Annotated in this window: 52 protein-coding genes, 1 pseudogene and 1 riboswitch (1 of these 54 running past the window's edge); of the genes and pseudogenes, 29 read left to right on the top strand and 24 right to left on the bottom strand. The window is 69.6% G+C overall.

Going from position 1 to position 54875, the window contains the following annotated elements; all coding sequences use genetic code 11:
- The 3 genes from ACFQ27_RS09960 to ACFQ27_RS09950 form a co-directional block, all read left to right on the top strand.
- Positions 1–645, top strand: partial view of an alpha/beta fold hydrolase gene (locus ACFQ27_RS09960; RefSeq protein WP_374346128.1) — the 3' portion only. Its footprint begins 147 nt before the window's first position; 645 of the gene's 792 nt are visible here — the last part of the coding sequence; the start codon falls outside the window, past its left edge; its stop codon occupies positions 643–645.
- Between the two features lie 136 nt (positions 646–781).
- Entirely contained in the window at positions 782–1900 is a 1119-nt protein-coding gene (locus tag ACFQ27_RS09955) for a hypothetical protein (protein ID WP_377353479.1), read from the top strand.
- Between the two features lie 45 nt (positions 1901–1945).
- Positions 1946–3598 carry an acyl-CoA dehydrogenase family protein gene (locus tag ACFQ27_RS09950; protein ID WP_377353492.1) on the top strand — a complete coding sequence of 551 codons (1653 nt, stop codon included), beginning with the start codon at positions 1946–1948 and terminating at the stop codon, positions 3596–3598.
- Here the strand turns inward: ACFQ27_RS09950 and ACFQ27_RS09945 are convergent, their stop codons facing one another.
- Positions 3599–4210, bottom strand: a complete 612-nt coding sequence (locus ACFQ27_RS09945) for a TetR/AcrR family transcriptional regulator (protein ID WP_374346155.1) — start codon at positions 4208–4210, stop codon at positions 3599–3601. It abuts the gene before it with no gap.
- A gap of 99 nt (positions 4211–4309) precedes the next feature.
- Positions 4310–4963 (bottom strand): TetR/AcrR family transcriptional regulator, encoded by a 654-nt coding sequence (locus ACFQ27_RS09940; protein WP_377353478.1) that lies wholly within the window; start codon positions 4961–4963, stop codon positions 4310–4312.
- A 469-nt stretch (positions 4964–5432) separates the two neighbouring features.
- On the opposite strand from ACFQ27_RS09940, the gene ACFQ27_RS09935 reads away from it, so the two are divergent.
- Together ACFQ27_RS09935 and ACFQ27_RS09930 are read left to right on the top strand one after the other, a co-directional pair.
- Positions 5433–5633: a twin transmembrane helix small protein gene (locus tag ACFQ27_RS09935; protein WP_374346124.1), complete on the top strand. Its 201-nt coding sequence runs from the start codon at positions 5433–5435 to the stop codon at positions 5631–5633.
- A 2-nt stretch (positions 5634–5635) separates the two neighbouring features.
- Positions 5636–6208, top strand: a complete 573-nt coding sequence (locus ACFQ27_RS09930) for a cob(I)yrinic acid a,c-diamide adenosyltransferase (protein WP_374346123.1) — start codon at positions 5636–5638, stop codon at positions 6206–6208.
- On the opposite strand, the gene ACFQ27_RS09925 is transcribed toward ACFQ27_RS09930, so the two are convergent.
- On the bottom strand, positions 6205–6492 hold the full coding sequence (locus tag ACFQ27_RS09925; protein WP_374346122.1) for a hypothetical protein: 288 nt from the start codon (positions 6490–6492) through the stop codon (positions 6205–6207). The two genes, ACFQ27_RS09930 and ACFQ27_RS09925, sit on opposite strands and share 4 nt — an antisense overlap.
- A 158-nt stretch (positions 6493–6650) precedes the next feature.
- Between ACFQ27_RS09925 and ACFQ27_RS09920 the strand changes: the two genes are divergently transcribed.
- From ACFQ27_RS09920 to ACFQ27_RS09900, 5 genes are all read left to right on the top strand, one after another.
- Positions 6651–7397 carry an electron transfer flavoprotein subunit beta/FixA family protein gene (locus tag ACFQ27_RS09920; RefSeq protein ID WP_374346121.1) on the top strand — a complete coding sequence of 249 codons (747 nt, stop codon included), beginning with the start codon at positions 6651–6653 and terminating at the stop codon, positions 7395–7397.
- Positions 7397–8341 carry an electron transfer flavoprotein subunit alpha/FixB family protein gene (locus tag ACFQ27_RS09915; RefSeq protein ID WP_377353477.1) on the top strand — a complete coding sequence of 315 codons (945 nt, stop codon included), beginning with the start codon at positions 7397–7399 and terminating at the stop codon, positions 8339–8341. The genes ACFQ27_RS09920 and ACFQ27_RS09915 overlap by 1 nt, the downstream gene beginning before the upstream one ends.
- 238 nt (positions 8342–8579) lie before the next feature.
- Positions 8580–9458: a 3-hydroxybutyryl-CoA dehydrogenase gene (locus ACFQ27_RS09910; RefSeq protein WP_374346119.1), complete on the top strand. Its 879-nt coding sequence runs from the start codon at positions 8580–8582 to the stop codon at positions 9456–9458.
- A gap of 143 nt (positions 9459–9601) precedes the next feature.
- Positions 9602–10870 carry a flagella assembly cyclic-di-GMP phosphodiesterase TipF gene (gene tipF / locus ACFQ27_RS09905; protein WP_377353476.1) on the top strand — a complete coding sequence of 423 codons (1269 nt, stop codon included), beginning with the start codon at positions 9602–9604 and terminating at the stop codon, positions 10868–10870.
- 47 nt (positions 10871–10917) lie between these two features.
- A complete protein-coding gene (locus ACFQ27_RS09900) occupies positions 10918–11784 on the top strand; it encodes a TIGR01459 family HAD-type hydrolase (RefSeq protein ID WP_377353475.1) in 867 nt (288 codons plus the stop codon).
- 1 nt (position 11785) lies between these two features.
- Here ACFQ27_RS09900 and ACFQ27_RS09895 read toward each other — a convergent pair whose 3' ends face one another.
- Positions 11786–12241, bottom strand: coding sequence for a copper resistance protein NlpE N-terminal domain-containing protein (locus ACFQ27_RS09895; protein ID WP_377353474.1), 456 nt, complete (start codon positions 12239–12241; stop codon positions 11786–11788).
- Positions 12242–12349: 108 nt separating this feature from the next.
- Between ACFQ27_RS09895 and ACFQ27_RS09890 the strand changes: the two genes are divergently transcribed.
- From ACFQ27_RS09890 to ACFQ27_RS09880, 3 genes are read left to right on the top strand one after another with little or no spacing between them, the layout of a single operon-like run.
- A complete protein-coding gene (locus ACFQ27_RS09890; RefSeq protein WP_449305008.1) occupies positions 12350–12796 on the top strand; it encodes a MaoC family dehydratase in 447 nt (148 codons plus the stop codon).
- Positions 12797–12801: 5 nt separating this feature from the next.
- On the top strand, positions 12802–13737 hold the full coding sequence (locus tag ACFQ27_RS09885) for a bifunctional riboflavin kinase/FAD synthetase (RefSeq protein ID WP_374346115.1): 936 nt from the start codon (positions 12802–12804) through the stop codon (positions 13735–13737).
- Positions 13738–13754: 17 nt separating this feature from the next.
- A complete protein-coding gene (locus tag ACFQ27_RS09880) occupies positions 13755–14852 on the top strand; it encodes a S1C family serine protease (protein ID WP_377353473.1) in 1098 nt (365 codons plus the stop codon).
- A gap of 5 nt (positions 14853–14857) precedes the next feature.
- On the opposite strand, the gene ACFQ27_RS09875 is transcribed toward ACFQ27_RS09880, so the two are convergent.
- Positions 14858–15238: a VOC family protein gene (locus ACFQ27_RS09875; protein ID WP_377353472.1), complete on the bottom strand. Its 381-nt coding sequence runs from the start codon at positions 15236–15238 to the stop codon at positions 14858–14860.
- Between the two features lie 352 nt (positions 15239–15590).
- Between ACFQ27_RS09875 and ileS the strand changes: the two genes are divergently transcribed.
- Positions 15591–18497, top strand: coding sequence for an isoleucine--tRNA ligase (gene ileS / locus ACFQ27_RS09870; RefSeq protein WP_377353471.1), 2907 nt, complete (start codon positions 15591–15593; stop codon positions 18495–18497).
- Positions 18490–18984: a signal peptidase II gene (gene lspA, locus ACFQ27_RS09865; protein WP_377353470.1), complete on the top strand. Its 495-nt coding sequence runs from the start codon at positions 18490–18492 to the stop codon at positions 18982–18984. The genes ileS and lspA overlap by 8 nt, the downstream gene beginning before the upstream one ends.
- Here the strand turns inward: lspA and ACFQ27_RS09860 are convergent.
- Positions 18981–19931, bottom strand: a complete 951-nt coding sequence (locus ACFQ27_RS09860; protein ID WP_377353469.1) for an AraC family transcriptional regulator — start codon at positions 19929–19931, stop codon at positions 18981–18983. The two genes, lspA and ACFQ27_RS09860, sit on opposite strands and share 4 nt — an antisense overlap.
- A gap of 117 nt (positions 19932–20048) precedes the next feature.
- On the opposite strand from ACFQ27_RS09860, the gene ACFQ27_RS09855 reads away from it, so the two are divergent.
- From ACFQ27_RS09855 to ACFQ27_RS09845, 3 genes are all read left to right on the top strand, one after another.
- On the top strand, positions 20049–21503 hold the full coding sequence (locus ACFQ27_RS09855; RefSeq protein WP_374346109.1) for a DUF1254 domain-containing protein: 1455 nt from the start codon (positions 20049–20051) through the stop codon (positions 21501–21503).
- Between the two features lie 113 nt (positions 21504–21616).
- A complete protein-coding gene (locus tag ACFQ27_RS09850) occupies positions 21617–22174 on the top strand; it encodes a DUF3035 domain-containing protein (protein ID WP_374346108.1) in 558 nt (185 codons plus the stop codon).
- Positions 22174–22380, top strand: a complete 207-nt coding sequence (locus tag ACFQ27_RS09845; protein ID WP_374346107.1) for a DUF1737 domain-containing protein — start codon at positions 22174–22176, stop codon at positions 22378–22380. The genes ACFQ27_RS09850 and ACFQ27_RS09845 overlap by 1 nt, the downstream gene beginning before the upstream one ends.
- A 144-nt stretch (positions 22381–22524) precedes the next feature.
- On the opposite strand, the gene ACFQ27_RS09840 is transcribed toward ACFQ27_RS09845, so the two are convergent.
- The gene (locus tag ACFQ27_RS09840; RefSeq protein WP_377353468.1) at positions 22525–23475 is read right to left on the bottom strand and encodes a TraB/GumN family protein; all 951 of its coding nucleotides are present in this window, start codon (positions 23473–23475) and stop codon (positions 22525–22527) included.
- Positions 23476–23538: 63 nt separating this feature from the next.
- Here ACFQ27_RS09840 and mutL point away from each other — a divergent pair, with 63 nt between their 5' ends.
- On the top strand, positions 23539–25410 hold the full coding sequence (mutL, locus tag ACFQ27_RS09835; protein WP_377353491.1) for a DNA mismatch repair endonuclease MutL: 1872 nt from the start codon (positions 23539–23541) through the stop codon (positions 25408–25410).
- Positions 25411–25416: 6 nt separating this feature from the next.
- Here the strand turns inward: mutL and ACFQ27_RS09830 are convergent, their stop codons facing one another.
- From ACFQ27_RS09830 to ACFQ27_RS09820, 3 genes are all read right to left on the bottom strand, one after another.
- On the bottom strand, positions 25417–25983 hold the full coding sequence (locus tag ACFQ27_RS09830; RefSeq protein WP_377353467.1) for a GDYXXLXY domain-containing protein: 567 nt from the start codon (positions 25981–25983) through the stop codon (positions 25417–25419).
- Positions 25980–27035 carry a DUF2157 domain-containing protein gene (locus ACFQ27_RS09825; RefSeq protein ID WP_377353466.1) on the bottom strand — a complete coding sequence of 352 codons (1056 nt, stop codon included), beginning with the start codon at positions 27033–27035 and terminating at the stop codon, positions 25980–25982. The genes ACFQ27_RS09830 and ACFQ27_RS09825 overlap by 4 nt, the downstream gene beginning before the upstream one ends.
- A gap of 161 nt (positions 27036–27196) precedes the next feature.
- Positions 27197–27967 carry a MerR family transcriptional regulator gene (locus tag ACFQ27_RS09820; protein ID WP_377353465.1) on the bottom strand — a complete coding sequence of 257 codons (771 nt, stop codon included), beginning with the start codon at positions 27965–27967 and terminating at the stop codon, positions 27197–27199.
- Between the two features lie 256 nt (positions 27968–28223).
- On the opposite strand from ACFQ27_RS09820, the gene ACFQ27_RS09815 reads away from it, so the two are divergent.
- A complete protein-coding gene (locus ACFQ27_RS09815) occupies positions 28224–28499 on the top strand; it encodes a YjhX family toxin (protein WP_374346102.1) in 276 nt (91 codons plus the stop codon).
- Here ACFQ27_RS09815 and rsmD read toward each other — a convergent pair.
- Positions 28486–29055: a 16S rRNA (guanine(966)-N(2))-methyltransferase RsmD gene (gene rsmD / locus ACFQ27_RS09810; RefSeq protein ID WP_374346101.1), complete on the bottom strand. Its 570-nt coding sequence runs from the start codon at positions 29053–29055 to the stop codon at positions 28486–28488. The genes ACFQ27_RS09815 and rsmD overlap by 14 nt on opposite strands.
- 79 nt (positions 29056–29134) lie before the next feature.
- Between rsmD and ACFQ27_RS09805 the strand changes: the two are divergent.
- A pseudogene (locus tag ACFQ27_RS09805) lies at positions 29135–29833 on the top strand (enoyl-CoA hydratase/isomerase family protein); the annotation flags it as partial.
- On the opposite strand, the gene ACFQ27_RS09800 reads toward ACFQ27_RS09805, so the two are convergent.
- The gene (locus ACFQ27_RS09800; RefSeq protein WP_377353464.1) at positions 29793–31085 is read right to left on the bottom strand and encodes a pseudouridine synthase; all 1293 of its coding nucleotides are present in this window, start codon (positions 31083–31085) and stop codon (positions 29793–29795) included. The pseudogene ACFQ27_RS09805 and the gene ACFQ27_RS09800 sit on opposite strands and share 41 nt — an antisense overlap.
- Positions 31086–31097: 12 nt before the next feature.
- Between ACFQ27_RS09800 and tadA the strand changes: the two genes are divergently transcribed.
- The gene (gene tadA / locus ACFQ27_RS09795) at positions 31098–31577 is read left to right on the top strand and encodes a tRNA adenosine(34) deaminase TadA (RefSeq protein ID WP_377353463.1); all 480 of its coding nucleotides are present in this window, start codon (positions 31098–31100) and stop codon (positions 31575–31577) included.
- Between the two features lie 78 nt (positions 31578–31655).
- On the opposite strand, the gene ACFQ27_RS09790 is transcribed toward tadA, so the two are convergent.
- Entirely contained in the window at positions 31656–32501 is an 846-nt protein-coding gene (locus ACFQ27_RS09790) for a dienelactone hydrolase family protein (protein WP_377353462.1), read from the bottom strand.
- A gap of 153 nt (positions 32502–32654) precedes the next feature.
- On the opposite strand from ACFQ27_RS09790, the gene ACFQ27_RS09785 reads away from it, so the two are divergent.
- Positions 32655–35060 (top strand): TonB-dependent receptor plug domain-containing protein, encoded by a 2406-nt coding sequence (locus tag ACFQ27_RS09785; protein ID WP_377353461.1) that lies wholly within the window; start codon positions 32655–32657, stop codon positions 35058–35060.
- 4 nt (positions 35061–35064) lie between these two features.
- Here the strand turns inward: ACFQ27_RS09785 and ACFQ27_RS09780 are convergent, their stop codons facing one another.
- From ACFQ27_RS09780 to ACFQ27_RS09770, 3 genes are all read right to left on the bottom strand, one after another.
- Positions 35065–36234 (bottom strand): pyridoxal-phosphate-dependent aminotransferase family protein, encoded by a 1170-nt coding sequence (locus ACFQ27_RS09780; protein ID WP_377353460.1) that lies wholly within the window; start codon positions 36232–36234, stop codon positions 35065–35067.
- A gap of 63 nt (positions 36235–36297) precedes the next feature.
- Positions 36298–37074: a tyrosine-protein phosphatase gene (locus ACFQ27_RS09775; RefSeq protein ID WP_374346094.1), complete on the bottom strand. Its 777-nt coding sequence runs from the start codon at positions 37072–37074 to the stop codon at positions 36298–36300.
- Positions 37075–37084: 10 nt separating this feature from the next.
- Positions 37085–37297 (bottom strand): oxidoreductase-like domain-containing protein, encoded by a 213-nt coding sequence (locus ACFQ27_RS09770; protein WP_374346092.1) that lies wholly within the window; start codon positions 37295–37297, stop codon positions 37085–37087.
- A gap of 46 nt (positions 37298–37343) precedes the next feature.
- Here ACFQ27_RS09770 and ACFQ27_RS09765 point away from each other — a divergent pair, with 46 nt between their 5' ends.
- Positions 37344–38075: an alpha/beta fold hydrolase gene (locus tag ACFQ27_RS09765; RefSeq protein WP_377353459.1), complete on the top strand. Its 732-nt coding sequence runs from the start codon at positions 37344–37346 to the stop codon at positions 38073–38075.
- Positions 38076–38114: 39 nt separating this feature from the next.
- Here ACFQ27_RS09765 and ACFQ27_RS09760 read toward each other — a convergent pair whose 3' ends face one another.
- Positions 38115–39566, bottom strand: a complete 1452-nt coding sequence (locus ACFQ27_RS09760) for an AMP nucleosidase (RefSeq protein WP_377353458.1) — start codon at positions 39564–39566, stop codon at positions 38115–38117.
- Positions 39567–39689: 123 nt separating this feature from the next.
- On the opposite strand from ACFQ27_RS09760, the gene ACFQ27_RS09755 reads away from it, so the two are divergent.
- Both ACFQ27_RS09755 and htpX read left to right on the top strand, forming a co-directional pair.
- Positions 39690–40922 carry a dicarboxylate/amino acid:cation symporter gene (locus ACFQ27_RS09755; RefSeq protein WP_374346089.1) on the top strand — a complete coding sequence of 411 codons (1233 nt, stop codon included), beginning with the start codon at positions 39690–39692 and terminating at the stop codon, positions 40920–40922.
- 222 nt (positions 40923–41144) lie between these two features.
- Positions 41145–42080 carry a zinc metalloprotease HtpX gene (htpX, locus tag ACFQ27_RS09750; RefSeq protein ID WP_377353457.1) on the top strand — a complete coding sequence of 312 codons (936 nt, stop codon included), beginning with the start codon at positions 41145–41147 and terminating at the stop codon, positions 42078–42080.
- Between the two features lie 18 nt (positions 42081–42098).
- On the opposite strand, the gene ACFQ27_RS09745 is transcribed toward htpX, so the two are convergent.
- Positions 42099–43127, bottom strand: a complete 1029-nt coding sequence (locus ACFQ27_RS09745; RefSeq protein ID WP_374346087.1) for a ribonucleotide-diphosphate reductase subunit beta — start codon at positions 43125–43127, stop codon at positions 42099–42101.
- A gap of 135 nt (positions 43128–43262) precedes the next feature.
- Here ACFQ27_RS09745 and ACFQ27_RS09740 point away from each other — a divergent pair, with 135 nt between their 5' ends.
- The gene (locus tag ACFQ27_RS09740) at positions 43263–43922 is read left to right on the top strand and encodes a glutathione S-transferase family protein (protein WP_377353456.1); all 660 of its coding nucleotides are present in this window, start codon (positions 43263–43265) and stop codon (positions 43920–43922) included.
- Here ACFQ27_RS09740 and ACFQ27_RS09735 read toward each other — a convergent pair.
- The 3 genes from ACFQ27_RS09735 to ACFQ27_RS09725 form a co-directional block, all read right to left on the bottom strand.
- A complete protein-coding gene (locus tag ACFQ27_RS09735) occupies positions 43919–44776 on the bottom strand; it encodes a lipid A-modifier LpxR family protein (protein ID WP_377353455.1) in 858 nt (285 codons plus the stop codon). The two genes, ACFQ27_RS09740 and ACFQ27_RS09735, sit on opposite strands and share 4 nt — an antisense overlap.
- A 133-nt stretch (positions 44777–44909) precedes the next feature.
- A complete protein-coding gene (locus ACFQ27_RS09730; RefSeq protein ID WP_377353454.1) occupies positions 44910–45773 on the bottom strand; it encodes a DUF2219 domain-containing protein in 864 nt (287 codons plus the stop codon).
- A 71-nt stretch (positions 45774–45844) separates the two neighbouring features.
- Positions 45845–47713: a ribonucleoside-diphosphate reductase subunit alpha gene (locus ACFQ27_RS09725; protein ID WP_374346082.1), complete on the bottom strand. Its 1869-nt coding sequence runs from the start codon at positions 47711–47713 to the stop codon at positions 45845–45847.
- Between the two features lie 374 nt (positions 47714–48087).
- Positions 48088–48285: riboswitch (yybP-ykoY riboswitch) on the top strand.
- Between the two features lie 3 nt (positions 48286–48288).
- On the opposite strand from ACFQ27_RS09725, the gene ACFQ27_RS09720 reads away from it, so the two are divergent.
- Positions 48289–48855 carry a TMEM165/GDT1 family protein gene (locus tag ACFQ27_RS09720; protein ID WP_374346081.1) on the top strand — a complete coding sequence of 189 codons (567 nt, stop codon included), beginning with the start codon at positions 48289–48291 and terminating at the stop codon, positions 48853–48855.
- On the opposite strand, the gene ACFQ27_RS09715 is transcribed toward ACFQ27_RS09720, so the two are convergent.
- Complete coding sequence (locus ACFQ27_RS09715; protein ID WP_374346079.1) at positions 48845–50629, bottom strand: SLC13 family permease; 1785 nt, start codon at positions 50627–50629, stop codon at positions 48845–48847. The genes ACFQ27_RS09720 and ACFQ27_RS09715 overlap by 11 nt on opposite strands.
- Before the next feature lie 42 nt (positions 50630–50671).
- Positions 50672–53782, bottom strand: coding sequence for a bifunctional proline dehydrogenase/L-glutamate gamma-semialdehyde dehydrogenase PutA (gene putA / locus ACFQ27_RS09710; RefSeq protein WP_377353453.1), 3111 nt, complete (start codon positions 53780–53782; stop codon positions 50672–50674).
- 83 nt (positions 53783–53865) lie between these two features.
- On the opposite strand from putA, the gene ACFQ27_RS09705 reads away from it, so the two are divergent.
- Positions 53866–54336: an Lrp/AsnC ligand binding domain-containing protein gene (locus ACFQ27_RS09705; RefSeq protein WP_377353452.1), complete on the top strand. Its 471-nt coding sequence runs from the start codon at positions 53866–53868 to the stop codon at positions 54334–54336.
- Positions 54337–54482: 146 nt separating this feature from the next.
- Here ACFQ27_RS09705 and ACFQ27_RS09700 read toward each other — a convergent pair.
- Positions 54483–54875, bottom strand: a 393-nt coding sequence (locus ACFQ27_RS09700) for an OmpA family protein (RefSeq protein WP_377353451.1), incomplete at its 5' end; no start/stop codon positions are given.

Below are 54875 nucleotides of genomic sequence, written 5' to 3'. Positions count from 1 at the left end.
GAGCGCCGCCGGATCCGCTGCATCGCCCTGGATCAGCGGGGTCATGGGGAGAGTGAAAAGCCCCACGCGCCAGAGGCTTATGAGCGCGCCCGGCTGGCCGCCGACGTCATCGCCCTTCTCGATCATCTGGGCCTGCAGCGGGTCGACCTGTTCGGCTATTCCATGGGCGCGCGGACGGCCCTGGCCACCGCCATCGCCGCGCCGGACCGGGTGTCGAACCTGATCGTAGGCGGGGTGGGCGGCAAGCTGATCGGCGAGCGCAGCCTGGGTGACGCCGGCATGACGATGGCGCAGGCCATGCGCGCAGCCGATCCGGAGACCATCACCGAGCCGATGCTGCGCAGCTTCCGCCAGTTCGCCGACGAACAGGGCGAGGACCTTGAGGCCCTGGCCTGCTGCACCGAGACGGTGAACCCGCCGCACGACGTGGACGGCATGCGCACCCTGCCCATGCCGGTTCTGGTGGTGGCCGGCCAGCGGGACGAGCCGGCTGGCGATCCGGAAGAGCTGGCCCAGCTGTTCCCCTATGGCCACGCCGTGACTGTGCCGGGCTGCGATCACTTCTCGGCCATTCCTCATGCGCTCACCAAGGCGGCGGTGTTCGACTTCCTGGACGGCCTATTGGACGATCCTTTCGCGCGGTAGGGCGCGACGGCCGAAAATGGGGCCTGCGTCGTCTGGCCGCGCCCAGGGGTGGGAAAACCGCCTCGGGTGAGGCCTCGGTTAAGGAGCGGCCAACCAAGCTGGGCGCATAAGGGGTTCCCCATCCAGCAGGAACCCGATGAGCGCCAGTTCAGCCGCAGCGTCCGCGCCCCCGAATTCGGTCGCCCGGAGCCTCGCCAATCTTGAGGCGGCGGCGTCGACGTGCCGGGTGTTGAACCTGGCGGAGGTGGGCCGCGAATGGGGCGGCGCAGCCGTCTGGCGCGAGCAGCCCCTGTTCCGCGCCTGGGCCCTGAACAACGCCGTGCTGGTCAAGCACCGGCCGGGCGGCGAGGCCCCCGTCACCACCCGCGTTCACCTGGCCGGGATCGGCGGCGTGGCCGGGCCGGTGATCGTGCTGGGCCGCTCGGGCTGGCGCGAGGATCTGGCCAAGGGATGCGCAGCCGATGAAGGCCCGGCCTTCCACGCCGACCTCACCGTGCTGCAGGCCCTGGACGAACTGCCGGCTTTCGACCCCTTCCTGGTGCGCGAGCAGCTGAGCCGCCTGGGGCTGGGGGTGGCGCCCTGCTACGCGCCGATCACCGCCAACGAGGTCGAGGCGGTCCGCGCCTTTATCATCGACGAGGTGGCCCGGCTGGTCATGCTGGCCATCGGCGCGCGCAAGGTCGAGCAGACCGCGAAGCTGGTGGGCGCGATCATGTCGGCCCAGGACGATCCTCGGCTGGAGCCCCTGCGCCTGACCTTCGGCCTGGAGCCGGGCGCCTTCCGCGAGGGCGTCTTCGCCTGGAAGGGCTTCCTCTACTACAAGCGCCTGCTGACCCAGCTGAAGTCGCAGACCAACATCGCCTCGGCCGAACTGGGCCGGCTGGTGCTGCTGGACCCCTGCCCGCCCCTGATCGGCAAGTATGTGGAGGCCGGCCAGGACCGGATCCGCCGCAGCCTGTCCCAGGACCTGGCCGCCGCGGCCCAGCTGCTGGCGGTCTATGACAAGGCCTTCTCGGACCTGACCGAGCAGGGCGACCCACGCACCTTCCGCGAGTTCCTGGCCGCGGCGCCGGCCCTGTTCTTCCGCCTGGGCGAGCGCATGGGGGCGCTGTCGCACTTCGCCACCTACTGGCGCCGACGCTATCCGATCGGAATCAAGGTCGAGGCCACCGGCGCCGAGGCCTGCGAGCTGTTGCGTGACATCGATATCGGCCTGGGCGACTGGCCCGAGGGCGAGGCCGCGGCGGCGGCCTGATCGGCCGGCTTGGCTGACGCACCGCAAGGCCCCTATGGTCGCGCCATGAGCGCCGACCTGATCCTGCCCGACCTTGTTTCTCTCCTGAACGACGCCGCCCGCGAGGCCGAGGGCCTGGCGGCGCGCCTGCGCGAAGCTGTCGCCGGCCGCGTGGCGCCGGACGGCCGGGTCGACCGCAAGCTGCTGGACGCCGAACAGCATGTGGCCCATGGCCTGGCCTGGGCGGCCTCCTACGCCGAGACCCTGCGCCAGACCGCCGCCTGGGCGGGCGCCCTCAGCGCCCAGGGCCGGTTCGGCGAGGCCGAGGCCCTGCCTGCCCAGCTGCTGGCCTTCGAATATCTGAGCCAGCTGGTCGGCGGCGTGCCGATGAACCAGGGCGAGATGTTCCGGCCCGGCGACCTGGACGTGGACGCCCAGGCCCTGGCGCCCTTGATCACCCGGCTGCGGCCTGGCGCCTCCCAGGCGGTGAAGGCCCGGATCGTCGAGCTGCTGGCCGAGGCTCGCGGCCGGCCGTCCCTGGAGGCCAGCGGCCTGGATGAGACCCTGGACCAGGTCCGCGACCAGTTCTGCGCCTTCACCGCGGAGCGCATCGCCCCCTTCGCGCACGGCTGGCACCTGCGCGACGAGCTGATCCCGCTGGAGCTGTTGAAGGAGCTGGCGGACCTGGGCGTGTTCGGCCTGACCGTGTCGGAGGCCTATGGCGGCGCGGGCATGGGCAAGATCGCCATGTGCGTGGTCTCCGAGGCCCTGTCGCGCGGCTGGATCGGGACCGGGTCGCTGGGCACCCGCTCAGAGATCGCCGCCGAGCTGATCCTGGCCAATGGCACCGAGGAGCAGAAGGCCCGGCTGCTGCCCGCCATCGCCTCAGGCGAGATCATCCCCACCGCCGTCTTCACCGAGCCGGAATCCGGCTCTGACCTGGGCTCGCTGCGCACCCGCGCGGTGCTGGAGGACGGGGCCTGGAAGGTGACCGGGGCCAAGACCTGGATCACCCACGCCGCCCGCGCCGACCTGATGACCCTTTTGGTGCGCACCGATCCGGCCTCCAAGGACCATCGCGGCCTGTCCATGCTGCTGGCGGAAAAACCGCGCGGGACCGACGCCGATCCCTTCCCGGCGCCCGGCATGAGCGGCGGCGAGATCGGGGTCATCGGCTATCGCGGCATGAAGGAGTACGAGCTGGCCTTCGACGGCTTTGAGGTGGCGGAGGCCAACCTGCTGGGCGGCCAGCCCGGCCAGGGCTTCGCCCAACTGATGGCGACCTTCGAAAGCGCCCGGATCCAGACCGCGGCCCGCGCCATCGGGGTCGGCCAGGCGGCGCTGGACATCGCCCTGGACTATGCGCTTGAGCGCAACCAGTTCGGCCAGGCCATCGCCGAGTTTCCGCGCGTGACCAACAAGCTGGCCATGATGGCCGCCGAGCTGCTCGGCGCGCGTCGCCTGGCCTGGTTCGCCGCCTTCGCCAAGGACGAGGGCCGGCGCTGCGACCTGGAGGCCGGCATGGCCAAGCTGGTGGGCGCGCGGGTCGCCTGGGCCGCCGCCGACAACGCCGTACAGATCCATGGCGGCACAGGTTTCGCCGTCGAGCAGCCGGTCAGCCGGCTCCTGGCCGACGCCCGCATCCTGAACATCTTTGAAGGGGCCGGAGAGATCCAGGCCCAGGTGATCGCGCGCCGTCTGCTGGACGGCGCGAACTGATCAGCCGGCGACGCGCGGGGCGAAGCCCTGGGCCAGCAGGCCGACCTGGCGATCGAACACCGCGCTCATCTCCTCGGCGTCGGCGCCTTCCCAGGCGGCCAGGCGGTAGGTCCAGGCATAGATCCCCATCAGGGCGTCGACAATCAGGTCCAGGTCCTGGTCCGCACCGATCTCGCCGCGGGCGACACCCTCGGCCAGGCAGTCCTTGATCACCTGCCGCAGGCGCGGGTTCTTGCCATAGGGCCGGGTCGAGGGGCCGAGCGTCCAGTCATAGGCCGCCGCGATGTGGGCCAGGAACAGCTTGGTGCGGCGGGTCTCGAAGGCGAAATGGATGGCGAACAGGGACCGCAGGCGGTCGGCGACATTGCCGCGCAGATGCGGCGCCACCCGGTCCAGCTCGGCGTAGAGTTCTTCCAGCCGGTCGGCCATCACCTGGCTGAGGATGTCGCCCTTGGAGGCGAAGGTGGTGAAGACGCTGCCCACCGCCACCTCGGCCCGGCGCGCGATCTCGCGCACGGTGGTCTCTTCGTAGCCCTGGGTCTCGAACAGGTCCCGGGCCGCGTCGAGAACACGCTGGCGGGTGGCTTCCTTCTGGGACTTCCTGACGCTCAACATTTATCCCCTTGCGGGATGGGGACGCAGGCGCCCCCATCCTTCTGAAGGGTTAGACGTCGCGGGGAGGCGTCACCCCCACGTCCGCGCCGCGCGATCTCAGCCGCGGCGGGCGCCGGCCAGGATCACTCGGATCTGGTCCTTGGACCGGGCCTGCAGAGCCTCGAGGCTCCAGCCCAGGAAGATCGCTTCCGGATAGTTGGCGAGATAGGCGTCGAACAGCATGTCGCCGCGCAGCTTGACCTCGGCCTCCTGGGACAGCTCGCCCCGCTCCACGCCCAGCTGCACTTGCTCGGTGATCAGCTCGCGCAGGGCCTTGGCGGCGGCGCTGAAGCGCAGTTCCACCCCTTCCTCGGGCGACCAGGACACGCTGAAGGCGGCGCGGGCCAAGGGCAGCTGGCCCTTGTAGAAACTGTAGCCGACCGTGAAGGCCCGCATCAGGGCGTCCTCCACCGTCTTGCCGCGGTTGGCCGCGTCGCGCATGGCCTCGGCCAGGGTGACCATGTCGGTGAACATGATCTCGCGGAACAGGTCGGACTTGTCGGTGAAGTTGGCGAACACCGCGCCCGTGGACATGCCGGCGGCGGCGGCGATGTCGCGGATGGTCGCGCCCTCATAGCCGGATTCCGAGAACAGCTTGCGCGCGGCGGCCAGCACCTTGGCGCGGGTCTGCTGCTTGGCCAGGGCGCGGCGGGTCGGCACGCGCACAGTGGGTTCGAACTCACCCTTCAGGGCGCCGGAAACGTGTTTCATCAGACCTCGAGCCTCTCGCAAATCGCGTTCGCCCGCCTTGGGATCTCTACGCAACGGGTATCCAAAATTCCTTGGCCGACCTCCGACCAGCGGAGCTCCGCGCCCATAAAATCAAATAAATCAATGCGCGCTGGCCGGAGCCACCGGGAGCCAATCAGGGTCGTCATAAGCTCGTCCTAAGAGTAGAACGTGTTCACCGAACATGTCCATTACCGGGATCTGGCGATCACGATCAGCGAACGTGTTAGGTGGAAAGCCTTGTGACGGGCTTGCCCCGAGGAAGCAAGGGCGAACTTTCCGCGACGGGATGCCGCAGGCGGACAGGTTTTCCAGTCAAACCAAGCAGATTTCGGAAATTCGGCCACCAGTGTCGGGCGAACACCAATCAGTGAGCATGCTCGTGGAACGCCGGGCGACCTGGTTCGCCAGGGGTATGGCGCGGCCTCGAGCGGACGCCTAAATTGGCGGGATGGAACACCTGTTCAACATCCTGATTCCCGTCGCCCTCGCCGGCGTCGTCCTTTCGCTGGGCTTTGGCCTCTACGCCCTGTTCCGCGGAGGCGACTTCGGGCGATCCTACTCGAACAAGCTCATGCGGCTGCGGGTGGTCATGCAGGCCATCGCGGTGGCCTTGCTGGTGGCTGGGGCCTGGTGGCGGCACCAGGGCTGACCGTGGTCACCCTCAATCGCATCTATACCCGCACCGGCGACGCCGGCATGACGCGCTTGGCGACCGGCGCCGAGGTGAGCAAGTCCGACGCCCGGGTCGCGACCTATGGCGAGGTGGACGAGGCGAACGCCTGTCTGGGCCTGGCGCGGCTGCACACCGCCGGCCAGCCGCTGGATGCGATGCTGGCCCGGATTCAGAACGAACTGTTCGACCTGGGGGCGGATCTGGCGACCCCGGCGAAACCCGACGAGGCCGAGGGTTCGGTGCTGCGCATCCTGGACAGCCAGGTGGCGCGGCTGGAGGCCGAGATCGACGCGCTCAACGCCGCGCTGCCGCCGCTCCAATCCTTTGTCCTGCCGGGCGGAACTCCAGCGGCCGCGGCCCTGCATCTGGCCCGGACCGTGGCCCGGCGCGCCGAGCGTGCGGCGGTGGCCCTGGCGGCCTCGGGCGAGCCGGTGAGCGCGCCCGCCCTGCGCTATCTCAACCGCTTGTCGGACTTCCTGTTTGTCGCCGCCCGCACAGCCAATGACGGCGGCGCGGCCGAGGTTTTCTGGAAGTCCGGGGCGACGCGTTAGGGTTTGACCGCCTCAGGCGCCGCCTTGCTGGCGGCGGCCTTCTGGCTGGCCGCATGATCCTTGGCGGCGGCGCGCGCCTCCGGCGTATCGATCACCCGCCCGGTGATGTCCGAGATCAGGACGGGACGGGCGCAGGCGCGACCGCGCCAGTCCCACCAGTTGCCGGCTTCCTCGCAGCGCTTGCCCGGATTGATCCAGACGATCTGGACCACGACGATGAGGGCGACGACGCCCGCAAAGGCGATCAGGAACAGGCGGGCGAGGCGGGGGATGACCGGGTTCATCGAAGACCAATCTGCTGTGGCGGCCAGTCCCCTATCGGGGCCTTGCGTCCAAAATGCGGGCGGCGCCGTACGTTCCCAAGCTTGCAAAGCTCGTCGGAAACGTTATGCCGCAGCCGTTCAGTTTTTTCCGCAATGCAATTTGAGGCGCTAGCGAAGCCATGAAGGTGCTCGTCCCCGTAAAGCGGGTGATCGACTACAACGTCAAGGCCCGGGTTAAGCCGGACCAATCCGGCGTGGACCTCGCCAATGTGAAGATGTCCATGAACCCCTTCTGCGAGATCGCGGTCGAAGAGGCCGTCCGTCTTAAGGAAAAGGGCGTCGCCACCGAGGTGGTCGCCGTGTCGATCGGCCCGGCCCAGGCCCAGGAAACCCTGCGCACCGCCCTCGCCATGGGCGCGGACCGCGCGATCCTGGTCCAGACCGACCAGGATCTCGAACCCCTGGCCGTGGCCAAGGTGCTCAAGGCCGTGATCGGCGAAGAGTCGCCGAACGTGGTCGTGATGGGCAAGCAGGCCATCGACGGCGACAACAACGCCACCGGCCAGATGCTGGCGGCCCTGCTCGACTGGCCGCAGGCGACCTTCGCCAACACGGTTGAGCTGTCGGCCGACAAGGCCAAGGTCGGCCGCGAAGTCGACGGCGGCATCCAGACGATCGAAGTGGCCCTGCCCGCGATCATCACCGCCGACCTGCGCCTGAACGAGCCGCGCTATGCGTCTCTGCCGAACATCATGAAGGCCAAGAAGAAGCCGCTCGACGTGAAGGAGCTCGGTTCGCTGGGCGTCGACGTCGCGCCGCGTCTGAAGGTGGTCAAGGTCACCGAGCCGGCCAAGCGCAGCGCCGGCATCAAGGTCGAGACCGCCGCTGACCTGGTCTCCAACCTCAAGACCGCTGGGGTGCTCTAATGGCTGTTCTCGTCATCGCCGATCACGACAACGCGTCGCTGAAGGACAACACCCACAAGACCGTCACCGCCGCCCTCGCCGTCTCCGGCGATGTGGACGTGCTGGTGGCCGGCAAGGACGCCAAGGCCGCGGCTGACGCCGCCGCCAAGATCGCCGGCGTGCGCAAGGTTCTGCTGGCCGACAGCGACGCCCTGGGCCAAGGCCTGGCCGAAGCCGTCACCGACCTGGCGGTTTCCCTGGCCGGCGGCTACGACGCGATCCTGACCCCGGCCACCTCGCAGGGGAAGAACTTCAGCCCCCGCATCGCGGCCAAGCTGGACGTCGCCCAGATCTCGGAAATCATCGAGGTCGTGGACGCTTCCACCTTCGTGCGTCCGATCTACGCCGGCAACGCGCTGGAGACCGTGCAGTCCTCGGACTCCAAGAAGGTCATCACCGTGCGTCCGACCGCCTTCAAGGCGGCGGGTGAAGGCGGCTCGGCCTCGGTCGAATCCGTCGGCGCCGGCGCCGGCGCGCCCAAGACCACCTTCGTCGACCAGCAGCTGGTGAAGTCGGCGCGTCCGGAACTGACCGGCGCGAAGATCGTCGTCTCCGGCGGTCGCGCCATGGGCTCGGCCGAAGAGTTCCAGCGCGTGATCGAGCCCCTGGCTGACAAGCTGGGCGCAGCCGTGGGCGCCAGCCGCGCCGCCGTCGACGCCGGCTACGCCCCGAACGACTACCAGGTCGGCCAGACCGGCAAGGTCGTCGCCCCGGAACTGTACGTGGCCATCGGCATCTCGGGCGCCATCCAGCACCTGGCCGGGATGAAGGACTCCAAGGTCATCGTCGCGATCAACAAGGACGGCGACGCGCCGATCTTCCAGGTCGCCGACTTCGGCCTGGTGGCGGACTACAAGGCCGCCGTGCCGGAACTGATGGACGCCCTGACCGCCGCCGGCAAGTAAGCCGACCGGCCCTTCACGGGTCCCAAGGATCAGGGGCGGCGCCGCAAGGCCCGCCCCTTTTTCATGGGTCGAGACACAGCCCTGGATTGAAACCGAGGCCCCGGCGCCACAGCAAGGTGGGGCGGCTACGCTGCGTCGCAGCAAAAGGCTTGGCGGCGGCTCGCAAGGCCATGTTAGAAAGCGCGCCACATCTGCGGTGGCCGGGGGGCGCCGCGCAAAGTTTTGAGGCTTTGTCGAAATGGCGGAAATCAAGTCGGTCGGCGTCATCGGCGCGGGTCAGATGGGAGCGGGCATCGCCCATGTCTGCGCGCTGGGCGGATATGACGTGCTGTTGCACGACGTCAGCGAAGACCGCATTTCGCTGGGCTTCGGCCAGATCAAGCACAACCTGACCCGCCAGGTCGTCCGGGGGATCATCACCCAGGACGAGATGGACGCGGCGACCAACCGGCTCAAGGCCGCCCCCGAGCTGCAGATGATCGGGGCCACCGACATCGCCATCGAGGCCGCGACCGAGAACGAAGAGGTCAAGAAGTCGATCTTCAAGGCGCTCACGCCGCACCTCTCGGCCAACACCATCCTGGCCTCGAACACCTCGTCGATCTCGATCACCCGCCTGGCCTCGGCCTCGGACCGGCCCGAGCGGTTCATCGGCCTGCACTTCATGAACCCGGTGCCGCTGATGAAGCTCGTGGAGATCATCCGCGGCATCGCCACCGGCGCGGACACCTACGAGACCGCCGTCAACTTCGCCAGGTCGCTGGGCAAGACCACCGCCAACGCCGAGGACTTCCCGGCCTTCATCGTCAACCGGATCCTGGTGCCGATGATCAACGAGGCGATCTACACCCTGTATGAGGGCGTCGGCACGGTGGACGCCATCGACACGGCCCTGAAGCTGGGCGCCAACCACCCGATGGGGCCGCTGGAACTGGGCGACTTCATCGGCCTGGACACCGTCCTGTCGATCATGAACGTGCTCTATGAGGGCCTGGCCGATTCCAAGTACCGGCCCTGCCCGCTCTTGGTGAAGTACGTCGAGGCCGGCTGGCTGGGCCGCAAGTCCGGCCGCGGCTTCTACGACTACCGCGGCGACACCCCGGTTCCGACGCGCTGATCCGCCTCGGCTCATCCCCGCCTGCTCGGGGATGAGCGGTAGTTGTGGGCGTATTGCCCATGGCCAACTCTCTGCGACTGTTAATCATTCGACTTGATGGGCTTGCCCAGCCGATACTGCTGGCGATTCGAACCGGCGGAACGATGCGTCGTCTGACCCTGCCCCTGCTGTCGGCCAGCTATCTCAGCCTGGCCCTGATCCTGGCCCTGTCGCTGTGGCGCAACGGGGGCGGATGGGGCGCGGGCGTGGCCGGGCTCGTAGGCATGCTGGCCCTGTGCTTCACCTTCCACGGCCTGATCGGCCGGGCGCTGGAGACCGAAGGGCTGCGCAAGGAGATCGACCAGATCCGCCAGGCCCACCGCATCATGCTGGGCCAGATGGAGAAGCTGGACGCCCGTATCTCCGAGATCGTCTCCACCGTCGCCGACGATGCGCTCCGCCGCAGCGAGGAGCTGTCGGGCGAAGTGCAGATGCTGGAGGACCTGGTCCAGCGGATGAGCCAGCGGCTGGAGGAGCGCATGAGCGCCCCGCCGGTCCATGCCGCCACGCCGGCCGGCCGCCATTCCGCCGCCCTGCTCGAGACCGTGCGCGAGGCCCTGGCCGACAACCGCGTCGACCTCTACCTGCAGCCCATCGTCGGCCTGCCCCAGCGCCGGACGGTCTTCTACGAGAGCTTCTCGCGCCTGCGCGATGAGACCGGCCGGGTGATGATGCCAGCCGAGTACCTGTCGGTCGCCGAGCCGGAAGGCCTGGTCACCGCCATCGACAACCTGCTGCTGTTCCGCTGCGTGCAGATCGTGCGCCGTCTGGCCAAGACCGACCGCAAGGTCGGGATCTTCTGCAACGTCTCCTCGGCCAGCCTGGCGGACGAGACCTTCTTCCCGCAGTTCCTAGACCTGTTGGCCGCCAACCGCGACCTGGCCGGCGCCCTGATCTTCGAACTCGGCCAGGCGGCCTTCGACTCCCGCGGCGCTGTCGAGGCCCGGAACATGGCCAAGCTGGCCGACCTCGGCTTCCGCTTCAGCCTCGACAAGGTCGTGGACCTGGACATCGACTTCCAGGACCTGGCCCGCTCGGACGTGAAGTTCCTGAAGATCGGCGCCCAGTTCCTGCTGGAGCAGCTGCAGGACACCGACGAGGGCCTGGTGCTGCGCTCCATCCCGGACCTGGCGGCCCAGGACTTCTCGTCGCTCACCCGCCGCTACGGCGTGGAGATCATCGCCGAGAAGGTCGAGGCCGAGCGTCAGATCGTCGACATCCTGGAGCTCGATATCCAGTACGGCCAGGGTCACCTGTTCGGCGAGCCCCGCGCCATCCGCGACCAGCTGCTGGCCGAGACCGATCCGCCGGCCGAGTTCCTGCGCACCAACCTGCGGACCAATATCCGCCGCCGCTCTCGGATGGTCGGCTGAAGCCCGACCATTGACCAGGCGAGCGCGGGCCTTTAGCGCCTCGGCCTATGAGCAAGCCCCTACTCCTCTCCGGCCTGTCCGACCTGGTCGGGCGCTATGATGTGATCCTCTCCGACGTCTGGGGGGTGATCCACAATGGCCGCGAGAGCTTCCCGCCGGCCACCGGGGCGCTTGCCCGCTGGCGGGCCGAGGTGGGCCCCGTGGTGCTGATCTCCAACGCGCCGCGCCCTTCGGCCGCCGTGCACAGCCAGCTCGACGATCTGAAGGTGCCTCGGGACAGCTGGTCGGTGTTCGTCAGCTCCGGCGACGCCACCCGGCTGCTGCTCAGCGCTCGCGCGCCCGGCCCGGCCTGGACCATCGGCCCGGACCGCGACGCCCCGCTCTATGAAGGCCTGGACCTGACCTTCACCACCACGCCCGACGATGCGGCCTTCATCTCGGTCACCGGTCCCTATGACGACGAGACCGAGACCGCCGAGGACTATCGCGGCCGCTTCGAGGCGGCGCTTACCCGCAAGCTGCCGCTGATCTGCGCCAATCCGGACCTGGTGGTGCAGCGGGGCGACCGGCTGATCCCCTGCGGCGGGGCGCTGGCCCAGCTCTACGCCCAGATGGGCGGCGAGGTGATCATGGCCGGCAAGCCCTTCGCCCCCATCTACGGCCTGTGCCTGGGCGAGGCCGAGGCCCTGCTGGGCCGGAAGATCGACCGGTCGCGGGTGCTGTGCATCGGCGACGGCCTGCCCACCGACGTGAAGGGCGCCAACGACCAGGGGCTGGACATCCTGTTCGTCGCCAGCGGCATCCACGGGGCCGAGACCATCGGCGCCGATGGCCTGGACGCCGAAGCCGTCGAGCGGCTGCTGGCCGCCCAGGGCCTGAGGGCCACCTACGCCATCGCCGACCTGGTCTGGTAGGCTAGCGCTTTCGCTCCAGTCGGTCCGGCAGGCCCGGCGGCAGGGTCTTCATGTCGCCGTCCAGGATGCGCAGCGCCTCATCCTGGCCGACCCGCAGGAAGGCGCGACGGCCCTCAGGCTTGTCGGGATCGAGTTGATAGACGGTGGCGTCGGGGTCGGAGGCGTCCCCGCGCAGGGTGGTCCAGTCGCCGGTCGTCACCATCGGCCCGCCGCGTTCCAGATAGGTCTCGGTCAGGCGATAGGTCCCCTCGGCCCAGCCCTCACCCTTGGGTGTCAGGACCAGTTCGGTCTTCAGCCCCGGACAGTCCGCGCAGGGCAGCACGCCCTCGAAGGTGAGCACGCCTGAGATCTCGGCGGGCTTTGCGGCCGCCGGCGCGGGCGGCGGCTTGGCGGGGGCCGCCGGTTGCGAACAGGCGCTCAACAGCGCCAATCCCAGGACCAAGGCCAAAGGGCGCATTTCAATCTCCACGGGACGCGACGGGCCTCGCCACACTGCCGGGGCGATCCCATCTCGTCCAGAAGGCTTCGCTTAGGCCGCGCGGGGGGTTAAGGAGAGCCCGCACAGATGAGAGGGGCGCCGGTGCAGGGACTGTTCTTCGAGGATTTGCAGGTCGGTCAGACGGCCGAGACCACGCGCCTGGTCACGGCCGAGGTCATCGAGGCGTTCGCCGCCGTATCGGGGGACGCGAACCCCGTCCACCTGGACGAGGCCTATGCCCAGACCACGCCGTTCGGCGGCCGGATCGCCCACGGCATGCTGTCGGCCGCCTATATCTCCGCGGTCATCGGCATGCAGCTGCCGGGGCCGGGCGCCATCTACCTGTCCCAGAGCCTGCGCTTCCGCCGGCCGGTGAAGATCGGCGACGAGGTGGCGGTGCGGGTCGAAATCACCGCCCTGGAGGACAAGCGCGGCCAGGCGACCATCGCCACGGTCTGCACGGTCGCCGGCAAGACCGTGGTGGACGGCGAGGCGGTGATCATGGTTCCGCGCAAGCCGGGCGGAGACGCTTGAGCCCCATGCGTATTGTCCGCAGTTGGAAGGGCCTGTCGGAGGCCGACCGCGGCGCCGCCGTCGCCCTGGGCAATTTCGACGGCGTGCATCGCGGCCACCAGCAGGTGATCGCCGAGGCCGCCCGCGCGGCCATGACCACGGGCGCGCCGCTCGGGGTCATCAGCTTCGATCCCCATCCGCGCCGGATCTTCCAGCCCCAGGCGCCGGCCTTCAGCCTGATGACGCCGGACCAGCAGGCCCGCGCCCTGGAGGCCCTGGGCGTTGACCTGTTCTACATCCTGCCCTTCGACGAGGAGATGGTGAACCTGACCGACCGGCAGTTCGCCGAGCAGGTCCTGCACCAGGGGCTGGGGATCCGTCACGTCGCGGTCGGCTTCGACATCTCCTTCGGCAAGGGCCGCACCGGCAGCCCGGAGATCATGCGCGCCTATGGGGCGGAGATGGGCTTCACCGTCTCCGTGGCCGAAGCCGTCAGCGACGGGGCGGCCAAGTTCTCCTCCACGGGCGTGCGCGAGGCCCTGCGCAGCGGCCGGCCGGACGTCGCCGCCCAGATCCTGGGCCGGCCCTTCGCCATCGAAGGCGTGGTGGAGCATGGCCGCCAGCTCGGCCGCCAGCTCGGCTTTCCCACCGCCAATGTCGCCCTGGGCGACTATGTGACCCCGCGGTTCGGCGTCTACGCCACCCGCACCCGCCTGCCCGACGGCCGCGAGATCGCCGGCGTGGCCAATATCGGGGTCAATCCCACCGTCACCGGGGTGATCGCGCCCCGGCTGGAAGTCTGGCTCTTTGACTTCGACGAGGACATCTACGACCAGGTCATCGAGACCGACCTGATCCAGTTCCTGCGCGACGAGCAAAAGTTTGTTAACCTTGAGGTCATGACCGAGCAGGTGATGGCCGACGCCCGGAAGGCGCGAGAGCTGCTCCTGCCCGACTTCTGAAGGGGATGGGCTGTCCCGTGCCGATCAAGGGACTGAAATACGCGACCTTCGCCACCGCGCGCCGCCGGCGCCGGCGGCTTCCGCCATCCTTCGCCTTCCCGGCGGCCAAGGCCGGCCAGGCCACCTTCGCCTGGTCCGACACCCAGGTGATCACCCAGGCCGCGCCCCTGACCCCGCCCTCTGACGGGGCCCTGCTGGACGCCTATTCCAAGGCCGTGGTCGACGCCGTCGACCGGGTCGGCCCCGCCGTGGTGCGGGTGCATCCCTGGACCGGACCCTATGGGGCCGAGGGCGTCGGTTCCGGGATCATCCTGGCGCCCGACGGCCTGGTCCTGACCAACAGCCATGTGGTGCGCGGCGCCAACCAGGCCGAGGTGGTGGCCTTGGACGGCCGCTCGCTCAGCGCCCGGGTGATCGGCGATGATCCCGACACCGACCTCGCCCTGCTGCGCATCGACCAGCAGGTCAGCCTGCCCAGCGCCCGGCTGGGCGACTCCAAGGCCCTGCGGCGGGGCCAGCTGGTCATCGCCATCGGCGCGCCGCTGGGCTTCGAGGCTACGGTGACCGCGGGCGTGGTCTCGGCCATGGGCCGGTCCCTGCGCGGCGAGCGCGGCCGGCTGATCGAGGACCTGATCCAGACCGACGCGGCCCTCAATCCCGGCTCCTCCGGCGGCCCGCTGGTCAATGCGGCCGGCGAGGTCGTGGGCGTGGCCACCGCCGTGATCTCCGGCGCCCAAGGCCTGTGCTTCGCCGTCGCCTCCAACACCGCCGCCCTGGTGGTCGGCGAACTGGTCAAGCATGGCCGGGTGCGGCGCGGCTCCATCGGCATCGTCGCCCAGCAGGCGCCGATCCCCCGCGACCTGGCCCGCGCCGTGGGCCTGGAGCAGCTGTTCGGGGTCTGGATCACGACGCTCGATCCGAACGGCCCGGCGGCCAAGGCCGGCCTGGCCCCCGGCGACCTGCTGATCGCCGCCGACGGTCAGACCCTGACCGGCCTGGACGACCTGCTGCGGGTGCTCGACACCCAGTCCATCGGCAAGCCCACCGACGTCGCCGTCATCCGCCAGGGCCGCCGCATGACCCTGACCGTCACGCCAAGGGAACGGCGGCGGTAGGGACGCTAGCCGCCTGGCGGCTGGAACAGTTCGATCAGGTTGCCGGAGGGGTCCTTGAGCAGGATCTGTTGGCCGCCATTGCCCTGCACGATCTCATTGCGGAACGACGCGCCGGCCGCCTTCAGGCGCTGCACCTCGGCGGCCAGGTCGGAGACCACCAGCTGAAAGCGGTTCCAGCCGCCGGGCGCCGGCGTCTCGCCATCCGGCATGGCCGCGCCCGCCCCGCCGGCGCCTGGCCGGTTGAGCATCAGCTTCAGTACGCCGCGGCTCAGCATGGCGAAGGCGCCTGGAGCCTGGAAGTCCACGGCAAAGCCCAGCAGGTCCCGGTAGAATGCGGCGGCGGCGTCCACATCGGCCACGATGTAGCGGATGCTTACAGTCTCCATGGGGCGTCCTCCCTGATCGCCCTCGGATGGGGCGTTGGGGGCGAGCCTATTCCCGGATTGCGGATTTGGCACCCGATTGACGGCTTCCCAATCCGCTCATCCCGGCGAATGCCGGGATCCAGATGACAAAGCTCAGCGCCATACGATCTGGGCCCCGGCATTCGCCGGGGTGAGCGGGGATAGGAGCGGAACATCCCATAAGGGTTGGGTTCCAGGCCCGCCTCTGCTACAGCCCCAGCCATGACCTCGGTTCGGATGAACGCGCGAATTAGCCGCCCGGCGTGACGCCGCCGGACGCGCGCACGCCGGGAAGCCTTCCCGCCCCCTGATCCGAACCTCCTTGGAAAGTCCCATGGCCGACGACGCCTCTGCGCGCGACTATCGCGAAACTGTCTTTCTTCCCGACACCCCGTTCCCCATGCGGGCCGGTCTGCCCCAGAAGGAGCCGGAGATCCTGGCCCGCTGGGCCGAGGCCGATCTCTATAACGCCATCCGCGCCAAGCGGCAGGCGGCGGGCGCCCCGCTCTATGTGCTGCACGACGGCCCGCCCTATGCGAACGGCGCCATCCACATCGGCCACGCCCTGCAGAAAACCCTGAAGGACTTCGTGGTCCGCTCGCGCTTCGCCCTGGGCTACGACGTCGACTACGTGCCCGGCTGGGACTGCCACGGCCTGCCCATCGAGTGGAAGATCGAGGAAGAGCTGCGCGCCCAAGGCCGCCGCAAGGACGAGGTCTCCAAGGCCGAGTTCCGCGAAAAGTGCCGCGCCTACGCCGCCCAGTGGATCGATGTGCAGCGCGACGGCTTCAAGCGCCTGGGCGTGCTGGGCGACTGGGAAAACCGCTACGCGACCATGGACTTCGGCTCCGAGGCCGCCATCGTCGCCGAGTTCCACAAGTTCGTGGTCTCCGGCCAGCTCTATCGCGGCTCCAAGCCGGTGATGTGGAGCCCGGTGGAGCGCACGGCGCTTGCCGACGCCGAGGTCGAGTATCACGACCACGTCTCGCCGACGATCTGGGTGAAGTTCCCGGTGGTCGAAGGCTCCGACGCCGCGCAAGGCGCCAGCGTGGTGATCTGGACCACCACGCCTTGGACCATCCCGGCCAACCGGGCGGTCAGCTACAATCCCGACATCGCCTATGGCGTCTATCAGGTCGAGGCGATGGAGAGCGGGCTCGAGTTCGAGCCCTGGGCCAAGCCGGGCGACAAGCTGATCGTGGCCGACAAGCTGGCCGGCGACGTCGCCAAGGCCGCCAAGATCGAAAGCTGGAAGCGCCTGGAGTCCGTCGACTGCCAGGGCATGGTGTGCGCCCATCCGCTGGCCGCCCTGCATGAGCACTACGGCTTCGCCGTGCCGATGCTGTCGGGCGACCACGTGACCGACGACGCCGGCACCGGCTTTGTCCACACCGCGCCCGGCCACGGCGCAGACGACTACCTGGTCTGGCTGGCCCACGGCCATCGCGAGATCCCCGAGACCGTCGATCCGGACGGCGCCTATTACCCGCAGGTGGCCCTGTTCGCCGGCCTGAAGGTGCTGGAGACCGAGGGCAAGAAGGTCGGTAAGTTCGGCCCCGCCAACGGCGCGGTGATGGAAAAGCTGATCGAGGCCGGGAACCTGCTCGCGCGCGGCCGGCTGGAGCACTCCTATCCGCACTCCTGGCGCTCCAAGGCGCCGGTGATCTTCCGCAATACGCCGCAGTGGTTCATCCGCATGGACGAGCCGATCAGCACGCCGGAAGCCGGCGGGCGGACCCTGCGCGAGATCGCCCTGCAGTCCATCGCCGCCACCGCCTTCCACCCCGAGACCGGTCGCAACCGCATCCGCGCCATGGTCGAGAGCCGCCCGGACTGGCTGATCAGCCGCCAGCGCGCCTGGGGCGCGCCGCTGGCCATGTTCATCGACAAGGAGACCGGCCAGCCGCTGGTCGATCCGGAGATCAACGCCCGCATCGTCGCCGCCATCGCGGCCGAGGGCGCCGACGCCTGGTTCACCCGGCCGGTCACCGACTTCCTGGGCGGCCATGACCCGGCCCGCTACGAGAAGGTCGAGGACATCCTCGACGTCTGGTTCGATTCAGGCTCGACCCACGCCTTCACGCTTGAGAACCGCGAGCACACCCGCTGGCCCGCCGACCTCTATCTGGAAGGCTCTGACCAGCATCGCGGCTGGTTCCAGTCCTCGCTGCTGGAAAGCTCCGGCACCCGCGGCCGCGCGCCTTACGACGCGGTGCTCACCCATGGCTTCACCATGGATGAGAACGGCGAGAAGATGTCCAAGTCCAAGGGCAACACCGTCGATCCGCACCAGGTGATCAAGGATAGCGGCGCCGAGATCATCCGCCTGTGGGCGGCGCTGTGCGACTATTCGGACGACCAGCGGATCGGCAAGACGATCCTGGCCACCACCTCGGACGCCTATCGCAAGCTGCGCAACACCGTGCGCTACCTGCTGGGCGCCCTGGCGGGCTTCTCCGACGCCGAGCGCGTGCCCTATCACAACATGCCGCCGCTCGAGCGCTACATCCTGCACCGTCTTCGGGAGCTGGATCAGCAGGTGCGCGCGGCCTACGACGCCTACCTGTTCCAGGACGTGGCCCGGCCGATCCTGGAGTTCTGCCAGACCGAGCTGTCGGCCCTGTTCTTCGACGTTCGCCGTGACGCCCTCTATTGCGACCAACCCGAGAGCCTCCGCCGCCGGGCCGCGCGCACGGTGATGGACCTGGTGTTCGAGCGCCTGACCATCTGGCTCTCGCCGCTCACCCCGTTCACCATGGAAGAGGCCTGGTCGACCCGGTTCCCGGACGCCGGCTCCAACAGCCTGCGGGTCTTCCCCTCGACGCCCGAGGAATGGCTGGCCCCGGCCGAGGCCGAGCGCTGGGCCAAGGTCCAGGCCGTGACCTCGGTGGTCACCGGCGCCCTGGAGATCGAGCGCCGCGAAAAGCGGATGGGCGGGGCGCTGGAAGCCGCGCCGGTGGTGCACATCGCCGATGCTGACCTGCTGGCCGCCTTCGAGGGTCTGGACGCCGCCGAGGTGTTCCGGACCAGCCAGGCGACCCTGGTCGCCGGCGAAGCGCCCGCGGACGCTTTCCGCCTGGCCGAAGTGGCGGGCGTGGCCGTCGAGCCCAAGAAGGCCGAGGGCCAGAAGTGCGCCCGCTCCTGGCGCATCCTGCCCGAGGTCGGCTCGGATCCGCGCTATCCGGACCTGTCCCTGCGCGACGCCGAGGCCGTCGCGGCCTGGGACAGAACCCATGGCTGAATCGGTCAGCAAGCTCGGCAAGATCGCCTACGGCCTCGCAGCCGGGGTGATCGTGCTCGACCAAGCCGTGAAGGCCTGGATCCTTGAGGGCCTGAACCTGCCGCTGCGCTTCTCCGTGCCGGTGGCGGGTCCCCTGCGCCTGACCATGGTCTGGAACGAGGGCGTCAGCTTCGGCCTCCTGAAGGCCAACCACGACATTGTCCGCTGGGGCCTGGTGGCCTTTTCGGTGGTGGTCGCGGGCCTCTTGATCGGCTGGGCGCGCAAGGCTGACCGGAGCTGGATGGGCGTGGGCCTGGGCCTGGTGATCGGCGGGGCTATCGGCAACGCCATCGACCGCGCACGGTTCGGGGCGGTGGTCGACTTCATCGACGTGACCAAGCTCGGCTTCTTCCCCTGGGTGTTCAACATCGCCGACAGCGCCATCACCATCGGCGTCATCTGCCTGCTGCTGGATTCCGCCCGCAAGGACCCGTCGCCGGAAGCCTAACCCCGTCGCCAGGCGCTGGGGGAGACCCCTGCCCGGCGGGTGAAGAAGCGCGTGAACACCGCCGGCTCGGCGAAGCCCAGGGCGTCGGAGATCTCGGCCAGGGACAGGGCGGTCTGGCGCATCAGCCGCCGGGCCAGCGCCTCGCGCGCGGCGTCCAGAATGGCTGAGAAGCTGGTCCCCTCCGCCGCCAGCCGCCGTTGAAAGCTGCGCAGGGGCGTCCCCAGGTCCGCCGCCACCTCGGCCGCCGTACAGGCCCCGCTGGTCAGGCCCCGCCAGACCCGATCCCGCACCAGGCCCGCCAGGCCGTCGCCCCGCGCGCGGCTGGACAGCTGGGCGAACAGTTCGCGGTTGAGGGCTAGGTTCGCCTGGGCGACGGGCGCGTCCAGCAGGGCGGGGCGCACGACGATCACCTGCATCTCCTGGCCGAACAGCACCGGCGCCCCGAAGAACCGGCTGTAGGGGGCGGGATCGGCCGGCGCCTTGCGCACCAGATAGACCGCCTCCGGCGCCCAGTCGGCGCGGGTCAGCTGGCGGATCAGGCCCACCGCCGCGCCCGCCAGGTGGTCGGCCTGCTGGTCCAGGGCCGGCGGATCGGCGGTGACCACCTGGCCCACCAGCAGGGCCTCAGGCCCCCGCCGCTCCACATAGCCGCGCACTCCGCCCGAGAAGCTGCGCGGCAGCATCTCGAACAGCTGGGTCACCGCCTCGCCCACCGTGGGCGCCGAGCCCACCAGGGACGCCAGGCCGCCCAGGGTCTCCAGGCTGCGCCGGCGGGCCAGCAGCAGGCCGATCTCCTCACGACCCGTGAGCCGCGCCGCCAGGCCCAGGGCCTGCTGGAAGGCGCCCGGGGGCGGCGGGCCTTCTGGGAGGTTCAGGGACGTCAGCAGGTCCCCGCCGCCGAGTTCGGCGACGAGATCTTGCAGTCCGGTCAGGCCGGGATGGGTCACATTCTACTCCGCTCATTCCCGCGCAGGCGGGGATGAGCGGTGGGGGCGTGGCGCGCAAAGTCAAGCGTGCGCCCTTCGACCGGCCTAGCTTCCCCTCAACAACCGGAGGAAACCGCCATGTCCGCCCGCCGCCTCGCCGCCGTCCTGATGGCCGCCACCAGCCTGGCCGCCGCCGTCCCCGCCACGGCCCAGCCGCTGTCCAGCTTCTCCATGACCTCGCCCACCCAGGACGCCCTGGCCCGCGAGGCCTACGCCTATTCCGCGGCGATGGAGGCCTATGTCTTCCTGTTTCCGCTGACCATGACCGAGCGCGAGCGGGTCCGTCGCGAGCGCCTGACCGGTCCCGTGCCCAACGAGCCGGCCGCCCCCATCAACCAGCTGGGCCACATGACCAAGCTGGCCACCGCCAAGGGCGACATCCCGTACAGCCCCAACAACGACACGGTCTATACGGGCCTGGGCCTGGACCTGACGAACGGCCCCATCATCCTGCACATGCCGGAGATCACCGACCGCTACGCCTCGGTCCAGGTGGCGGACGCCTATATCGAGAACCTGCCCTACCTCTATTCCAGCCGCATCAATGGCGGGAAGGCGATCAATATCGGCTTCGTCGGCCCGAACTGGACCGGCAAGCTGCCCAAGGGCGTCGTCCTGGCGCGGATGAACACCAACACCACCTCGGTCGCCATCCGCGTGGCGGTGAAGGACGAGGCGGACCTGGCCAAGGTGCTGGCCTACCAGCAGCAGATGTCGGTGACGGCGCTCGCCGACTGGCATGGCGGCCCCAGCGCGACCCCGCCCAAGCCGCCGGCCCCCAAGGCCCGCACCGCCTATAGCGGCGACTTCTCCTATTTCCGCCGGGTGGCCGACCTGATGGCCGACAATCCGCCGCCCGCGAAACATGCGGCCATGGTCTCGATGATGCGCCGCATCGGCCTGGTTCCCGGCAAGCCCTTCAACCCCGACAGCCTGGACGAGGCGACCCGCGCGGGCGTTCTGCGAGCCGAGAAGGACGGCCCCTTCGTCATCAACAACATCCGCCGCGCGCGCGGGGTGAAGACCGCCACCGGCTGGACCGCCAACCGCGGCGGATCGGACACGCTCGACTTCGACTACGCCACCCGGGCGGGCAACGCCCTGGTCGGGCTGATGGGCAATGACCCGGAAGAAGCCATCTATTTCAATAACTTCTTCGACTCTAACGGCCAGCCCCTGCACGGCGGCCAGGCCTATCGCCTGCACTTCACCGCCGACCAGCTGCCCAAGACCGGCAAGCAGGGCTTCTGGTCGCTGACCATGTACGACTCCCTGCGCTTCCAGTTCATCGACAACCCGATCAACCGTTATGAGCTGGGCAGCCGCCACGACCTGAAGCGCAACGCCGACGGCTCGGTGGACGTTCTGGTCCAGCCGACGGCGCCCGGCGGCGACCTCGACCGCAACTGGCTGCCCTCGCCCAAGGCCGGCGACTTCAAGCTCACCATCCGCATCTACGACCCGACACCGGCCCTGGTGGCGGCCTATAAGACCTCGAACCTGCTGATGCCGGTGATCACGCCCGCGAAGTAGTTCCGCCCCGCCCTCGCCATGATCGGACCCTAAAGCGCGTTGGCGGGCTCGCGCGTTTGCGCTATCTGATCTGTCCTTCCTGGCCGGGGCGGCCCTACGGAGCGAAGTTGTTCATGCGTCTGAACCGAGTGATCATCGCGACCGCCCTGATCGGGGCCGTGGGCCTGGGCGGCTGTCAGTCCACCCGTAAGGCCCTGGGCATGACCAAGGTCACCCCGGACGAGTTCCGCGTGGTGGCCAAGGCCCCGCTGGTGGTGCCGCCGGACTACTCCCTGCGCCCGCCGGCGCCTGGCGAGCCGCGGCCCCAGGAGCTGCAGCCCGAGAGCGCCGCCCGCGCCGCCCTGCTGGGCGCCCGCGAGGCCCAGGACCGCACCGACGGCGAGAAGCTGTTCGTGGCCAAGGCCGGCGCCGAGAAGGCCGATCCGCTGATCCGTTTCGTGGTCGACGACGAGAACGGCGACCTGGCCCACAAGGACAAGTCCTGGGCTGACAAGGTGATGTTCTGGAAGCCGGGTCAGCCGAAGTCCGTGGCCGCCGCCGCCAACGAGGGCGACGCCCCCGCGCCGGTGGACGCCGCCGCCGAGGACGCCAAGATCAAGGCCGTGACCGGCGACAAGCCGGTGATCATCGCCCGCACCAAGCCCACCCGGTTCAAGCTGCCGGGGCTCTGATGCGGGCCTACCGCTACCTGACCGGCCCGGACGACAAGTCCTTCTGCCACCGCGTCACCGCGGCCCTGAACAAGGGCTGGGAGCTCTATGGCGCCCCGACCCTGACCTTCGATCCGACCCAGAACCGCGTGGTCTGTGGCCAGGCCATCGTGAAGACGGTGGACGGGGTGGACTACGATCCCGAGATGAGCCTCTCGGAGCTCTGACGGCCACTTGGTGTCATCCCGGTTTCGGCGCAGCCGAGGACCGGGACCCATAGACTCAGATTTTTCCGGATTGCCCCGCGCATATGGGTCCCGGACAAGCGCTCCGCGCTTTCCGGGATGACATCCTATGGGCCATCCGTTCGCCTAGGATTCCCCCGGCGTCTTGATCACAAAGCCCTGCGCCCTCAGCCGGTCCAGGACGCCGCCTTGCGACAACAGGGGCCGCAGGGGAATCACCGCCACCGCGTGGCCCGGCGTCTTCAGCGCCTGGGCGATGGCGGCGGCCTCGTCGGCCTTGATGCGGGCGTCGAGATCCGAGGCGCCCGGCGCCGAATTCAGGCACTTCTCATAGCCCCGCTCGCCGTCGAGCGCCGCGCGGACGTCGCCATCGGCCCAGGCTTGGGTGGCGGCGCGGGCCTTGGCCGAGCCGGCCTCCACCTCGTCCAGGGCGTCATCCAGGCAGGCGGCCTGGGCCTGGGCGCTGGTCCTCAGGGTCGCCCCCAGGATCGGCCCCAGCGGATAGACCTTGGTCACCGTCTTGATCTTCCGGGCCTTGGCCATCCGCGCCACGGTCTTGGCCGGCTCGGCGGCGCTGATGTGGGCGTGATCGCGATAGTCGGCGACCAGCAAGATGCCCGCGGCCAGGCCGTTCTTGAGGGCGTAGCGCTTGGCCGGCTGGCCCACGGCCTCGCGGGCGGCGACGAACCGGGCCTTCAGCGCCGGCGCGAGGGTGTCTTCGATGGGCGCCTTGGCCTTGAGCCGGGCGATATCGATCAGCACGCCGGCCGCGCCGAACACGCCGACACCGACATTGTTGAACGGCAGGATCACCTGGTTGGCGCCGGCCAGCCGCCGTTCCAGCACCGCGTCGTCCCAGGCCATGCCCTTGACCATGCCGGACGGCGCGCCCAGCACATAGACCGTGGTGTCGCCATCGGACACCCGCCACCAGGCCGGCCCGCGCTCGCGCGCCGTGACCACCAGCTCCTCGACCAGCACCGCGTCAGGGTCGCTGGACGGCGGCGCAGGGGTCTGGGCGGCGGACGGCGCCGCCATCAGGAGTGCGGCCGTAAGGCCTGAGAGAACTTGCTTCATATGACACCGTCCGGGCGCCCCCCCGGAATCGTCCTATATTGATCAGCTGGAGCTCTGTTGACCATGCCGATCCGCCGCCTGCCCCCTGAAACCGTCAACCGCATCGCCGCCGGCGAGGTGGTGGAGCGGCCTGCGAGCGCGGTGAAGGAGCTGGTGGAGAACGCCCTCGACGCCGGCGCGACCCAGGTCGAGGTCCAGGTGGACGGCGGCGGCCTGACCCGCATCCTGGTGGCCGACGACGGCGGCGGCCTGACCGCCGAGGAGCTGCCCGTCGCCATCGAGCGCCACGCCACCTCCAAGCTCGCCCCGGACGACGCCGGTGACTACGACCTCTTGCACATCCTGACCCTCGGCTTCCGGGGCGAGGCCCTGCCCTCCATCGGCTCGGTGGCGCGGCTGTCGATCAGCTCGCGGGCCAGGGGTCAGGCCGACGCCCACGCGATCCTGGTCGAGGGCGGCGCGGTCGGCGCGGTCTCGCCCTCGGCCTTTCCGGGGCCGCACGGGGCGCGGGTCGAGGTGCGCGACCTGTTCTACGCCACGCCCGCCCGGCTGAAGTTCATGAAGTCCGAGCGGACCGAGGCCATGGCCATCGCCGAGGAGCTGAAGCGCCAGGCCATGGCGCACGAGGCTGTGGGCTTTTCCCTGGACATCGACGGCCGCCGCACCCTGCGCCTGCCGGCGGAGAAGCCCGGCCCCGAGGGGCGGCTCGCGCGCCTGGCCCAGATCATGGGCCGGGAGTTCCAGGACAATGCGCTGGCCATCGACTACGAGCGCGACGGGGTCCGGCTGACCGGCTTTGCGGGACTGCCCACCTACAATCGCGGCAACTCGGCCCACCAGTACCTGTTCGTGAACGGCCGCCCGGTGCGCGACCGCCTGCTGCAGGGCGCCCTGCGGGGCGCCTATGCCGACTTCCTGGCCCGCGACCGCCACCCGCTGGTGGCGCTCTATCTCGAGCTCGATCCGTCCTACGTCGATGTGAACGTCCACCCGGCCAAGGCCGAGGTGCGGTTCCGCGACCCGGCCCTGGTGCGCGGCCTGATCGTCGGCGGCCTGCGCCACGCCTTGGCCGGCGCCGGGCACCGGGCCTCCACCACCGTCGCCGCCGATGCGCTGAGCGGGCTGACGCCCCAGGTCGCGCCGCCCCCGCGCGGCTATGCGCCGGCCTATGTGCCGCCGCCGTCGGCCCAAGGGTTCTCGGCCTGGAAGATGGGCGGCTGGGACCGCTCCGCCGTCGCCGCCGTCGCCCAGGCCCTGCCGGGCCTGACCGAGGTCTCGGCCCGCGCCGACTACAGTGAAGCCGCCCCGCCGCCCGGCGTCGCCGAGGCGCCGCAGGCGGTGTTCGATCCCATCGACTATCCGCTCGGCGCCGCCCGTGGCCAGGTGCACGAGACCTATATCGTCGCCCAGACCCGCGACGGCATGGTCATCGTCGACCAGCACGCCGCCCACGAACGCCTGGTCTATGAGCGGATGAAGACCGAGATGGCGGCCGGCGGCGTCGCCCGCCAGGCCCTGCTGCTGCCCGAGGTCGTCGAGCTCGACCCGGCAGAGGCCGAGCGGGTCGCGGCCCGCGCCGACGAACTGGAGGCCCTGGGTCTGGTGGTCGAAGCCTTCGGGCCAGGCGCCATCCTGGTCCGCGAGACCCCGGCCCTCTTGGGCGAGACAGACGTCGCCGGCCTGGTCCGCGACATCGCCGACGACCTGGCGGAGAACGGCCAGGCCCTGGCGCTCAAGGAGCGGCTGGAAGAGGTCTGCGGGACCATGGCCTGCCACGGCTCGGTGCGGGCTGGCCGACGGCTCACCGCGCCGGAAATGAACGCCCTGCTGCGACAGATGGAGGCGACGCCCCATTCCGGCCAATGCAACCACGGCCGGCCCACCTATGTGGAGCTGAAGCTCGCCGATATCGAGCGGCTGTTCGGGCGCAGGTAGAGAGTTCTACTTCCAGTCCAGGTCCATGCGCTGACCGGCGATGATCACGCCTTTTAGGCGCGGCTTGCCGTCCTTGCCCACTGAGAGCACACCAATCGCCGCGCCAGGCTCGCGGCCGCGCAGGGCCGCCTCGACGGCCTCGGCCCGCTTCTGGTCGGCGTGGAAACGGCGGACGCCGAGATCGAGGGCTACGCGGCCCGGACCCTTCAGGTCGCTGGTGTCGCGCCAGCACGACGCCTTGCCCTTGGCGACGATGGGGCCGAGCCGCGCGGCGCTCGCACGGTCAGCCGCGAATCCGGTCACCCGCGCCGTGACCGGGCCGGGCGTAAAGGCGATCCAGCCGGGCTTGTCCTCCGGCCCCAGGCCCGTCGGACACGCGGCGCCGAGCGGCAGGGCCTGGCCGAAGTCGAGGGCGGCGTAGTGGCCGGTCAGGAGGTCGCGGGGGTCCAGCGCCTGCATCGTCAAGCGAAGTTCGGTCCCCTGAGTCCGGGCCGCGGTCTCGCGCACCACCAGGCCGACCAGCAGGGCGACCAGCAGCAGGGCCACGGCGCCGATGCGGACAGGATAGCTCATGCCTTGGTCCTCCGACCCAGGAGGAAGCCGCCGACCAGGGCCGCGACCGCCACGGCGGCGAACACGCCCGCCGCCGCCATCAGTCCCATGCCCAGGTCATTGAGGATCACCGCCATGGCCGCGGCCATCGACACCACGCCCGCCGCGGTCACCGCCGGCTTGCGGTCGTTGAGCCCCAGGGCGACCACCGCCCCGGAGATCGCCAGCCAGGGAACCCGGTGCAGCAGGGCCGGATAGGTGCGGTCATCGAAGCCCACCGCGGCGAAGAACACCAGGGCCGCCCAGACCGACCAGCCATAGACGATCCCCGCTATCGCCTCGTCGCCGTCTGCATGGCGACGGGCGCCGGCGGCCAATAGGGCCAACGCCACCGCGCCCGCCAGGACCTGGAGATTGTAGGGCCAGGCGAGATGCAGCCAGCCGAGCAGCAGGGCCACGGCGATCGGCAGGGCGATGGCGGCTCCGTGCGCCAGGGGCTTGGACCGCCAGCGCTGCGCCAGGACCAGGGCCGTCGGCGCGGCCAGGATCAGCCAGGATGGGCCGCGCTCGCCGTTGAACCAGCTGGTGTCGCCGAGCGCCAGGAACACCAGGCCGGCCACCGCCGCCCCGCTGGAGCGGCCGGCGAGCGCCAACAGGAAGGCGGCCAGGCCCGCGCCGCGCAGGGCCGCCACCGGATCGCCGGTCAGGTCGAAAATCTGGCCGGTCAGGCCGATGGCGGCGGCGAACACCAGGCTCGCCACCAGCATCGCGATATTGCGCGCCACGGGCCGGCCCTCGCCCGCCCAGGCCCCGCCCGCGCAGGCGGCGAGGAACAGGGTCAGGATCAGGCCGAACCGCGGGATACGCGGAATGCCGTTCCAGTTGGCGGCTACGAAGGCGATCACCGCCACGCCGAGCAGCAGGCCGCCCACCGCGGCCAGGGCCTGGGAGGCCTCCAGTCGGCGCGGCTCAGCCACCCGCGCCAGGATCGCCTCCCGCGACGCCGCCGGCACCAGCCCCTCGGCGATCCAGGCCTCGAGGTCGTCCCGCAATCTGGCCTTGTAGCTCGCCATGCCAGCTCCTTCAGAGCGGGCAACATCGGCTGGACGCTCAATCCTGGCAACCCTCCTCCCTCTCCCCTCGGGGAGAGGGTCGGGGTGAGGGGGCCGCCTGCGCGAACCCCTCGAAGGCTCACCCCTCACCCTGCTCTCTCCCCGCCGGCGGGGAGAGGTTTCTACAGGTGCGTCCTTGCGAAGACCCGCATCGCTTCGGACAGGTACTCGGTCAGCCCTGCCGCCCGCCCTTCGTAGCGCGCCCGGAAGTCGGGATTGTCGCTGTAGAGCTGGGCCAGGCCCGCAAAGGCGTTGGCGTCAGGCGGGGTCTTCCAAGATCGGGCGACCCAGGCATGCAGTCGGGCCACGATCGCCCCGACCGCCTGGCTGTCGGCCGGCAGGCCCGCCGCCAGGGCCTGCGCCATCTCGGCCTCAATAGCTTCCACCTCGGCCTGGGCGGCGTCGAAGTCGGCCTGCTTCCAGGCCTTGGTCCTGGCCTTGCTCTCGTCGATCTCGGCTCGAACGCCTTCGCCGTAACGGTCCACCAGCCAAGCCTCGTGCTCGGCCTGCTTCTTGGGGTCAAAGCCCTTGTACATCGCGGTCTCGTCCATCTGCCCGTCTCCTTTGAGGGCGGCGAGGGTCTGATCCAGGGTCTTCACCAGGTCGGCATAGCGGCGGGCCTCAGCGGCCAGCCGGTCGCGGTGCGCCTCAAGCGCGGCCAACCGGTCGAAGTCCGGCGCATCCAGGGCGCGGCGGATCTCCTCCAGGGGCACGCCCAACTCCCGCTGCAGCAGGATCTGCTGCAGGCGCAGAAGCTCGTCCGGCCCATAGTAGCGGTAGCCGTTCTCGCCGACGGTCAGGGGCTTCAAGAGCCCGATCTCGTCATAGTGGCGCAGGGCGCGCACGGAGAGGCCCGACAGCCTCGCCACCTCGCCCACCGTGTGAACCCTCATCTCTCCTCGCCCGTTGCTGACGGACCACGGCATCAGGCCTCTCGCGGCGAGAGGGTCAAGCGGCCTTGCGCCATAGCGTCGCCGCTCTAGGATCCCCCAGAGACATCCCAGAGGGAGTTTATGTCTGAGATTGCGTTCGGGACCCGGGCCTAACCGCCGACCGGCCTCCCATATCTGATCGGCGCTTCAGGCCCTGACCGTCCGCGTCCCCTTGATGGGCGGGCGCGTGGAACCACGCCTGAACTCGGATATCTCCTTGAACATTTCCAAGCCGCAGCAGCGGACCCTGCACGCCCTGGCCCAGGGCGGCGCCATCGTGCTCGAACGTGACGAGCGCGGAACCCTGATCGACGCCGAATGCGTGACCCGCGACGGCTGGCGGCTCTCGGACTGCGACCTCGCCGTCTTCAAGAGCCTGAAGAAGAAGCGCCTCATCGCCAGCCAGGGCGGCGGACCTTACCGGATCACCCGCGAAGGCCTGATCAATCTGCGGGCCCAGCTGGACAACCGGACCACCGTCAGGGGGTGGTGAACCGCAGGAAATGGACGCGCGCGGCGCCATAGTCGCGCGCGTCCAGCTTTTCATAGCCGGGCGCGTCGAAATCCGGCTCGTCGGAACCGCGCTCGAACACCACGATGGCCTCAGGCGCCAGCCAGCCGCCGGCCGCCAGCTTCTGCAGGGCGATCTCGCCCAGGCCCTTGGCGTAGGGCGGATCCAGGAAGGCGATGCTGAAGGCCGGACCGTCAGCGCCGGGGCGCACGCCCAGATCCGTCGCGTCGCGGCGATGCACCCGCGTGCGGCCGAACAGGCCAAGCGCATCGACGTTTTCGCGGATCGCCCCGCGGGCCGCCTCGTCGGTCTCGACGAATAGGCAGAAGGCCGCGCCGCGCGACAGGGCCTCGAAGCCCAGGGCTCCGGAGCCCGCGAACAGGTCGATGACCCGGGCGTCGCGCAGCTCAGGCCCCCAGGCGGCGTGCTCCAGGATGTTGAAAATCGCCTGCCGGGCGCGGTCGGAGGTGGGACGGGTATTGGCGCCTTCAGGGGTCGCCAGGGCCTTGCCGCGGAAATCTCCGGAGACGATGCGCATCTGTCTTGTTGCTCGCGAGCTTGATTGACGCGCGCCTTAGCATCCAAGCTGTCGGCAAAGCAAAATCCGGGAGGACGTCATGGGCCATGTGACCACTGAGGATCGGGGCGCTGTGCGCCTGATCACCTATGCCAACCCCGCCTTCGGCACCATGACGGCGGCAGGTTCGGTCGAGACCCTGGCGGCGATGCAGGCGGCGGCGGACGATCCGAAGGTCCGGGCCATCGTCCTGACCGGCGGAATTCCGGGGATCTTCATCCGTCACTATGACGTGGGCGAGCTGTCCCAGATGTCGGATGCGCTCAGCGAACGTCCGCCCGAACCGGCCGGCGGCGGGGGCGGCAAGCCCGGCGGCGCCTTTGGCGAGCTGGTGGACCTGATCGCAGCTGCGCCCAAGCCGGTGATCGCGGCGATCAACGGCCTGTGCATGGGCGGTGGCTTCGAGATCGCCCTGGCCTGCGACATCCGCATCGCCGCGAAAGACGCCGCCGCCATCGGCCTGCCGGAGACGCGGGTGGGCATCTTTCCGGGCGGCGGCGGCACCCAGCGCCTGCCCCGCGTGATCGGCGAGGCCCGCGCGCTGGAGATGATCCTGCGCGGCCGCACGGTGACCGGCGCCGAGGCCGCCGAGATCGGCATGGTGCACGAGGCGGCGGACGATGCCCTGGCCCGCGCCCTGGAGATCGCCGCGGAGTTCGAGGCCAAGGGGGCGGAAGGCGTGGCCTACGCCAAGCGCCTTACCCGCGCGGCCCTCGACCGCCCCCTGAGCGAGGGCCTGAGGGACGAGCGCCTGAGCTTTGTCGAGGTGGTGAAGACCCCTTCGGCCCGCCAGGCCCTGAAGGCCGGGGTCCAGCCCGCCCAGATCCAGGCGCTTTAGCGCCACCCTTGAAGCCTGCGCCCTTGGGCGAGGAGCCCTTGAAGCCGCCGCTCTTGAAGCTCGCCGCCTTGCCGGCGCCGGCCTGGGGCTTTGCGCCGCGTGGCGGCTGACGACCGGCGACGGGGTCGGGGCCGATCACCGCCGGGCCGGGCTTGGGCGGCGCCTTGCGGTGGGGCGAGGCCTTCTTCTTGGGCTTGGCCCAGCCCGACTTGTATTCGGGCTTGGCCTTGCGCGCCTCGGCCACCTCAGGCTGGGCCTCGCGGGTCAGGGACTGGTCGCGAAGGCCGGCCTCGCGCCGCTTGGCGGCGGCGGATTTCTTCACATAGTACTGGGGCCGGTCGCCCTTGGGCAGGTTGTCCGGGTCGATGTGCTCGGCCAGCTGCTCGCGGATCACGCGGGGCCCAACCTCCTCGACCTCGCCGACCCCCAGGGTCCCCAGCGCGAAGGGACCATAGGACAGGCGGATCAGCCGGTTGACCTTCAGGCCCACCGATTCCAGCACCTTGCGGACCTCGCGGTTCTTGCCCTCGGCCAGGGTGACGGTGATCCAGAGGTTGGCCACCGACGGGCCCTCCTTGGCCTTGTCCAGCTTGGCCTCCAGCGCGCCGTAGCGCACGCCGTCGACGGTCACGCCGTCCTTCAGGGTGTCGAGCTTGTCCTGGGTGATGCGGCCATGGGCGCGGGCGCGATAGCGGCGCACGATGCCGGTCTTGGGCGTCTCCAGCGCCCGGGCCAGCTCGCCATCATTGGTCAGCAGCAGCAGGCCCTCGGAATTCAGGTCCAGGCGACCGACGGAGATCAGCCGGGGCAGGCCGGGTGGCAGGGCCTCGAACACCGTCGGGCGGCCTTGCGGGTCCTTGTGGGTGGTCACCAGGCCGACGGGCTTGTGATAGCGGAACAGGCGGGCCGGCTCGGCCTCGCCCACCACCTCGCCATCGACGGTGAGGATATCGCCCGGCTCCACCTTCACAGCCGGGGTGGTCAGGGTGCGGCCGTTGATGGCCACGCGCCCGGCCTCGATCAGCCGCTCGACATCGCGGCGAGAGGCGACGCCCGCCCGGGCCAGGGCCTTGGCGACTCTTTCACCTTGGCCCTGCTCGCCAGAGTCTTGACCTTCGGGGTGCGGATCGGTTCGTAGGGGGTCGTGGATCATGATCACCGGACAATGCGCATCGCCCTTGAAGCGGCGCAAGACGCTGCGGCGCGCGGCGAAACGCCCGTGGGCGCCGTCGTGGTCGATCCGGCCACCGGCGAGGTGGTGGCTGTGGGCGCCAACCAGCCCATCGGATCCCACGATCCCACCGCCCACGCCGAGATCGTGGCGATGCGCGCGGCGGCTGAAAAGCTCGGCAACTACCGCCTGACCGGCCTGACCCTGGTGGTGACCCTTGAGCCCTGCGCCATGTGCGCCGGCGCCATCAGTCACGCCCGCATCGGCCGCGTGGTGTTCGGCGCCGAGGACGCCAAGGGCGGCGCCGTGGTCCATGGCCCGAAGTTCTTCACCCAACCCACCTGTCACTGGCGCCCTGAGGTGATCGGCGGAGTGCTGGCGGAAGAGAGCGCTGAGCTGCTGCGCGGGTTCTTCCGGGCGCGGCGGAAACCGTCCACCGCCGCTCATCCCCGCGAAGGCGGGGATCCAAGCTGACTCGGAGAAGGCCGCACACCTGTCATGCGCCGCATGGATCCCCGCCTTCGCGGGGATGAGCGGTTTAGTAGTTTAACCTTAAACCAACGCCCCTTTGTACAGCGCCAGCAGCTCCGCCCACGCCCGCTCCGCCGCGGGCTGGTTGTAGACCGCCGAGCCCGGCACGCACCACCCGTGCATCGCCCCGTCATAGACCTCGATCTTGGCCGGCAGGCCCGCCGCGGCGTAGGCCGCCTTGAGCTTGTCCTTGGTCTCCGGCTCCTTCTGGTCGTCGTTCATGGCGACGCCGAAATAGAAGCTGGCCTTCATCTTCGGGATCAGCAGGTGCGGGCTCTCGGGCGAGGCGGTCACCAGGCCGCCGCCATGGAAGGAGCCGCCGGCGCCGACGCGGCCCGGCAGGGCCGCCGCGGTCTGCATGGTCATCGGCCCGCCCATGCAATAGCCCTGCACGCCGGCCTTCTTCTTGGTGTTGGTCACCTTCTGGGCGTCAAGGAAGGCCAGGAAGGCGGTCCCGTCGCGGGTCACCGCGTCCGGCGTCAAGAGTTTGCGCAGCTCGGCCAACTTGGCGCGGTCGGTGGGATTGGCGAAGTCGAAGGGTCCGGTGAACACCGGCGCCGGGCGCGAGCGGTAGAAGGGGTTGGGGACCAGGACCACATAGCCCTCGGCCGCCAGCCGCTTGCCCATGTCGCGGAAGGCCGGGCGCAGGCCCAGCGCATCGGTCCAGACCAGCACCGCCGGCCACTTGCCCTTGCCGGCCGGGTGGAAGAGCACCGCATCGCAGGTCCCATCCGGCGTCTTGATCGACACGTCGGTCTCGACCACCTCGGCGGCCTGGGCGGCGCCCGCGACAGCGGTGGCCCCTGCTGCCACGGTCAGGGCGGCGAAGTCACGCCGCGAAACAGTGTTCGTGGAATCGTCCGGCATCTTGTCCTCCCGGGGCCTCTCCGGCGGGCCCAAGGGCGAATTATCACCCGCCCAGGACCTTACGTCACGCGTAAGGCGAACTGTCATCCAAGCCTCATGCGACCGTCGCAGAGCTGGTCCATGTGCCCCCGCATCGTCCTGAGGGGGTTTAAGATGTTCAATTCCAAATCACGCCGCGCGCTCATGGTCACATCGACCGCCATTGCGCTCACCGCCGCCCTGGCCGGCCAGGCCGCCGCCGCTGAGGCCGCGGACACCACCGTCGACGAGGTGGTGGTCACCGGCACCCGCGAAGCCGGCCGCACCCAGTTCACCACTCTGTCGCCAGTGGACGTGCTGTCGGAGAAGGCGATCCACGCCTCGGTCTCCAGCCAGGTGGGCGAGAGCCTGACCGCCGTCATCCCCTCCTTCATCGTCCAGAAGCTGCCGACTTCGGACGGCCTGCAGTTCGTGCGCCCCGCGACCTTGCGCAACCTGTCGCCGGACCAGACCCTGCTGCTGGTCAACGGCAAGCGCTTCCACCGCTCGGCCTTCCTGGGCTCCCGCGGCGCCCAGGGCGCGGACCTGGCCCAGATCCCCTCCTTCGCCGTCGGCCATATCGAGGTGCTGCGCGACGGGGCCTCGGCCCAGTACGGCTCCGACGCCATCGCCGGGGTCATCAACATCATCCTGAACGACCAGCCGGGCTTCGCCGCCTACGCCCAGACCTCGCAGTTCTACGAGGGCGACGGCGCCAACCACCAGCTGGGCGCCCGCGCCGGCTTCGCCATCGGCGACGAGGGCCACCTGACCCTGACCGCCGAGTGGTCCAAGGCCGACGAGACCTCGCGCACCCACCAGCGCGCCGACGCCATCGCCTTCGCCGCCGCCCATCCGGAGCTGAAGGTCGCCAACCCGGTCCAGCGCTGGGGCAATCCGGCCCTGGAGACCTCCAAGCTCGCCCTCGACGCCGCGCTTCCGGCGGGCGCGCTCGGCGAGGCCTATGTCTTCGCCACCGCCGGCCGCGGCGACGGGATCAACGACATCAACTGGCGCAACCCGGACGCCAACCCGGCCATCTACAACACCGTCGCGGTGTTCCCGGGCTGGAACCTGCGCAGCCTCTATCCGGCCGGCTTCACGCCCCGCGAAGGCACGCACTTCATCGACAACCAGTACGTCGCCGGCCTGCGCAACCGCGACGGCGAGACCTTCACCTGGGACCTGTCGGCCAGCTTCGGGCGCAACCGCACCGGCTTCTTCCTGGAGAACTCGATCAACGCCTCGCTGGGCCCGCAAAGCCCGACCAGCTTCAATCTCGGCAAGCTGGTGCAGAGCGAGTTCAACCTGAACGCCGATGCGGTCTATCGTCTGGCGGTCGCCGGCCTCGCCCGGCCGCTGAACATCGCCTTCGGCGCCGAGCGGCGGGTGGAGACCTTCAAGATCGCCACTGGCGACGCGGCCTCCTACGCGGTCGGTCCCGGCGCGGCCGTGGGCCTGGCCCCCAACTCCAACGGCTTCCCGGGCTATAGCCCGCAGCAGGCCGGCAAGTGGGACCAGACCAGCTATGCGGCCTATGTCGACCTCGACGCGGCCTTCACCGAGGCCTGGAGCGGCCAGGTCGCCCTGCGCTACGAGGACTTCTCCGAGTTCGGCGACACCGTGAACGGCAAGATCGCCAGCCGCTATGAGTTCACCCCGAACCTGGCGGTGCGGGCCGCCTGGTCCACCGGCTTCCGCGCGCCGACGCCCGGCCAGCTGAACTCCACCTCGACCTCGCAGGGGCTCGACACCGTCACCCTGCAGCTCTTCCAGTCCGGCCGCCTGTCGCCCACCAGCCCGGTGGCCAAGGCCCTGGGGGCCAAGGCCCTGCAGCCGGAGGAGTCCAAGACCCTGACCGCCGGCCTGGTCTGGAAGACGGACTACGGCTTCTCCGGCTCCATCGACGCCTACCAGATCGAGGTCGAGAAGCGCTTCTCCACCTCGGCCACCATCACCGTCACCCCGACCATCCGCGCCCAGCTGGTCGCGCTCGGCGTGCCCGGCGCCACGGCCTTCACCTCGATCAACTGGTTCACCAACGACTTCGACACCCGCACCCGCGGCGTCGATGTGGTCGGCGCCTACACCCGCGCCATCGGCCCGGGCCGGCTGGACCTGACCACGGCCTATAACTTCAACAAGACCGAGGTGATCAAGGGCTCGCTCAGCGCCAGCGCCACCCAGAAGCGCCTGTTCGAGGAAAGCCGGCCGAACCACAACGCCACGGCCTCAGCCACCTGGACCCAAGGGCCGTTCGAGCTGATGGGCCGGGTGCGCTACTACGGCTCGTGGACGGACTCGACCGGCAATGCGACCGGCGAGATCTTCCAGGCCTTCGACGGCGTCACCCTGGCCGACGTCGCCCTGACCTGGAATGCGACGGAGAACACCTCGGTGCGGATCGGCGCCGAGAACGTCTTCGACACCTATCCGGCCAAGGCCCTGTTCCAGGCCAGCCGCGGCCTGGAGTACTCGCGCAACGCGCCCTACGACACCAATGGCGGACAGTACTATGTCCGCCTGGATGCGAAGTTCTAAGGCGTCAGGCCAGCTTCGCCTCGGCGGCCGCCAGAGCCGCCGGGGCGTCGCCCGTCCAGCCCTGGGCGGCCAGGGCTTCAGCGAGCGCATTCAGGCACAGGCGCACGTGCCACGGGGTCGCCGAGGCGCCCATCAGGCCGATCCGCCAGACCTTGCCCTTCAGGGGGCCAAGACCCGCGCCCAGCTCCAGGTCCCACTTGTCGAGCACATAGGCGCGCACAGCGGCCTCATCGATCCCGTCGGGGACGATCACGGCGTTCAGCTGCGGCAGGCGGCTGGCCTCATCGACCAGGAACTTCAGGCCCAGGGCCTCAATGCCGGCGGCCAGGGCCTCGTGCGTGCGGGCGTGGCGGACCAGGACCGCCTGCTGGCCTTCCTCGAACAGGGCCACCAGGCTCTCGTGCAGGCCATAGAGGGCGTTGATCGGGGCAGTGTGGTGATAGGTCCGGCCGCCCTCGCCGCCCCAGTAGGACATGAGCAGGTTGAAATCGAGCAGCCAGTTGCGGACCTTGGTCTTGCGGCCGCTGATCGCGGCCTGGGCGCGCTTGGACAGGCAGATGGGCGACAGGCCGGGAGGCGCCGACAGGCACTTCTGGGTGCCCGAATAGACCACGTCGGCGTCCCAGGCGGCGACATCGACCACGATCCCGCCCAGGGAGGTCACGCAGTCCACCACCGACAGCGCCCCGTGCTTGCGGGCCAGGGCGCACAGGGCGGCGGCGTCGGAGCGCGCGCCGGTGGAGGTCTCGGCGTGGACAAAGGCCAGCACCTTGGTGGGCGCGGCGGCGAGCGCGGCCTCGACCGCGGCCGGGTCCACCGGCTTGCCCCATTCGAACTCGACCTTGACCACCTCGGCGCCGGCCCGCTCGGCCATGTCGGCCATGCGGCCGCCAAAAGCGCCGTTGATGGCGATCACCGCCCGGTCGCCGGGCTCCAGCAGGTTCATGATCGCCGCTTCCATCCCGGCCGTGCCGGGGGCCGGCAGCGGGACGCAGGCATGGTCGGGGGCGTTGAACAGGCGCGACAGGGCGGCCTTGATCTCTTCCATCAGAGCCTGGAACTGCGGGTCCAGGTGGCCGATGATCGGCCGCGCCAGGGCGGCGAGCACGCGGGGCGACACGTCAGAAGGGCCCGGCCCCATCAGGATACGGCGCGGCGGCTGGAAGCTCTGCATGGTTCTGGTTCCCCGACCTTTATTGGCCGGGACGCTTAGAGCCTGACAGGCCTGTGCGCAATCTTAGGCGAGGATGCGCTCGTTGATGCGGGTCCGGTGAGCCTGGTCGAGGCCGAGCACGTCGCGCAGATAGTTGTCCATCGAGCCGCACTTGGCGTCGATCTCGGCCAGGGCCGCGGCCAGATAGTCCTCGTGCACCGACACCGCCACCCGCAGGGCCTCGTCGTCCAGGTGGTGACCGGCCAGGTCGCGGATATAGCCGCGCAGGAAGTTCATCCGGTGGACGATCCGGCCCTCATGGTTGGTGGCCAGGTAGTCGGCCACCAGGTCGTCCCAGGCCACGCCGCTGACATGGTGGGTCATGGCGCAGATCATGCCGGTCCGGTCCTTGCCCGCGGCGCAGTGCACCACCAGCGCCCCGTCGGTCTCGGCGATGGCGTTGAAGTAGCGGCGGAACAGGTCGACGTGACGGGCCTCGAAGGGGGCCCGGCGATAGAAGGTCAGGCTGTCCTCGAAGAACCACTCGGCGTCGATCTTCTCGTGCTTCGCCATCATGGTCGCCCAGTCACCGGCGACGTCCTCGATGTCGTTCTCGATCACCTGGCCTGAGAAGCCCGGCCAGCGGCGGGACGGCTCGCGCTCGCGCTCCAGCGGCCGGCGCAGGTCGACGATCACCTCGATGCCTAAGGCGCGCATGGCCTCCAGGTCGGCGTCGGTCGCATTGGCGTGGTTGGCGGAGCGGTAGAGCACCCCGCGCTTCAGGCCGCGCCCGCAAGCGGTGTCATATCCGCCGAAGTCGCGGAAGTTCTCGATGCCCTCGAGGGCGATGTGCCGGGTCATGGGCCTCGGTCTAGCCCTGGCGCTCCTGCGAGGCAATCGCCTTGGCGAACAAACCAAGCACAAGATCGGGATCGTGGCCCAGGGCCTCGATCCGCTTGCGCCAGCGCGCGACGGCCCCGTCGTAATAGTCGAATACGCAGGGGCAGCAGCCGCGGTGACAGCACTCGGCGTCATCCGGTTCGCTCGGCGGGCGCGGCAGGGCCTTGAGGTCGGGATCGGACATCGCCTTGCCTGTAGCCCCGGCGGGGGCGGGCAGGCAATGTGTCGTCATGTTGAGTTTCGTGACTTCCGACGGCGTGCGCCTGGCCTATGCGGACGATGGCGAAGGCCGTCCGGTGCTTCTGCTGCATGGCTTCCTGTCCAGCGGCCACCGCAACTGGAGCCGCCTGATCCCGGCGCTCACGGGGGCGGGCCTGCGGGTGATCGCCCCGGACTGTCGCGGGCATGGCGCCTCGGACGCCCCCACCGCCCCCGAGGCCTGGCCCGCCGACGTCATGGCCCGTGACGTGCTGGAGCTCGCCGCCCAACTGGGCCTGAGCGACTTCGACCTGGCCGGCTATTCCATGGGCGGGCGCACCGCGATCCGGGCCATGGTCGGCGGCCTGAAGCCCCGGCGGCTGGTGATCGGCGGTATGGGTGAGTTCGGGATCATGGAGGCCGGCCCCCGGGCCGAGGCCTTCGAAGACGCCCTGCGTCACGGCGAGGCCGCGAGCGACCCCGGCATGGGCCGGGCCATCGCCAACGCCTTGGCCGCGCAAGGCCTCAAGGCGCAGGCCATGCTGGGCGTCCTCGCGTCCTTCCAGCCCACGACGGAAGCCGAGATCCGCGCCCTGCGCACCGACGCCCTGGTGATCCTGGGAACCGAGGACCACGACAACGGCTCCGGCCAGGTCCTGGCCGACTGGCTGGGCGGGAGGTTCCTCCCCCTCCCCGGCGACCACGGCCAGGTCCCGGCGAGCCCGGCCTTTGTGGAGGCGGTGGTGGAGTTCCTCTCCCCCTAACCGCTCATTCCCGCGAAGGCGGGGATGAGCGGCGGAGGGTCACCTGAACGGCGGCTCGTCGAAGCTGCGGAGCTTGCGGGAGTGCAGGCGGGGGCCTTCGTCGCGCAGCAGGTCCATGGTGGCGATGCCGATCTGCAGGTGCTGGCCGATGGCGCGCTCATAGAAGGCGTTGGCCTGGCCGGGCAGCTTCAGCTCCCCGTGCAGCGGCTTGTCGGACACGCACAGCAGGGTCCCGTAGGGCACCCGGAAGCGGTAGCCTTGCGCGGCGATGGTGGCGCTTTCCATGTCGATGGCCACGGCGCGGGACTGGTTGAAGCGCAGGGCGCTGGTCGAATAGCGCAGCTCCCAGTTCCGGTCGTCGGTGGTGACCACCGTGCCGGTGCGCAGGCGCCGCTTCAGGGTCTCGCCGGTCTCCCCCGTCACCAGCTCGGCGGCCCGGTTCATGGCCACCTGCACCTCGGCGATGGGCGGGATCGGGATCTCCGGCGGCAGGACGGTGTCGAGCACGTTGTCGTCGCGCAGATAGGCGTGGGCCAGCACATAGTCGCCGATGGTCTGGGAGCCGCGCAGCCCGCCGCAGTGGCCGATCATCAGCCAGGCCTGGGGCCGCAGCACCGCGAGGTGGTCGCAGATGGTCTTGGCGTTGGAGGGACCGACCCCGATGTTGACCAGGGTGATCCCCGCCCGGCCCTCAGCCATCAGGTGATAGGCCGGCATCTGGTGGCGCCGCCAGGGACCGTCGGCGATGACCTGCTCAGGGTTCGGTGTCTCCGCCGTCACGGTGATGCGGCCGGGGGCCGACAGGGCGGTGTAGCGCCCGCCGGCCTTCAGCTGTTCGCAGCCCCAGCGCACGAACTCGTCCACATAGCGGTGGTAGTTGGTGAACAGGATGAACTGCTGGGTGTGGTCGGCCGGCGTGCCGGTGTAGTGGGCCAGCCGCGCCAGGGAGAAGTCGGTGCGCAGGCCGTCGAACAGGGCCAGCGGCCGGCGCTCGTCGGGGCCCAGGTTCCAGTAGCCGTCGGCGATCTCGTCGCCGATGTGGGCGAGCTCCGTGGCCGGGAAGTGCCGGGCGATGTCGGCGGCGCCCACATCGGCCATGGCCATGTCGACCGCGCCGTCCAGCACGTAGGGAAACGGCATCTCCTGGGTCGAGCGGCCGACCTCGATGGCGACGTCGAAGTCCTGCATCAGAAGCGCGATCTGTTCGGTCAGGTAGTCGCGATAGAGGCCGGGCCGGGTCACCGTCACGGCATAGCGGCCGGGCGCTGAGAGCCGGGCGTAGGCCCGCGACAGGCGCGGATAGCCGTGGCCCGGCGGCCAAGTCAGGCGCAGCTCCGGATAGACGAAGGCGCCGGCGGCGCGGGTCTCGGGGCTGGGGGGTGGGCCGCCGGCCAGGAAGGTCTTCAGGGCGGCGCGGAGAGCCTCGACCGAGGCGGCGTATTCGTCTTCAAGCCGCGTCACGATCGCGGCGGCGTCTTTCATGGCAGTCATGGGTCACCATAGCGCCGCTCAGCGACGGATTCGAGGCGTTCGGCGCGACGGGATGGACGTAACGCCTGTAACCGGCGACAAAGGCCCGGTTAATCGGCCCGTTCACCGGCCCTGGGGGACCTCATGAACCGCACCTTCACCATCCTCGTCGTGCTCGCCATGGTCCTGGGCGTAGCGGTCGGATGGGCGGTCCACACCTATATGCCGGCCGACAGCGCCAAGAGCGTGGCCGATAACCTGTCGATCATCACCACCATCTTCCTGCGGGCGATCAAGATGATCATCGCCCCCCTGGTGTTCGCGACCCTGGTGGCCGGCATCGCCCACATGGAAGACGCCGCGGCCGTGGGCCGGGTGGGGATCAAGACCATGGCCTGGTTCATCACCGCCTCGATCATCTCCCTGACCATCGGCCTCGTCATGGTCCAGTGGCTGCAGCCGGGCGTGGGCGTGGCCCCCGATCCGCACGCCGCGGCGGCCGCCGCCACCGGCGCCCAGCTGACCCTGAAGGAGTTCCTGACCACCCACATCGTGCCGGACTCCATCATCAAGGCGATGGCCAACAATGAGATCCTGCCCATCGTGGTGTTCTCGATCTTCGTCGGCACGGCGGTGGCCTCTATCGACGACCGCGCGCCCCAGGTCCTGGCCCTGGTCGAGCAGATCTCCGCGATCATGCTGAAGGTGACCGGCTATGTGATGGCCGCTTCGCCCCTGGCCATCTTCGCCGCCCTGGCCTCGGTGGTCGCCACCAAGGGCCTCGACATCATCGGCGCCTACGCCAAGTTCGTCGGCGGCTTCTACCTGTCCCTGGGCGTGCTCTGGGCGCTTCTGTTCCTGGCCCTGATCGTCTTCGTCGGCCCGCGCGCCCTGCGCCTGATCGCCGGCATCCGCCAGCCCATGCTGCTGGCCTTCTCCACCGCCTCGTCCGAAGCCGCCTATCCGGGCACCCTGGAAGCGCTCCAGAAGTTCGGTGTCTCGCGCAAGGTGGCGAGCTTCGTCCTGCCGCTGGGCTACTCGTTCAATCTGGACGGGTCGATGATGTACTGCACCTTCGCAACCCTGTTCATCGCCCAGATCTACGGCGTCGAACTGACGCTCGCCCAGCAGATCACCATGCTGGGCCTCCTGATGATCACCTCCAAGGGCATGGCCGGCGTGCCCAAGGCCTCGATCGTGGTTATCGCCGCGACCCTGGCCTACTTCAAGCTGCCCGAGGCCGGCATCGGCCTGATCCTGGCCGTCGACCAGCTGCTCGACATGGGCCGCTCGGCCACCAACGTGGTCGGCAACTCCGTCGCCAGCGCCGTGGTCGCCAAGTGGGAAGGCCAGGTCGAGGACCCGGCGAAGGCGTAAGCCCCCAGTTCACCCAGGGTGTCATCCCGGTTTTCGCGTCAGCGAAAGACCGGGACCCATAGACACAGATCTGTCCGGACAACCCCGTGAGCATGGGTCCCGGCTCTCCGCTTCGCTGCGGCCGGGATGACACCGTGAGCTTGTGGGTGAGGGCGCCTTGCAGGCCCCACAGCCCCCTCCCCATATCTCCTCACGAACCTTCACCTTTGTCCCAAGGGACCCATGCGCAACCACCTTCGCACCTTCATGCTTCTGGCCGCCCTGACCGCCCTGTTTGTGGGCGCGGGCTATATGGTCGGTGGGCCCACCGGCATGGGGATCGCCTTCCTGCTGGCCCTGGTGATGAACGCGGTCAGCTACTGGAACTCAGACAAGATCGTACTGCGGATGTATGGTGCCCAGGAGGTGGACCCGAGCCATCCGGAGCCCATCGTGCGCAACTTCGTGGCCGACGTGCACGAGATGGCCACCCGGGCCGGCATGCCGATCCCGAAGGTCTATCTGATCGATTCGGACCAGCCGAACGCCTTTGCGACCGGCCGCGATCCGGAGCACGCCGCCGTGGCCGCGAACCTCGGCCTGCTGCGCATGCTGGACCGGCGCGAGATCCGCGGGGTGATGGCCCACGAGCTGGCCCACGTGAAGAACCGCGACACCCTGACCATGACCATCACCGCGACCATCGCCGGCGCGGTCTCAGCGCTCGCCAACTTCGCCTTCTTCTTCCGGGGCGGGGATGACCGTGACCGGGGCGGCATGATCGGGGCGATCGCCGTCGCCATCCTGGCCCCCATCGCCGCGGCCCTGGTGCAGATGGCCATCAGCCGGACCCGCGAATACGCCGCCGACAAGGCCGGCGCCGAGATCAGCGGCGATCCCGAGGCCCTGGCCAGCGCCCTGCAGAAGATCGAGGCCTATGCCCGCGGCATCCCGAACATTCAGGCCGAGCACCACCCGGCCACAAGCCACATGTTCATCATCAACCCGCTGTCGGGCCAGGGCGCGGACAACCTGTTCTCCACCCACCCGGCCACGCACAACCGCGTCGCCGCCCTGATGGAGCTGAAGGGCCGCAATCCCCGCTCGGCCACCGTCGAAGCGCCGTCCGCGACCGCCGTCCCCACCAGCAGCGGCCGCAAGGCCGGGCCGTGGGGATAGGGTCGCAGGGCTAGCGCCCTACTCCGCCGGCAGCACGAGGTCCGTGCGCTTGGCCAGGACGCGGTCGAACTCGGCCCAGACGCCGGCGTCGCCGTGCCATTGGCCCTTGGTCGCGGCCTTGGAGTACTCGGTGGAGCGGGCTTCGAAGAAGTTGGCGTGCTCCACGCCCGACAGCATCGACTGCAGCCAGGGCAGCGGGTTTTCCTTCACCCCATAGGCTTCCGGCAGGGCCAGCTGGCGCAGGCGCCAGTCGGCGATGAAGCGGATGTAGGACTTGATGTCCTCAGGGGTCATGCCCTGGATGTCGCCCGCCTCGAAGGCCAGGTCGATGAACTTGTCCTCCAGGCCGACCACGGTCTTGCAGCAGTCGACGATGTCGTCCGCCACCGACTTGGTCACCGCGCCCGTCTCCTTGTTGAAGGCGTGGTAGAGCTTGATGATGCCTTCGCAGTGCAGGCTCTCGTCGCGCACCGACCAGGACACGATCTGGCCCATGCCCTTCATCTTGTTATGGCGCGGGAAGTTCATCAGCATGGCGAAGCTGGCGAACAGCTGCAGGCCTTCGGTGAAGCCGCCGAACATGGCGAGTGTCCGGCAGATGTCGGCGTGGCTGTCCACCCCGAAGGTCTGCATGTAGTCGTGCTTGTCCCGCATGGCCTGGTAGTCGAGGAAGGCCGTGAACTCGGAATCGGGCATGCCGATGGTCTCGAGCAGCAGGGCGTAGGCGGCGATGTGGATCGTCTCCATGTTGGAGAACGCCGACAGCATCATCTTCACCTCGGTGGGTTTGAAGACGCGGCTGTACCGCTCCATATAGTTGTCGTTCACCTCGACGTCGGACTGGGTGAAGAAGCGGAAGATCTGCGTCAGCAGGCTCCGTTCCTTGTCATTGAGCTTGGCCGCCCAATCCTTGCAGTCCTCGCCCAGCGGAACTTCCTCGGGCATCCAGTGGACCTGCTGCTGCTTCTTCCAGAAGTCATAGGCCCAGGGATAGCGGAAGGGCTTGTAGGCGTAGGAGGGCGTGAGCAGGCCGGGAAGGTCGGACATGGGTGTTTTCCCAGGGGAGCGGAATCGACGAAGCCGTAGTTAACTACGACACATAGCCATCGAACACCGACAACATCTAGCGGCGAGTTAACGCAGGCCCCCAAGATGTTGTGAATGGAGCTGGGGACAAGTCGCATGCCCACCCTCACCCTCTATGGCGCCCCGGGCTCAGGCGCCGTGGCCGTGGAGGCCGCCCTGACCCTGATCGGCCAGCCCTATTCGCTCATCGACGCCGTGACCTGGGACGAGGACGACCGGACGAGCGGCGACAGGGTCCTGGCGGCCAATCCCCTGCGCCAGGTGCCGGCCCTGGTCCTGCCGACCGGCGAGGCCCTGACCGAGAGCGCGGCCATCCTGATCTGGCTGGCCGAGCAGTATCCGGACGCACGCCTGGCGCCGGCGCCCGGCGATCCGCGGCGGGGCCAGTTCCTGCGCTGGATGAGCTTCGTCTCGGCGGCGATCTATTCGCTCTATTGGGTGAAGGATGATCCGACGCGGCTTGCGCCCGACCCGGCCGCTGGCCCGGTCCTGGTGGCTCGCACTGACGACCGCATCGCTGAGTGCTGGCGGATGATGGGCGAGCAGATCACGCCGGGCGCCTGGCTGATGGGCGAGGCGCTCAGCGTGCTCGACCTCTATGTGGCGGTGGTCTCGCGGTTCCGCCCGCGGCGCCAGCGGTTCTACGCCGCCGCCCCGAACATGGCCGACATCATCCGCCGCGTGGACGTGCACCCGCAGCTGCAGACGCTGTGGGCGGAACGCTATCCGTTCGAGCCGGGGTGGGACGCCGTCTAGTTCCGCGGCTTGATCGACAGGGAGAAGGCGACCAGCGAGTCGTCCTTGGCCTCCTGGCCCATCAGCATGTGCTCGCCCTTCACCTCGCGGTGGACATAGCCCAGGGAGGTCTGCATCGCGCCCTTGCGCCAGGCCACGCCCAGTTGGGCGTCGCTGATCAGGGTGCTGGCGGCGTCCTGGCTCCAGGCGCGGTCCCAGCCGGTGGCCTGGTCCTTCAGCATGTTCAGGCCCACGGCCCGGCCGCTGGCGGCGGCGTAGATGAACCAGCGCCCGGCGTCGCCGAAGTCGGCGCCGTCGCGCACGCCCATGGCGCTGAGGCCCGAGCGCACCCGATCCTCGCCGGACTGGCCCAGGGTGACCATGGCGCCGGCCTCGGCCGAGCCGCCCAGGCTGGTCATGCCGACGCCGGCGTGCGGCGTCACATCCAGGGCGTAACGGCCATTGGAGACGCTGACCGCGCCCGGCCAGTCGCGGGTGAGCGAGATTTCGTAGGACTGGGCCTCAAGGTCGGCGCGGTCCACCGAGACCGGGGCCAGGGCCAGGGGCCGTCCGTCCAGGCCCTTGAGCGCGCCGCCCACCGAGACCCGCAGGCCGTTCACCCCGCCATGAGAGCGCCCGAGAACAACGTGGTTGGAGGACCAGCCCGTGGCCCCGACGCCCTTGCGGGCGGTCTGTCGGTCAAGAAGGGCGCCGATGGGATCGGCGTCCGGGCTCGGGGCGCGGGCTTCGGTCGAGAAGGCCGCGCTCATCAGCCGGGCCGCGGCGCCATCCGCGGACGCGTCATCGGCCTGCGCCGCTCCCGCGGCGCCGGTCATTGCAGCGAAGACGATGGCCAGCCCAGCCAACGACCTCATGGGTCCCTCCTCATGCCGTGCAGCCTCGCCGCACGACCCCTCTTGCGCATGGTTGATGTGACCCGGAAACGACGCAAGGGGATTCGCGGTTCCCGCGACCAACCGCCGCCTAACCTGGGTATATCAAAGGCGCCTATTTGCGGGGTTTGACCGAAAGGGTCACGGCGACCGTGGTGTCGTCGCGGGCGTCGAGGCCCACAAAGGTCTGGGCGGCCTTCACCTTGCGCTTCATCCAGGCGAGCGACGCCTGGACCGAGCCCTTGCGCCAGCCGACCCCGGCCTGGACATCGCTGATCAGGGCCGAGGCCGCGTCCGAGGACAGGCCGCCCCGGGTCCAGCCGTCCTTGTCGTGCAGCATGTTCAGCCCGACCGCCCGGCCGCTGGCCGCGCCAAACAGATACCAGCGGCCCCGGTCGCCGAAACGCTCGCCGCCGGCCGGGGCGAACTGGTCGGACCAGGACGGTCGGCTGACCTGGACGCTGGCTCCGGCCTCGGCCTCGCCGCCGGCGCTCGTGACCCCCACCCCGGCGTGCGGGGTCACCGCAACGTCGAAGTCGCCCGCGGCCACCTGGCGGGGCCAGTTGCGGGTGTAGGTCACCTCATAGGCGAGGCGCTCGGAGACCACCGGGGCGCCGGGCGCAGGCGGCAGGCCGCCGGGCCCCTGGACGATCTGGCCCACGGCGACACGCAGCTGATCCACCGCCTGGGCGGCGGGACGGACAATGGCGCTCTCGGCCACCTTCCAACGCCCGACGCCCTGGCCGGGAACAAAGGCCTGGATCTCATGGGTCGAAGGTTCAGACGCCTGCGGGGCCAAAGGCGTCAGGGGCCGCGCGGCGGGGTCGGGCTGGGCGTAGATGACCTCGCGCAGGCGGCCCCAGGTCGCGGCGTCCGGGTCCGGCGCGCCTGGCAAAACGGCGTCGCCCATCGCCACGCCGCCAAGCGCGACGGCGACGACACAGCCGTTCACCAGGGCGACGATGGTCAGAAAGCGCATCTCTGCTCCCCACGCCCACAGGCGTTAAGGTTTACAGGATCGCCCAGCTATGACCGGAGGCCACGCGGCTTCTACTGACAGGCGAGGCATTCCTCGTAGTCGGTGCGCTCGGTCTGCATCGGCTCAGCGATGGCCACCGCCGCGTCCCCGCCGGCGTGGGCGGCGCGCTGCACGGACTTGGAGCGCAGGTAGTAGAGGCTCTTCATGCCCCGCTCCCAGGCCTGCCAGTGCAGCATGTGCAGGTCCCACTTATCCACGTCGCCCGGCAGGAAGATGTTCACCGACTGCGACTGGCAGACGTCCGGCGTGCGGTCGGCGGCCAGTTCGACCACCCAGCGCTGGTCCAGTTCAAAGGCGGTCTTGTAGACGTCCTTCTCATCCTGGCTCAGGAAGTCGAGGTGCTGGACCGAGCCCTCGTTCTCCAGGATCGAGTCCCAGATCGCGGCGGTGTTCTGGCCCTTCTCCTCAAGCAGGCGCTCCAGGTAGGGGTTCTTCACCGCGAACGAGCCCGACAGAGTCTTGTGGGTGTAGATATTGGCCGGGATCGGCTCGATGCCGGCGCTGGTGCCGCCGCAGATGATCGAGATCGACGCCGTCGGGGCGATGGCGATCTTGTGGCTGAAGCGCTCCATGACGCCACGATCGGCGGCGTCCGGGCACGGACCGCGCTCGGCGGCCAGCTTGCGCGAGGCCGCGTCGCAATGGCGGCGCAGGTGCTTGAACAGGCGCATGTTCCAGGACTTGGCCATGGCGCTCTCGAAGGGCACGTTCTGCATCTGCAGGAACGAGTGGAAGCCCATCAGGCCCAGGCCCACCGACCGCTCGCGCTTGGCGGCGTAGACGGCGTTCTTCATCTCGGCCGGGGCGCGGGTGATGAAGTCCTCGAGCACGTTGTCGAGGAAGCGCATGACGTCCTCGATGAAGGTCGGGTGGTCGCGCCACTCCATGAAGGTCTCGGCGTTGACCGAGGACAGGCAGCAGACCGCGGTGCGGTCCTGGCCCAGGTGGTCGACGCCGGTGTGCAGCATGATCTCGGAGCACAGGTTCGACTGGCGCACCTTCAGGCCCAGCTCGCGCTGGTGCTGCGGCATGGCGCGGTTCACGGTGTCGGAGAAGATCAGGTAGGGCTCGCCGGTCTGCAGGCGGATCTCGAGGATCTTCTGCCACAGGGAGCGGGCGTCGACTTCGCGCAGCACCTCATTGGTCTTGGGCGAGCGCAGGCCGAACATGGCGCCGTCGCGGACGGCTTCCATGAACTCGTCGGTGATGTTGATGCCGTGGTGCAGGTTCAGGGACTTGCGGTTGAAGTCGCCCGACGGCTTCCGGATCTCCAGGAACTCCTCGATCTCCGGGTGGTGGATGTCGAGATAGACCGCCGCCGAGCCGCGGCGCAGAGAGCCCTGGCTGATGGCCAGGGTCAGCGAGTCCATCACGCGGATGAAGGGGATGATGCCGCTGGTCTGGCCGGCGCCCTTGACCTTCTCGCCGATGGAGCGGACGCCGCCCCAATAGGTGCCGATGCCGCCGCCGTTGGAGGCCAGCGCCACGTTCTCGTTCCAAACCCCGGTGATTCCCTCCAGGCTGTCGCCGACGGCGTTCAGGAAGCAGGAGATCGGCAGGCCGCGATCCGCGCCGCCATTGGACAGGACCGGAGTGGCCGGCATGAACCAGAGCTTGGAGATGTAGTCATAGACGCGCTGGGCGTGGTCGGCGTCGTCGGCATAGGCGGTGGCGACCCGGGCGAACATGTCCTGGTAGCTCTCGCCGGCCAGGAGGTAGCGGTCCTCCAGGGTGGTCTTGCCGAAATCGGTCAGCAGGGCGTCCCGCGACCGGTCGACCTCGACCTTGCGGACCAGCTGAAGCTGGGGTCGTTCATGTCGTTCCGCGGCCGCTTGAGCCACGTCCGAGACCGACCGCATCACCGCTTCGCTGCTGCTCATCGCCCAAAATCCAATCCAATCAGAAGCTTCCCGGACAGCCCCGCCCGTTCGGCTAACCCCTACATCTTGTGTCCGCTCCGCATCGGCCACCGATATATGGGGCCATAAGCCCTAATGACTCGTCAACGGGTTCGGGGGGTCGTCCACCGGAGTTTTTCGTTAGCAAAAGGTTAACGCCACCCCTTGCGGCTTGATCCGCTTGGCTTTTCAGAGGGTTCCGACGACCGCGACAAAATCGCCTGTCCACAGGGTGGGGATAGAGGGGCCTCCGGTGAAGCTAAGACCCTCGGCGGCGCTCCCTCTCCCCATTTTATGGCGAGAGGGAGCGTCACCCGCGCCAGGCCCTTGCCAGCCCACGCCAAGAGCCCTAATTGCACCTCGTCACTGGGGAGTAGCCGCCCGCGCCCATCAGCGGGGGACACGTCAACAGACTTGCTGAAGACCCATCGGGTCCGAGGCATGGCGTGTCCGACCTTTCGTCTGGCGAGACCAATGGCTTTCGCGTGTCGATTCCCGGCGGGGTCGGCGGCGCGGAGAGCCATAGGTTATGCCCGACCCCGCCCCAGGAGCACGTCTTGCCCCATCCCTTCCTTGTCTCCACGGGCCTCGTGGCCGTCGCCGAAATGGGCGACAAGACCCAGCTGCTGGCCATGATGCTGGCGGCCCGGTTCCGCAAACCCGCCCCGATCATCGCCGGCATCTTCGCCGCCACCATCGCCAACCATGCGCTGGCGGCCGGGGTCGGCGTGCTGGCGGGCAATTTCCTCCACGGGCCCTGGATGAAATGGATCCTGGGACTCGCCTTCCTGGCCTTCGCGGCCTGGGCGCTGATTCCCGACGAGTTCGAGGACAAAGACGCGCCCAAGGACCGGGCCGGCGCCTCGGTCTTCTTCACCACCCTGATCGCCTTCTTCTTCGTGGAGATGGGCGACAAGACTCAGGTGGCGACCATCGCCCTGGCCGCCCAGTTCCAGCAGATCCTGTGGGTCGCCGCCGGGACCACGGCGGGCATGATGCTGGCCAATGTCCCGGCGGTCTTCGTCAGCGAGGCGGTCTCCGAGAAGATCCCCTTCAAGTACATCCGCTGGCTGGCCGCGGCCTCCTTCGCCGCCATCGGCGTCTGGGTGCTGATCACCGGCTAGCCAGCGGCCAGAACAGCGCGATCAGGGGCGTGCCGACCACCAGCACCAGCAGGGTGAGCGGCGCGCCCAGCCGCGGATAGTCGCCGAATCGATAGCCGCCAGGCCCCATCACCAGGGTGTTGCACTGGTGGCCGATGGGGGTGAGGAAGTCGCAGGCCGCGCCCACCGCCACCGCCATCAGGAACGGGTCGGGCGCCAGGTGCAGCTTGGCCGCCAGGCTGGCGCCGATGGGGGCCACGATCAGCACGGTGGCGGCGTTGTTCAAGAACGGCGTCGCCGCCATCGCCACCGCCATCATCGCCCCCAGGGTCAGCATCGGCGGCATGGCGTGGAACAGGGTCGACAGCCAGGTCCCGATCAGGTCCGCGCCGCCGGTGGTCTGGATGGCGTCGGAGACCGGGATCAGGGCGGCGATCAGCACCAGGACCGGACCATCCAGGGCGCCATAGGCCTCGCGCATGCGGATCGCCCCGATCGCCACCAGCAAGGCCGCCGCACCGAAGAAGGCCACCGCCACCGGGGCGGCGCCAAACGCCACCAGCACCATGGCGGCGGCCAGGATCGCCACGGGCGCGACCTTGTGCCGGATGCCGCCCAGCCGCACCTCGCGCTCGGCCAGGGGCAGGAGGCCCAGGCCCTGGAGGGCGGCGGGCAGGCTACGCTCCCCGCCCTGCAGCACGATCATGTCGCCGGACCGCAGCTTCACCCGCCCCAGGTGCTGGCTGAGCCGGAAGCCCGAGCGGCTGACCGCCAGGAGGTTGACCCCGTGCTGGCCGTGCAGGTCGAACTGCTGGGCCGATTTGCCGATCAGGCTGGACTCCGCGCCGACCACCGCCTCGATGACCCGGACCTCCTCGGTGGGCTCCTCCATGGCCAGGGGCTTGTCGGCGCGGGTCAGCCGCAACTTGGCCCGGACGATCAGATGGTCCAGGGCCTGGGGCTCGCCTTCGATCAGCAGGGTGTCGCCAGGCAGGATGCGGGTGTTCGGATGCGGATTGGCCTTGCGCGCGCCCTTGCGCAGCAGGGCCATCACGCGGGCCTCGCCCTCGGCCAGGGCGTGCAGGTCCTTGATGCGGTCGGCGGGCGGGGTCCAGTCCTCCGGAACCTCCACCTCGGTGAAGTAGGCGTTGGCGGCCAGGGCGGCCTCGATGTTCACCTGCGGCTGGCGGTTGGGCGACAGGATCCGATAGGCCAGGCTCAGGAACACGATGCCTAGTCCGGCCAGCACCAGGCCCACGGGGGCGTAGTCGTACATGCCGAACGGCTTGCCCAGGATCTCCTCGCGCACCTGGGAGACGATGATGTTGGGCGAGGTCCCGACCAGGGTGACGAGACCGCCCAGCAGGGCGCCGAAGGACATGGGCATCAACAGGCGCGAGGGCGACGAGCCGGTGCGCCGGGAGATCTGCAGGGCCACGGGCATCAGGATGGCCAGGGCGCCGACGTTCTTGGTCGCCATGGACAGCAGGGTCACCGCTGCGGTCAGCACCGGGACCTGGCTCCTCTCGGTCTTCAGCCGGGGCAGGATGGGGCGCAGGGCCGCTTCGATCACCCCGGACCGGGCGAAGGCGGCGCTGACCACCAGGGCGGACGCGATGATCACCGTGATGTCGTTGGAGAAGCCGGCGAAGGCCTCCTTGGCCGGCACCACGCCCATGACGATCCCGGCGAGCAGGGCGATCAGCGCGATCAGGTCATAGCGGAACCGTCCCCAGATGAAGGCGGCGATGGTCGCGCCCACCAGGGCGAAGGCCAGGATCTGTTGTTGGGTCACGCGCGTCTCCGACAGCCAAGCCGCCGGAACGCGCGGGCGCCGCTAGAGGTTCAGGAGCGCGGGATCGCCGCCTTGGGCGGCGATGTTGACGCTGACCGCCCGCTCCAACGCATAGCGCAGCAGGGCGTGCGGGCCGCCCGCCTTGGGGCCGGTGCCGGACAGGCCCTCGCCGCCGAACGGCTGGACGCCCACCACAGCGCCGATCATCGAGCGGTTCACATAGGCGTTGCCGGCCGGAACCGCCTGGCGGACCTCCTCGGCGAAAGCCTCGATGCGGCTGTGGACGCCGAGAGTAAGGCCATAGCCCTGGGCGGCCAGGGGCGCGGCGGCCTGGGCCAGCCGGCCGGGCTCGTAGCGGACCACGTGCAGGACGGGGCCGAACACCTCACGCGGCAGGAAGTCCGCCGACGGAATCTCGGCCAGGGCGGGGGCGAAGAAGCTGCCGCCCTTGGGCGCCTCCAGAATATGCAGCACCTTGGCCTCAGCGCGCAGGCGCTCCAGGTGGGCGGCCAGGCCCGCGCGGGCCTCCTCGTCGATCACCGGGCCGATGTCCGTGCGCGGATCGGCCGGGTCGCCCAGCACCAGTTCGTCCATGGCCCCCTTGATCCCGTCGATCAGGGCGTCCGCCGTATCTTTGGGCGCGAACAGGATGCGCAGGGCCGAGCAGCGCTGGCCGGCCGAGCCGAAGGCTGAGGCCATGACGTCATCGATCACCTGTTCCTTCAGGGCCGTGGTGTCCACGAACATGGCGTTCAGGCCGCCAGTCTCGGCGATGAAGGGAATGATCGGACCGGGCCGCGCGGCGAGCGTCCGGTTGATGGCCCACGCGGTGTCGGTGCCGCCGGTGAAGGCGACGCCGGCGCAGGCCGGATGGGCGGTCAGCTGGGCGCCCACCGTCGCGCCCTCGCCCGGCAGGAGGTGCAGCACCTCCACCGGCAGGCCGGCCTTCTGGAACAGGCGCACGGCGGCGGCGGCGATCAGCGGGGTCTGTTCGGCCGGCTTGGCCAGCACCGCGTTGCCGGCGGCCAGGGCCGCGGCGATCTGGCCGGTGAAGATGGCCAGCGGGAAGTTCCAGGGGCTGATGGCGACGAACACGCCCCGGCCATGCAGGGATAGCTGGTTCACCTCCCCCACCGGGCCTTTGAGGGTCTCCGGTCCGCCGAACTGGCGCTCCGCCAGGTGGGCGTAGTAGCGGCAGAAGTCGGCGGCCTCGCGCACCTCGGCCACGCCGTCCGCAAACGTCTTGCCGGCCTCACGCACGCACATGGCCACCAGCACCTCGCGGTGCGCCTCCAGCTCGTCGGCCATGGCCCGCAGAATCCGGGCCCGGCCGTGGCCGCCCAGGGCGTCCCAGGCCGGCTGGGCGGCGCGGGCGATGGCGAAGGCGGTGTCCACATGCTGCGCCTGGGCGGACCAGGCCGTGCCGATGCTCCGCGCACGGTCGGCCGGCGAAGTGCGGGCCTCCCCCGGCCCCTCGCCCAGCTCGTCGCCGGCGATGATCGTCCCCGCGGTCAGGGCGCCGGCGTCGAGGGCGGCGACCGCCAGGCTCAGGCGCTCGCGGTCCGCGGCCACCGACAGGTCCATGCCCGCCGAGTTCTTGCGCGCGGTCCCATACAGGTCGACCGGGGCCGGGATGCGCGGATGCGGCGCGCCGCCGGCCGCCTCCACCGTCGAGATGGGATCGACCACCACCGCCGAGACGGGGGTCTTCTCATCCAGCAGGGCGTGCACGAACGAGGTGTTGGCGCCGTTCTCCAGCAGGCGGCGGACCAGGTAGGGCAAAAGGTCCTCGTGGCCACCCACGGGCGCGTAGACCCTGAGCTTCATCTCCCCATAACGCTGGGCGGCGCCGGCATAGAGCGCCTCGCCCATGCCATGCAGGCGCTGGTACTCCGGCTCGACCCCGGCCTGGCGGGCCATCAGCCGGACGGCGGCCAGGGTGTGGGCGTTGTGGGTGGCGAACTGCGGATAGAGCGCCGGCGCGGCGCTCAGCAGCACACGGGCGCAGGCCAGGTAGGAGACATCCGTCGCCGCCTTGGTGGTGTAGACCGGATAGCCGGGCAGGCCGCCCACCTGGGCGCGCTTGATCTCGGAGTCCCAATAGGCGCCCTTGACCAGCCGCACCATCAGCCGGCGGCCGGAGGACCGGGCGATCTCGGCCACCGTGGCGATCGTGGACGGACTGCGCTTCTGGTAGGCCTGGACGGCAAGGCCCAGCCCCCGCCAGGCGCCCAGCTCCGGCGCGCGAGCCAGCCGGTCCAGCAGCTTCAGGGACAGGGCCAGGCGGTCGGCCTCTTCGGCGTCCAGGGTCAGGTTGATGTTGGCCTCGGCGGCAATCACCGCCAGGCGCAGGATCCGCGGATAGAGATCGGCCCAGACCTTGTCCTCCTGGCGCGCCTCATAGCGCGGGCACAGGGCCGACAGCTTCACCGAGACGCCGTGGCCGGCCTCCGGCCCCTTGCCGGTGGCGTGGGCCCCGACCGCCCGCAGGGCCTGGGCGTAGGAGGCTTCATAGCGGTCGGCGTCGGCGGCGGTGCGGGCGCCCTCGCCCAGCATGTCGAAGGAACAGACCTGGCCGTCGGCGGCGGCGCGCTTGATGGCCAGCTCAATGGTCCGCCCCAGGACGAACTGCTCGCCCATGATCTTCACCGCCTGGGCCACCGCCTGGCGGATCACCGGCTCGCCGAGGCGCCCGGCCAGCCGGCGGATGAAGCCTGGCAGGTCGTTGCGGACCTGCTCGTCCGGGTCGATGAGCTTGCCGGTGAGCATCAGGCTCCAGGTCGAGGCGTTGACCAGCAGGCTGTCTGAGCGGCCCATGTGGCTCGACCAGTCGGCCGAGGCGATCTTCTCGGCGATCAGCCGGTCGCGGGTCTCTTCGTCGGGGGTGCGCAGCAGGGCCTCGGCCAGGCACATCAGGGCCAGGCCCTCGCGGGTCGACAGGGAGAACTCCTGCAGGAAGCTCTCGACCACGCCCTGGCGGCGGGCGCCACGGCGGGCCAGCCGCACCAGGGTCTCGGCCTCCTGCCGGACCTCCTCGCGCTCGTCGGGGGACAGGGGCCGGGCGGCCAGCAGGGTGGTGGCGGCGGCGCGCTCGTCGACGAACTTCTCAGCGTCGAGGGCGGTCAGGGCGTCGAGCAGGGTCTGGCTGAACATTCTGCCGGGATATTGCCAAATCAGGCGAATGTCGTACGGAACTCTGGCCGCATCGTCGGCGCTTTCACGGTGAGAGGCGCGATTTGTCAAAGAACCTTCGGCTGGACGATACCGACCGCCGGCTGCTGCGCGCCCTGCAGGCGGACGGCCGGATCAGCAACGCCGACCTGGCCCAGAAGTGCAACCTGTCGGCCTCGGCCTGTTCGGACCGGGTGCGGCGGTTGCGCGAGGAGGGCTACATCACCGGCTTCTCGGCGATCCTCGACCCGACCAAGGTCGGCCGCGACGTGCTGATCTTCGTCGAGGTCGTCCTGGACCGCACGACGCCGGACGTGTTCGAGAGCTTCGCCGCCGCGGCCCGCAAGGCCCCGGACGTGCTGGAGTGCCACATGGTGGCCGGCGGCTTCGACTACCTGATCAAGGCCCGCGTCGCTGACCTGGTGGAATACCGCAAGTTCCTGGAGGAGGTTCTGGTGCGCATCCCCGGCGTCCGCGAGACCCGTACCTATGCGGTGCTGGAGGAGGTGAAGTCCTCCACATCGCTGCCGATCTGACATTCATCACACTCGTCAACCTCCGGTCGCCCGCAGGGCGATCCGGGGGATGACAGTGGTTTTGGTGGTGGTGACGGCGGCCAAAAGCAAAGGGCCCGGTGTTTCCACCGGGCCCTCGCTATTCAGACTGAACGCCTGAGATCGACTTAGAAGTTGATGTCGATCGTCGAGCGGCGGTTCAGAGGCTCCTTGGTGCCGTCCGGGGTCGGAACGGCGAGTTGGGTCTCACCCTTCCAGTCCACTTGCAGCGCACCGGCGCCGACGCCTTGGCCGACCAGGGCGTCAGCCACGGCCTTTGCACGACGTTCCGACAGGCGGACGTTGTACGCCGGCGAGCCCGAGGTGTCGGTGTGACCGACGACGATCACGCGGGTCGCGTGGCCGGCGTTGGCGTAGTTCGCGGCTTCCGAGATCACCGTCTGGGCTTCCGGCGTCAGGACGTACTGATCGAACGGGAAGTAGACGATGAATTGCTTGGCCTCATACGCCGGCGGAGGCGGCGGGGGAGGCGGCGGCGGAGGCGGCGGGGGCGGCGGCGG

The sequence above is a fragment of the Phenylobacterium conjunctum genome (assembly GCF_042679085.1).
Lineage (GTDB): Bacteria > Pseudomonadota > Alphaproteobacteria > Caulobacterales > Caulobacteraceae > Phenylobacterium > Phenylobacterium conjunctum.
This window is presented reverse-complemented; position numbering and strand designations above follow the sequence as displayed.

Bases quoted from the DNA above. Each gene is read 5' to 3' on its own strand.
- ACFQ27_RS09955 (WP_377353479.1), top strand. From the start codon at position 782: ATGAGCGCCAGTTCAGCCGCAGCGTCCGCGCCCCCGAATTCGGTCGCC.
- ACFQ27_RS09950 (WP_377353492.1), top strand. From the start codon at position 1,946: ATGAGCGCCGACCTGATCCTGCCCGACCTTGTTTCTCTCCTGAACGAC.
- ACFQ27_RS09940 (WP_377353478.1), bottom strand. From the start codon at position 4,963: ATGAAACACGTTTCCGGCGCCCTGAAGGGTGAGTTCGAACCCACTGTG.
- ACFQ27_RS09935 (WP_374346124.1), top strand. From the start codon at position 5,433: ATGGAACACCTGTTCAACATCCTGATTCCCGTCGCCCTCGCCGGCGTC.
- ACFQ27_RS09925 (WP_374346122.1), bottom strand. From the start codon at position 6,492: ATGAACCCGGTCATCCCCCGCCTCGCCCGCCTGTTCCTGATCGCCTTT.
- ACFQ27_RS09920 (WP_374346121.1), top strand. From the start codon at position 6,651: ATGAAGGTGCTCGTCCCCGTAAAGCGGGTGATCGACTACAACGTCAAG.
- ACFQ27_RS09915 (WP_377353477.1), top strand. From the start codon at position 7,397: ATGGCTGTTCTCGTCATCGCCGATCACGACAACGCGTCGCTGAAGGAC.
- ACFQ27_RS09910 (WP_374346119.1), top strand. From the start codon at position 8,580: ATGGCGGAAATCAAGTCGGTCGGCGTCATCGGCGCGGGTCAGATGGGA.
- tipF (WP_377353476.1), top strand. From the start codon at position 9,602: ATGCGTCGTCTGACCCTGCCCCTGCTGTCGGCCAGCTATCTCAGCCTG.
- ACFQ27_RS09900 (WP_377353475.1), top strand. From the start codon at position 10,918: ATGAGCAAGCCCCTACTCCTCTCCGGCCTGTCCGACCTGGTCGGGCGC.
- ACFQ27_RS09895 (WP_377353474.1), bottom strand. From the start codon at position 12,241: ATGCGCCCTTTGGCCTTGGTCCTGGGATTGGCGCTGTTGAGCGCCTGT.
- ACFQ27_RS09890 (WP_449305008.1), top strand. From the start codon at position 12,350: ATGAGAGGGGCGCCGGTGCAGGGACTGTTCTTCGAGGATTTGCAGGTC.
- ACFQ27_RS09885 (WP_374346115.1), top strand. From the start codon at position 12,802: ATGCGTATTGTCCGCAGTTGGAAGGGCCTGTCGGAGGCCGACCGCGGC.
- ACFQ27_RS09875 (WP_377353472.1), bottom strand. From the start codon at position 15,238: ATGGAGACTGTAAGCATCCGCTACATCGTGGCCGATGTGGACGCCGCC.
- ileS (WP_377353471.1), top strand. From the start codon at position 15,591: ATGGCCGACGACGCCTCTGCGCGCGACTATCGCGAAACTGTCTTTCTT.
- lspA (WP_377353470.1), top strand. From the start codon at position 18,490: ATGGCTGAATCGGTCAGCAAGCTCGGCAAGATCGCCTACGGCCTCGCA.
- ACFQ27_RS09855 (WP_374346109.1), top strand. From the start codon at position 20,049: ATGTCCGCCCGCCGCCTCGCCGCCGTCCTGATGGCCGCCACCAGCCTG.
- ACFQ27_RS09850 (WP_374346108.1), top strand. From the start codon at position 21,617: ATGCGTCTGAACCGAGTGATCATCGCGACCGCCCTGATCGGGGCCGTG.
- ACFQ27_RS09845 (WP_374346107.1), top strand. From the start codon at position 22,174: ATGCGGGCCTACCGCTACCTGACCGGCCCGGACGACAAGTCCTTCTGC.
- ACFQ27_RS09840 (WP_377353468.1), bottom strand. From the start codon at position 23,475: ATGAAGCAAGTTCTCTCAGGCCTTACGGCCGCACTCCTGATGGCGGCG.
- mutL (WP_377353491.1), top strand. From the start codon at position 23,539: ATGCCGATCCGCCGCCTGCCCCCTGAAACCGTCAACCGCATCGCCGCC.
- ACFQ27_RS09830 (WP_377353467.1), bottom strand. From the start codon at position 25,983: ATGAGCTATCCTGTCCGCATCGGCGCCGTGGCCCTGCTGCTGGTCGCC.
- ACFQ27_RS09825 (WP_377353466.1), bottom strand. From the start codon at position 27,035: ATGGCGAGCTACAAGGCCAGATTGCGGGACGACCTCGAGGCCTGGATC.
- ACFQ27_RS09820 (WP_377353465.1), bottom strand. From the start codon at position 27,967: ATGAGGGTTCACACGGTGGGCGAGGTGGCGAGGCTGTCGGGCCTCTCC.
- rsmD (WP_374346101.1), bottom strand. From the start codon at position 29,055: ATGCGCATCGTCTCCGGAGATTTCCGCGGCAAGGCCCTGGCGACCCCT.
- ACFQ27_RS09800 (WP_377353464.1), bottom strand. From the start codon at position 31,085: ATGATCCACGACCCCCTACGAACCGATCCGCACCCCGAAGGTCAAGAC.
- tadA (WP_377353463.1), top strand. From the start codon at position 31,098: ATGCGCATCGCCCTTGAAGCGGCGCAAGACGCTGCGGCGCGCGGCGAA.
- ACFQ27_RS09790 (WP_377353462.1), bottom strand. From the start codon at position 32,501: ATGCCGGACGATTCCACGAACACTGTTTCGCGGCGTGACTTCGCCGCC.
- ACFQ27_RS09785 (WP_377353461.1), top strand. From the start codon at position 32,655: ATGTTCAATTCCAAATCACGCCGCGCGCTCATGGTCACATCGACCGCC.
- ACFQ27_RS09780 (WP_377353460.1), bottom strand. From the start codon at position 36,234: ATGCAGAGCTTCCAGCCGCCGCGCCGTATCCTGATGGGGCCGGGCCCT.
- ACFQ27_RS09775 (WP_374346094.1), bottom strand. From the start codon at position 37,074: ATGACCCGGCACATCGCCCTCGAGGGCATCGAGAACTTCCGCGACTTC.
- ACFQ27_RS09770 (WP_374346092.1), bottom strand. From the start codon at position 37,297: ATGTCCGATCCCGACCTCAAGGCCCTGCCGCGCCCGCCGAGCGAACCG.
- ACFQ27_RS09765 (WP_377353459.1), top strand. From the start codon at position 37,344: ATGTTGAGTTTCGTGACTTCCGACGGCGTGCGCCTGGCCTATGCGGAC.
- ACFQ27_RS09760 (WP_377353458.1), bottom strand. From the start codon at position 39,566: ATGACTGCCATGAAAGACGCCGCCGCGATCGTGACGCGGCTTGAAGAC.
- ACFQ27_RS09755 (WP_374346089.1), top strand. From the start codon at position 39,690: ATGAACCGCACCTTCACCATCCTCGTCGTGCTCGCCATGGTCCTGGGC.
- htpX (WP_377353457.1), top strand. From the start codon at position 41,145: ATGCGCAACCACCTTCGCACCTTCATGCTTCTGGCCGCCCTGACCGCC.
- ACFQ27_RS09745 (WP_374346087.1), bottom strand. From the start codon at position 43,127: ATGTCCGACCTTCCCGGCCTGCTCACGCCCTCCTACGCCTACAAGCCC.
- ACFQ27_RS09740 (WP_377353456.1), top strand. From the start codon at position 43,263: ATGCCCACCCTCACCCTCTATGGCGCCCCGGGCTCAGGCGCCGTGGCC.
- ACFQ27_RS09735 (WP_377353455.1), bottom strand. From the start codon at position 44,776: ATGAGGTCGTTGGCTGGGCTGGCCATCGTCTTCGCTGCAATGACCGGC.
- ACFQ27_RS09730 (WP_377353454.1), bottom strand. From the start codon at position 45,773: ATGCGCTTTCTGACCATCGTCGCCCTGGTGAACGGCTGTGTCGTCGCC.
- ACFQ27_RS09725 (WP_374346082.1), bottom strand. From the start codon at position 47,713: ATGAGCAGCAGCGAAGCGGTGATGCGGTCGGTCTCGGACGTGGCTCAA.
- putA (WP_377353453.1), bottom strand. From the start codon at position 53,782: ATGTTCAGCCAGACCCTGCTCGACGCCCTGACCGCCCTCGACGCTGAG.